Origin of the sequence: Chromobacterium sp. S0633, assembly GCF_024158805.1 — a bacterium.
GTDB lineage: Bacteria > Pseudomonadota > Gammaproteobacteria > Burkholderiales > Chromobacteriaceae > Chromobacterium.
This window is the reverse complement of record NZ_JAMZGH010000012.1, coordinates 1-56,762: the sequence shown is the minus strand read 5'-3', so window position 1 is coordinate 56,762 and position 56,762 is coordinate 1. Positions and strand designations below refer to the sequence as shown.

Genomic DNA, 56,762 nt, shown 5'->3' with positions numbered 1-56,762 from the left:
CTACGCATGCCGTGGCGGTTAGTAGTGCGACCGCTGCTTTGCATATTGCTTGTGTTGCGGCAGGTTTGGGGCCGGGAGACTGGCTGTGGACGAGTCCTAACACCTTTGTCGCTTCGGCTAATTGCGGGCGCTATTGTGGGGCAGAGGTTGATTTTGTCGATATCGATATTGCCAGTGGAAATATGGATATGGGCAAGCTGGCAAGCAAACTGCAACAGAGCGAGCAGTTAGGGCGCTTACCCAAGGTAGTCGTGCCAGTGGCGTTTGCCGGTCGCAGCTGTGATATGGCTGCCCTTAAGTCCCTATCGCGGCGCTATGGTTTTGTTGTGATCGAAGATGCTTCCCATGCGATTGGTGCCGAGTTTGCTGGTCAACCTGTTGGTTGCGGGAGTCATGCTGATATGACGGTTTTCAGCTTCCACCCGGTCAAAGTGATTACGACGGGGGAAGGCGGTGCGGTATTGTGCAATGATTCCGCTTTATATGAGCGTCTGGGCGAATTGCGTAGTCATGGAATTACCCGTGATGAGTGCCGCATGGAGGGCAATTCAGACGGCGCTTGGTACTATCAAATGACTGGACTGGGGTTCAACTACCGAATGACGGATATACAGGCGGCGATTGGACTATCTCAGCTGAGTAAATTGGACGGTTTTTTGATAGAGCGCCGCATGCTGGTCCGACGCTATGCGGAGCTGTTGGCACAGCAGCCCTTGAGTTTGCCTTGTCTAGAGCCTATCGATGAATCTGCCTGGCATCTGTTTGTAGTGAGACTGAGCTTAGAGCATGTTGCTAGCAGTCGAGCCCAGGTGTTTGAGCGTATGCGGGCTGATGGCATCGGGGTCAATGTTCATTACATACCGGTACATATACAGCCCTACTACCGTCGTCTTGGTTTCCAGTCCGGAGATTTTCCTATGGCGGAAAGACATTATCGCGAGGCACTGACCCTGCCCTTGTTTCCTGGTTTAACAGAGCGCCAGCAGAACGACGTTGTTGCCAGTTTGAAGAAGGCAATTCAATGAGCCGCAGCGTAGCTGTCATCCCGGCTCGTGGAGGAAGCAAGCGGATCCCAGGCAAGAATATCAAGCAATTTCACGGCTTGCCTTTGATTGCGTATTCGATTCGCACAGCGCAGGCGTGTGGTCTGTTTTCCCGCATTATTGTAAGCACTGATGATGATCAAATTGCTCAAGTGGCGAGGCAGTATGGTGCAGACGTGCCGTTTGTGCGTCCGCAGGAACTCTCGGATGACTATACGACGACTGTGGCTGTGATCCGTCATGCAGTGGCATTTTTGCAAGAACAGGGTGAGGTTTTTGATTATGCCTGCTGCTTGTACGCGACGGCTCCTTTGATGCAAGCATCTTACTTGCGTAGTGGCTTGAATTTGCTTGAAATGGATGCAGGCAAGCACTATGCCGTGTCGGTGACCTCATTCGGGTTTCCTGTGCAGAGAGCGTTAAAAATTTCATCCGAGGGCAACTTGGTACCGATGTATCCACAATATCGGGATACTCGATCGCAAGATCTTGAAGAGTCTTTTCAAGATGCTGGGCAATTTTATTGGGGACGGCGTCAGGCTTGGCTGGAGTGTGAGCCATTTTTTTCGGAGCGTTCGTTGGCAGTCCGTCTTCCACGTCATCTTGTTCAAGATATTGATACTGAAGAGGATTGGCGGCGGGCTGAGTGGATGTATGCGGTATTACAAGCGGAAGGGGAGCCGACGTGAAGGTGCTGTTCCGGGCCGATGCTTCAGTTGAGATAGGCAGCGGTCATGTTATGCGTTGTCTGACTCTGGCTGATTTGTTGAGACGGAATGGGGCTGAGGTCTGCTTTGTGTGCAAGGACCTGCCCGGAGCCGCCAGAGAGTTGCTGACGGATTCCGACATGTCTATTTTTTGGTTGCCGGAACAACTACCAGAGGGAGAGGCCGCTGATCTACGCGCATTGCGCTCAGTATTGCCGCAGAGCACCGTTTTTGATTGGGTGGTGGTAGATCACTATGGTTTGGGGAAGGAGTGGGAGGCTGATGCGAGGTGTTTTGCTAAACGTGTCTTGGCGATAGACGATCTTACAAATCGTTGCCATGACGCAGATCTATTGTTGAACCAGAACCTGTTTGCGGACACAGCCGCCTATCAATCATTGGTGCCTGAAGAGACGGTCTTATTGCTTGGTCCCCGTTTTGCCATGTTGCGTGATGAGTTTTCTACTACTTGCGTTAGAGAACATCCATCAAGAGCAAGCAGGGTTCTGCTGAATTTTGGCGGTTCTGATCCAACAGGAGAAACTGTCAAGAGCATGTTAGCGTTGCAGCGTTTGGCGTTTACGGAGGTGACCGTGATTGCGGGGGCCGCAAATCCGAAATTCGAGGATATCGCATACATGGCGTCACCGCAGTGGCGCGTTTATCGTCATACAAACGATATGGCCAAGTGGATGTGCTGGGCGGATGTGGCGATTGGCGCGACTGGAAGTAGCGCTTGGGAGCGCTGCGCACTGGGTTTGCCGACGGTAGGGTTTGCCGTGGCGGAGAATCAACTGCTAATAGGCGAGACGCTAGCAAAGGCTGGGGCTATAGAGTATTTGGGACCATCTACATCAGTAACGGTTGATGGCTTGGCTCAAGCTCTGGATGCTTGTTGCAATAATGTCATCTTGCGACGAACCATGTCCATGCTTGGACAAGAACTGGTGGATGGCCGCGGCGCAGGCCGCGTAGCCTTGGCAATGGAAGAAATGGTATGAGCAAAGTCGATATCTTGTGCACAGACCCAGAACACCCGGTTTGGCCATGGTTGAGGCAATGGAAAATTGAGCATCAACAATGTTTCGTAAGCCTGCTGACTGATTGCAATCAGGCTGGCGGGGGGGACTTTCTCTTTTTAGTATCTTGCCAGCAATTGATTTCCAAGTCATGTCGCGAGCGCTACCGTTACACCTTGGTGCTGCATGCCAGTGATTTACCCAAAGGAAGGGGGATGTCTCCCCATATTTGGCAGGTGCTTGAAGGTCGACAGCGTATTCTTGTTAGCTTATTGAACGCCGAGGATGGCATAGATACTGGAGCCATTTGGCAGCAACGTGCGTTTGATCTAGAGGGGCATGAGCTTAGCACGGAAATCAATGCCAAATTATTTGACTGCGAGTTGCGCTTGATGGATTGGGCGGTACACCATTGTGACGGTGCGGAACCTCAAGAGCAGCGAGGCGAGCCCAGTCTGTATCCGAGACGGGGACCTGAGGATAGCCGCCTGGACCCTGGGCAGTCTCTGCAGGAGCAGTTTAATTTATTGCGAGTGGTTGATAATCAGCGCTATCCGGCTTTTTTTGAATGGGCAGGGCACCGCTATAAGCTGACAATTGAAAAGGACGATGTCTAATGGGAAAAGGCGTTCATATCGGTGGTAGGCTGATTTCCAGAGAGGCTCCGCCTTTCATTATTGCTGAGATGTCTGGTAATCATAACCAGTCGTTAGATCGGGCTATGGCCATTGTTGCCGCCGCCGCCAGCAGTGGTGCTCATGCATTGAAATTACAAACGTATACACCGGACACCATGACGCTCGACCTAGATGAGGGTGAGTTTCATATTTCCGATCCGGACAGTTTGTGGAGTGGCTCCTCGCTTTATAAACTGTATCAGCAAGCCTATACGCCATGGGAGTGGCACCAGCCTATTTTTAACTATGCCAAGTCACTGGGTATGCTGGTATTTTCGACGCCTTTTGACGAAACGGCGGTAGACTTTCTGGAAACTCTCGAGGTTCCCGCTTATAAGATTGCGAGTTTTGAAAATACGGATTTGCCCTTGATTCGTAAAGTGGCGGCAACCGGTAAACCTATGATTATTTCGACCGGAATGGCCTCAGTGGCCGAACTCGATGAAACTGTGAGGGAAGCAAGAGCGGCAGGTTGCCAGCAATTAGTCTTACTGAAGTGTACCAGTTCATACCCTGCTCCCCCTATGCACAGTGATCTGCGTACCATCCCGCATTTACGCGATTTGTTCGGTTGCGAGGTCGGTTTGTCCGACCACACCATGGGGATTGGCGCTGGAATTGCCGCGGTCGCTCTCGGCGCCTCCGTGATTGAAAAGCACTTCACTTTGCGACGGGCAGATGGCGGGGTGGACTCTGCTTTTTCCCTAGAACCTGAGGAGTTGGCTCAGTTGGTGATTGAAAGTGAGCGCGCTTGGCTGGCGTTGGGAGATATCAGGTACGGTAGTAGCCCGATTGAAAGCAAATCACAGATTTTTCGCCGATCCCTCTATGTTGCTCAGGATATTGAGGAGGGTGAGCTCTTCAGCGCGGAGAACATCAGAGTTATTCGGCCGGGGTTTGGCTTAGCTCCGAAATTTTTTGACATCGTCATTGGTATGCCAGCCACGAAAGCCCTGAAACGGGGCATGCCGCTCACATGGGAAGCGTTGAAATGAGTAAACAAGCCGCGACTACGGTTGCGAGTTACGAAGACGACAGTCTGATCAACTGGAAAACCCAGGCGTGGCAGGATGCCGGCATGGTTAGCTGGTACTCCGGGAGGATGGTGGAAAACACCAGCACTAACTATCTGAAGAATGCTTTGGAGGTAGGCACCATTAAGCGGCATGTCCGGGGCAAGGAGATACTCGATATCGGTATCGGTACCGGACGGGCCAGTTTGCCTTTGATAGAGCAAGGTTTTCACGTAACAGGTATTGATAGCTCCCAAGCCATGTTGAACGAAACGCGTCGCTTGGCCGGCAATATGCCCATTACATTGCAACTGGGTGACATCACTAAGTTGCCGTTTGATGAAAAGAGCTTTGATAGTGCGATCGCCTTGAACGTGATGGTGCATTTTCCCAACTGGCGGGAAGCTTTGCTGGAGTGGAAGCGAGTTGTGAGGCCGGGAGGGCGCATCGTGTTCGATATTCACTCGCGAGACCATTTCGAGGCGGCCTACGGCGCGGATACCAATCAGTGGCCAGCTGTTATGCGTGAGGCGGAAGACCCCTCTAATTTTGGTCGCTACATGTCCAGGATCCGAGTCGATGAGCTGGTGGCGTTTGCCGATCAAGAGGGCTTCGCCATCATGGATGCGGTTCCGCATGGCGCGTTTCTCGGTGGGGGGAATATCAATGCCTTCCTGTACGAGCCGCTGGAAAAGACCAAGCGATGGACACGGGTGTTGTCATGGTTTGCTCGAGACCCGCATCTGTTGGAGTTGGGCTTGTTCCTTGAGGAACTCTTGGTGGCGCGGTTGACGCCGAAGGTCGCAGGGCGAATGTTTGTGGTCTTGGAGAACCGTGCGGACGAGGCTGGCAATAAGGCCTGGGCCGAAGAACAGAGGCAAAAAGACGCCGCGTTGGGGCAACAGTCGTTTCGGGCGTTGATGCCGTGGATGCTATTGCCCAGCGAGGACCTTTCCCAGGAGTTGGACCGTCTGCTGCAGCCCTTGCGCGCGCGGCATTTCTTCTACTGCCTGTTGAAAACCTTGGTGCAACGGAGCCCTGCTTATGACTTTGCCGGGCTGCTTTCCGAAGAGCGTGTCCAACAATTTTCCGCCTGGCTGGCGGCGGAAGGCCTGGATCAGCGGGTGATGGGTCTGGTCAAGGGGTGGTCCGCCGGCAGTCGGGAGAAGTTCAGGCATGGCGTTGATCTTACCTTAGGCGCGGATTACCACTTGGTGGATACCTTATTGGCAAAACACTATGGCATTTTTGGCGGGAACCAAGGATGAAACCAAAAGCAATTATAAGCCTGCTGTGGGATAACCAGCTGGGCGCCTTGCGCCAGTTCCTGGCGATGTTTGATCCCATGGTCATTGTGACGACATCAGCGGGCATGACGCCGGCGCTGTTAAACCTTGCGGCGGAGTGCGGCTGCGCGGTAGTGGGCTTGGAAAGTCTGTTGCCTGACGGATATAACGCTGTTGGAGAAGCCAGTCCGTCCCTAGCGGCGTTGAACGAGCATTTGGCCGTCCTTAACTGGGGTGAAGAGTTCGCCGACGAGGAAAATACCGCGTCATTGGTTGAGGTGATCAAAGAGCGTTTGAGCTTTGAATTGCCAATGTCGGTGCAATTGCTGGATGGTTTGGCTGCGGCGGCTGAGGAGTTCGACGTGTCGCTGTTCGTCACTAGCGAAGACGTCACGCGTTTGGGAAAAGTCGCCACGGCCTGGGCGAGGGCGAATGGTGTTCCAAGCTTGCATCTTTCCCATGGCATTGCCTTGGCCGATCCTTACACCGTTCATGCCGAATTGATTGCGGATAAGATGGCTGTTTACGGGGAGCGCGGCAAGGAAGGCTTCTTGGATTTGGGCATTGAGCCGGAACGTCTGGAGTTAACGGGCAACCCCGCATGGGACTGCTATGCGCAACTTAGAGTCCAAAAGGCGGCGTATCGTCAAGCTTTAATCGAAAAGTATGAGATGGATCCCAATTTGCCGATCGTGGTTTTCGGTACAACTTGGGCAGCCAATCTTAGCGCGCATTGCAATGAGCATGCTTATGCGGACACGATGCTGGCGTTTTTGAGCGCTTGCGAAGCTTTGTCGCAGCATGGTTGCAAGATCAACGCGGTGATCAAGGATAGGCCAGCCAACCAGGCGATAGGCGAGCATTGTTGCTCCGAATTATTGGCGGCCTTGGGGTCCGATGGCCGTCAGTATTATTACGTGATGGAGGATACTCCCGCCTTTGCCGCTGCCGCGGATGTATTGGTAGCGGTTGATTCCAATTATTTGGTGGAGGGCATGATGGCGGATACCCCCGTCGTCAACTTGATGAATAGCTCGGGTATGCTGATGGGGCCTTGCTTTGAGGCTGAGACCGGGATCAAGGAAGTGGAGGCCCACGAGTTGGCTGCATGCATTCTGCAGCTGTTGGAGGATAAGGAAGAGCGCAATGCCCAGTTGCATCAGGCTCGTCAGCGACTGGTTTATTACCATCATGGCGGAGCGGATGGTTTGGCGGCATCGCGAGTGGCCCAGTTGATGGCAGATATGGCGCAAGGCTTGCGGGTGCGCCCGCAACGGCTGGTGTGGCAGCAATACCTGGATAACGAACATACGGATTTGACCGCTGGCTACCATACAACGGGGCGCAAGGATTTAATCAGCTTGTTCAGCAACCAGCCTCACCTGGCGCTGGACATTGGGTGCGCGGGGGGCGGTAATGGCGCTTTGATTAAGCAGCGTTTTCCATCTTGCCAGGTATGGGGGATTGAAATGAACCATGCCGCTGCGGAGATGGCCAGCCGTCAACTGGATAAAGTTCTGTTGGGAAAATTTGAGGACTTCGACCTAGAGGCGGAAGGCATGGCGTTGGGCAGCCTGGATGCCGTGGTGCTGGCTGATGTGCTTGAGCATATGTACAACCCATGGGATGTGATGGTGAAAATCCACCGTTATCTATCTTCGCAAGGGCAAGTGCTGCTCAGCGTGCCGAATGTGCGTAACCTCGCATTGATGGATGATTTGGCCAAAGGAAATTGGACTTATGCCAAAGAAGGATTGTTGGATATCACGCATATTCGCTTCTTTACCCTTCGAGAGCTGCTTAAATTTTGTCAGGAAACCGGCTACAAAGTCGTAAATAAGATGAATGCGCTTGATGGCCGGCTGCAGGATATTTTCAATCGAGCCCAAGGCTCATTGCCGTGCAATATCGAAACTGAGCGCATGGTGATTAAAAATGTCACCCATGAGGAAATGTTGGAAATGTGCTCGTTACAGTTTTATCTTCTGCTGGAAAAGGCATAGGATCGACTGCTTGTTGAGCGAGAAGCGGCCTCAGAGGGGTCGCTTCTTGTTTGTTAACGGTGTGCTTGCGCCACCCTGAATGATGCAGCGGTGTCGGCAAGCTTTTGTGTGTGGTTGTATCGGACTGTGCCGAAGTAGTCATGCCAAGGATAATGGCGGTGATCAAAACCGTTGCAATGATGGTTTGACTATGTTCGGCTTGGCGTCTTCTCTGCAGGCGGACCTCATCTCATGGAAAAAAGAAATCCCCGTATCGGCATCTTGTCTAGAGACCACTTTGATCATGCTTGTTTCAAGCTTAGATTGGGTGATCCTCTGTCTTTGCTCGCAGGCGTGGTTGATACTTATTTTTATAAAAACCTAGAGGCTCATCGCCTGGTGGGCGATTATGGGTTCGATTCAGATGCCCATTTTGTTGAGTCCATGGACGCATTTATTGTACAGCGATGGTTTATAGATAAGTGCTATATGGATTTGATGAAGATTATTATCGAATCCAAGAAGCCCATTGTCTTTGATATTGATGATTGGTTGCTGGGTTTGCCAAGCAGTAACCCGATGTATGATGATTTCTTTAAATCCACTGAGCATATAAAGTGGATATTGCCATATTGTTCTGTTGTGACTGTCAGTACGCCAGAGTTGGCTAAAAAATTTGTTGCTTATAATCAGAATGTCGTAGTAATTCCAAACTCCTTGAGCCAGTTTCGTTTTGTAGAGCCAAGAGAGCGGGATGATCAGGTTGTTATTGGGTTTGCCGGTACCAGCACTCATGGTCGAGATTTGGACTTGATTTCTGGTGCTCTGTTACGGGTTTATCATGAGTATGCGGACGCGGTAAAGTTCGTGTTTTGGGGAAATGTTCCCAAGACCATGATTGGCTTGAAAGGGGTGAAGCAAGGTCCCAAAGGTGTGATGTATCACGACTATTTTTCTTATCTTGCTGATTTGAAAATAGATATTGGACTGGCTCCATTGGAGGAAGACGGGTTCAATCTGTGTAAGTCGGATATCAAGTGGATTGATTACGCGGTAGTGGGGGCCGCCAGTATCGTGTCGGACCTCCCTCCTTATGCCGAGCCCAAGGAAAAGGGGCTGGCGCTGGCTGTTGAAAACAATGAGGACGCTTGGTTCAATGCCATCGTGTCCTTGGTTGAAGACCACGCGGCAAGAAAGTCGCTGGCTTCCAGGGCACGCAATTACATCTTGCAGCAACGCACGTTGGAAGGGACGATAAGCCAGCATATCGCGGTCTGGAATAGCGTTTTGCCGAAGGCTGTCCAAATCCGCAGTCCCAGCAAAATCGGCAGGCCCATCTTGCAATCGTCATGCCCGGAAGACGCGATTGAGGAGCAGCGTTACAAGATTTGGAAGAACAATCACCAATTGCGGGAAGTTCACGCAGAACAGTTTGCCGAGAGAATGGTGAAAGCATGGTCGGTACGGCCGACGTTCAATCTGGTAACCGTGGTACCCGCCGCCGAAAAACGACGCTTGGTAGAGTCGTTGGCGGCAATGGAGAAGCAGCTGTATCCGAATTGGCGTTTACTGGTCTTGGCGGATTGGGAGATGCCGGATCCCGTGTTTCAGAACAGCCCGCAGCTGGGGTGGGTGAGGCTGCCTACGCTGGACGATCCTGAGCGCTTGACCCAAGTTTTTAACGATATCGTTGCAGACTGCTATGCGGATTGGGCCATGCTGTTGCCGGCGGGCTTCCGCTTGGAGTCTCGCGCGCTGGTTAGATTGGCCGAGGCGGCCCATGCTCACCCTGAATGGATGGCTATTTATTGCGATAGCGATGTCGTTTCCCCTATGGGGGAATATTTTTTGCCCTCGTTCAAACCGGATTTCTCCCCGGAGTATTTGCGCTCCATGGACTATATCGGGGCGGGAGTTGCGATTTCGACTAGAGCCCTAGTGGCATTGAATGGCTTGCAGCCGTACCCGGGGGCTTATGTTTATGAATGCCTGTTGCGCTTGTTCGAGTTGAAGGGAAGGGATGCGATAGGGCATGTGGATGATGTGCTGCTTTCCCTTCCATATGACAAAAGTGATATTGGCCCTTTGGCGACGGCGGCGCGGAAGGTGGCTCTGGAGAACCATGCCATCAGACTGGGGCTAGCCGCCGATGTGGGCGACGGTTATGTGCCGGGCACCCATCATTTTGATATCAAAGTGCAGGGGAGTCCCTTGGTTTCCATCATTATCCCTACCCGGGATAAATTGGAGTTTTTAGAACCATGCCTCGAAAGCCTGTTCGAGAAAACCAGGTATCAGTCGTTTGAAGTCATTATTGTTGACAACCGTTCGGAGCAGCCTGAGACCCGCGAGTTTTATGAGGATATGGCTGGGAGATTCCCTGGGCGGATCAAGGTTGTCGAATACGATGCTCCTTTTAATTTCTCCGCGCAGTGCAATTTAGGCGTTAGTGTAGCGGCCGGCGAGTTCGTTTTGTTGTTGAACAACGATACGGAAGTCATTTTGGAGTCCTGGCTTGAGCGTTTGCTGGCGGTGGGGCAGCAATCTGGGGTAGGGGCTGTCGGCGCCCGCTTATTGTACCCCGAGGTGGGGCAAATTCAGCATGCGGGCATTATTCTTGGCTTGCCGGGCGGAATGAGGTCTGTCGCCGATCATGTATTTGAGCCGATGGATATCTCCGAGTCCGGATATCAGAATCGGATTCTGACCGGGCAGAACTATTCCGCTGTGACGGGTGCTTGCCTTTTGGTGAGTAAAGAAATTTACCTGCAAGTCAGCGGTTTGGACGAAGACAAATTTAAAGTCTGCTTCAACGATGTAGACTTTTGCCTGAAGGTTCAAGCTGCGGGCTATCGTAATGTGTACAACCCTTTTGTGGTGTTGTACCACCATCATGCCAAAAGTATTGGACGAACCACGTCAGACCCTCGCGTCGCGTTGCAGGCGGCGGTGAGGGAGCGCGATGAAATGGATGCGATGCTGAGGCAATGGCTGCCGTTGATGCGACGTGATCCATTTTTTAACCGCCACTTGTCTCTGCGTGGAAGAAAGATGGAAGTGGAGTGGCAGCGTTGCGTTGCCTGGGATCCTGAGTTGCCGGGACGTAAACGTGTTCTGGGGATGCCGGTTCCGGGGGGGAGCGGCGAGTATCGGCTGAGCCAGCCGCTGTCCATTCTGCAAGAGCAGGGACGGCTTGACGGGGAGATTCACCAGCCGACTCAGGGCGCGTTGTCGGTTGTTGAAATGGCGCGGCATGCGCCGGACACCCTGCTCTTGCATACCGGCATCAATGACGGAATCTATGACGCGCTGACAGCTTATCGCGAGTTCATTCCGCAAATGCGAGTGGTGTTCGGGATTGACGACTTGGTGGGCGGCACGCCGGTGAAGAGTAATCTATACGACCACTGGAAACGCCTGTATCCAGATGCGAAGCAGAGGCTTCGTAGAGTGCTGAAGTTGAGTGATGCTCTTGTTGTGTCGACAGAACCGTTGGCCGCATTCACTCAAGGAATGGTGGACGAAATCGTCGTAGTGCCCAACAGGCTGCGGAAAAGTGTTTGGGGGCAACTGAGGCCACAAAGACGGGTTGGTGCGAAGCCTCGAGTTGGTTGGGTTGGTGCCTCTCAACATCGGGGAGATTTGGAACTGTTGTTTGAGGTCATCAAGCAAACTGCAGCGGAGGTGGACTGGGTCTTCATGGGTATGTGTCTGCCGCAGTTCCGTCCTTATGTAGCTGAGGTGCATCATTCCGTGCCATTTGATCAATATCCTGAGGCGATTGCCAAGCTGAATCTGGATTTGGCGGTGGCGCCGTTGGAGCTTAACGCTTTCAACGAGGCCAAGAGCAATCTCCGCTTGCTGGAGTATGGCGCTTTGGGGTGGCCGGTAGTCTGCACCGATATTTATCCTTATCAGACCAATGCGGCACCAGTGTGCCGAGTACCCAATGTAGCGGAGGCCTGGATTGAGGCGATAAGAAGTAAGGTGTATGACCGAGACGCCAGTGAGCGGGAGGGCGAGCAGCTACGTGACTGGGTTGAGAGGCACTACTGGCTGGAGGATCACCATGAAGACTGGTTCCATGTGCTGCATGGTTGAGCGTTGAGTCAAGCGTCTGGTAGAGAATCGCCCTGCGGCGCAAGCCGCGGGGCAGTTTGTTTTTCACTTTGCCGCGCAGTTTGGGTGTTCGCCATCGGGCGAGGGAAGGAGGCATCCGTTTGGGGGGTTGTTTGGTAAAAATACCATTTTGGTCAAGTTTATTAACCTTTAGACGATCTAGTAAGCATGCTGCGCAAATCACGGCGTTCCGCTTGACGCAGTCTTGATCTCTAGGGGAATCACATGGCTATTACCGTAAACACCAATATTGCGTCGCTGAACGCGCAGCGCAACCTCGGCAGTTCCAACAACTCCCTGCAAGTGTCCTTGCAGCGTCTGTCTTCCGGTCTGCGCGTCAACAGCGCTAAGGACGATGCGGCTGGTCTGGCAATTTCGCAAACACTGACTTCGGCGATTCGAGGCAATAACCAGGCGATCAAGAATGCCAACGATGGTATCTCTGTTGGCCAGACCGCTGAAGGCGCCTTGGGCCAGCTTGCCAACAATATGCAGCGTATCCGTGAAATCGCGGTACAAGCATCCAACGGTTCGGTCAGCAATACCAACCGTTCGCAGCTGCAAAGCGAAGTGGATCAGCTGACCCAGGAAATCTCGCGTATTGTGCAGACCACCCAGTTCAACGGCACCAGCCTGTTGTCCGGCGGTTCGGTACTGACTTTCCAGGTGGGATCGTCCGGCGCAGCCACCAACCAAGTGTCGATTTCGTCCACCGACTTGACCTCGGCCGGCACGCTGAACACTTATAGCTCCAGTTTGAGCAATACTGGCACGATTAGTGTGACCACCCAAGGGGGCGCCTCCGCCGCCTTGTCTTCGCTGGATGCGGATATTGCCCAGATCTCGAACATCCGCTCGACTTTCGGCGCGGTGCAGAACCGCTTTGATGCGGTGGTTTCCAACCTGCAGAACTATACTGAGAACCTGACTGCGGCCAACAGCCGTATCATCGACGTAGACTTTGCCGCGGAAACCGCCAACCTGACTAAGAACCAGATTCTGCAACAGGCCGGCACTTCGATTCTGAAGAACGCCAACTCGCTGCCGCAATCGGCGCTGACTCTGCTGCAGTAAGTTGAGGGTGCAAGAGCAGGGCGTCTGTTTGGCCAGGACGCCCTGCTTCGTTGGGTTTCGGGCCTGATACGGAAAACGGTAGAGAGTGGTTTTACGGTAAAATTCACATTGCAGCTATAAAGTTTATTGTGCCTCTGACGATATGGTGAGTAAGCAAGTCGCTTTGCCCAACTGTGTAGATCAGGAGAACTAACATGGCTATTACCGTCAACACCAACATTGCTTCGCTGAATGCGCAGCGTAACCTCGGCAACTCGAACAACGCGTTGCAAGTCTCTCTGCAGCGTCTGTCTTCCGGTCTGCGAGTCAACAGCGCCAAGGATGATGCCGCCGGTCTGGCGATTTCCCAGACCCTTACTGCCGCCATCCGTGGTAACAATCAGTCGATCAAGAACGCCAACGATGGCATCTCCGTCGGTCAGACGGCGGAAGGCGCCTTGGGCCAGATCGCCAACAACCTGCAGCGTATCCGTGAAATCGCGGTGCAAGCGTCCAACGGTTCGGTCAGCAATACCAACCGTTCGCAGCTGCAAAGTGAAGTGGACCAACTGACCCAGGAAATTTCGCGTATCGTTCAAACCACCCAGTTCAACGGCACCAGCCTGTTGTCCGGCGGTTCGGTACTGACTTTCCAGGTGGGCTCGTCCGGCGCAACCAATAACCAGGTTTCCATTTCGTCGACCGACCTGACGTCCGCCAGTGTTTTGAACAGCTACAACTCGAGCTTGACCAACACCGGTACCGTGAGCGTGACCACTCAGGGCGCGGCATCGGGCGCGCTGTCGTCGCTGGATGCGGACATCGCCTCGATCTCGAATATCCGGTCCACTTTCGGTGCGGTACAGAACCGTTTCGATGCGGTGGTGGCCAACCTGCAGAACTACGTGGAAAACCTGACCGCAGCCAACAGCCGCATCGTGGATGTGGACTTCGCAGCGGAAACTGCTAACCTGACCAAAAACCAGATTCTGCAACAGGCCGGTACTTCGATTCTGAAGAACGCCAACTCGCTGCCGCAGTCGGCACTGACCCTGCTGCAATAAGTCTAGAATGATGGTATGAGCCAGCGGCGGCTCCGGTTGGTTGGGCAACCGGAGCTGCGCGCGTCAGGAGAGTTGTCATGCAAATACCTTCTTTACAATCGCTGCCGATTGCCAACGCAGGCGCATCCGCGCCGCGGCAGCAAACGGTGGAGCTGGCGCAAAGCGGGCAGGGAGCCGATAAGGCCGCTTCCGCTTTACCGGACAATGCCCAGGCAGTGGCTGCCGCCGGACAGGCGCAGCAGCAGCAGGCGCAGAATACCGCGGCCAAGGAAAAACCATCGGTTACCGAGCAGTTGCAGTCTTCGCTGAAGCAACTGAACAGCGTGGCCTCGCTGTACAATAACCAGCTGGAGTTCTCGGTGGACAAGGACACCGACCTGCAGGTGGTGAAAGTCGTGGACAAGGAAACTCAGAAGGTCATCCGGCAGATACCTTCCGAGGACGCGATCCGGATCGCCAAGGCGATTGGCGACTTCAAGGGCATGCTGCTGAAGGACAAGGCTTGAGTCCCGGGAGCGGCTCAACAAATACACATTAAAGGGTGATGAACATGGCAGGGATAACCACATCAGTCGGCACGATCGACGTTCAAACCATCGTAAGCCAGTTGATGGCGATCGATTCCCGGCCATTGCTCGCCAGTCAGAAGAAACTGGACGGCTACAACACCCAGTTGAGCGATCTTGGCAAGATCGGTTCCGCGCTGTCCGCGCTGCAAAGCGCGATCACCAGCTTGTCGTCGGGATCGTTCTTGCAAGCGTTCAAGGTATCTTCCAGCGATACCTCCGTCGCCGGGGTCAGTACCACCTCCGGCGGGGTCAGCGGCACCTATGTCGTCAATGTGTCCAAGTTGGCCACTTCGCGACAGCTGGTGTTCGATCAGATCGGCAGCAACAAGATCACCGACGCCCAGGCGGACATTCCCAGCGCGCCTGACGAATTGAAGTTCACGGTTAATGGCAAGGAACAGACGGTCAAGCTGCGCGACAAGCCGGGCGACAAGGTCAGCCTGCAGTCCATCTCTGACAAGATCAACGCCGAGGGCATGGGCGTCAACGCCTCCGTGGTCAAGAACGGTGGTAATTACAAGCTGGTTCTGGCCTCGACCGCTTCCGGCACCGACAACGCCTTCGCGATCACCGGTACCGGCAGCACGGACACCGGCAGGGTGGACGGCAACGTCATGGGCGGCTTGTCGCAGAGCACGGACGCGGCCAGCGAGTCCAAGCTTGCGGCCAATGCGGAGCTGACCGTTAACGGAGTCAAAGTGACTTCCGGCAGCAACAAGGTCAGCGGCGCGATTCCCGGGGTGGATCTGGACCTGTACAAGGAAAACGCCAACACCACGGTGACCATGAATCAGGATGCGGCCGGCATCAGCAAGAATTTGCAGAGCTTCGTCGACGCCTACAACCAAGTACTGAGCAGCATCAAAGACGCCCGTACCGGCAGCATGAAGGGCAATGCCTCCGTCTTGTCAATTCAGCAGCAGCTGCAGAGTGTACTGACCAAATCCATTCCCGGCGTCGACCCGGTCAATTCCTACGCTTATCTGTCCCAGATTGGCATTGCCATCCAGAAGGACGGCACCATTAAGCTGGACTCGACCAAATTCAACGACGCTCTGAAGAAAGATCCGACCGCGGTCAAGAATCTGTTTGGCAACAGCAGCAATAATGGGATAGCTCAGCTGCTGAACAAGGAGATCAACGGTCTGTTGGGACCGACTGGCGTGGTGGAAAGCAGCAAGACTTCGATCAATTCGCGCATCAGCACGGAGAAGGCATCGCAGGATGCGCTTACTGCCCGTTTGACGGCACGGCAGAAGCAATACATTCAGCAATATACCGCGCTGAACTCGACGCTGAGCAAGATGGCGGCCAGCACCAATAATTTGAGCGGTTTGATGTCCCAAGTATAAGCTTTGAGTCGTCCAGTCATGATTTTTAGCTGAGATTCGGCGCCGGATGAAAAACAGCGCGTCGATCCAGCACAGCGGGTGGTTACAATATGCTGAATTCCAGAATGTTGAAGCAGTTCAACAAGGCCTATGAGAACGACGCCTTGAAGGCTGCGGTGTATGGCGCCAGTCCCATCGGGATCGTGGTCATGCTGTACGAAGGCGCGATCAAGGCGATCATGACCGCCAGTATTGCGATCGAGGCTCAGCGCTTTGATGAAAAAGCGCGCATGATCTCGAAGGCGATGGACATCATCGAAGGTCTGCGCATCGCGCTGGACGTGGAGGCCGGCAGCGAGGCGGCTGTCAACCTGAACGAGTTGTACCTCTATATGAAGACGCGTCTGGGACGGGCCAGCCTAAAGAACGATTTGGAGATTTTGGCTGAGGTGAGGGGGTTGCTGGAAACGATTCTTCCCGCCTGGCAGCAAGTCGACCGCAGTCAGCCCGCGGCCAGCGCGGCGGCGGGCGCATGACGGCGACGACGCGTGCGATACCCCTGGAACAACTGGTGGCGGAACTGGAGGCCTTGACGCCTCAGGTGTCCGCCGCGGTGTCCGCCAAGGACTACGAGCGTTTCAACGCCTTGCAGGCGCAGCAGGAAAAGCTGATGTCGCGGCTGTTGGCTTCGCTGACCCAGGAAACGTTGTCCGGCCTGGAGGAGGCTCAGCGCGACAGACTGCGCGAGCTGGTGCGGCGACGCGAGGAAATCCAGGCCGATCTGGTCCAGTGGTCGGAAGCGTTGCGCTCGGAGCTGGTGCTGATCAATCAGAGTTCCCGGGTGCTGAAACACTATCGTTGACCGTAAGTCGCCGCGACGGCCCGGCCAGGACGGCGGAGTCGATTTGATGGCGGGTTGGCCTTGGGTTGTTGGAGGTTTCGCCATAAAATTAAGTCACGGCGGAAACTCTTCCATGGGGAACCAAGATGTCCGGCACCTTTTTCCCATACCTGATGGTCGTGCTCTGGCTGATGCTGGCCATGGCGGTGGCGTATGTCTACTGGCGTGTGCTGCGTCTGGAAACCAAACGCGACAGCTTGACCACCATGTATCTCGACCAGCAGCAACAGCAGATCAGCGCTATGCAGCGGGATATGTCGCGCCTGTTGTCCCGGGTGGAGCAGCAGGCGCACGGGGATGTCGGACTCAGCCCTTATAATCAGGCGATCGAGATGATACGCCAGGGCTTGACGGCTTCCGAAGTGGCCTCCCGCTGCGGCATCTCCCGCAGCGAGGCCGAGTTGATCGTTTCCCTGTACCGAAATAGTCCCACCTCATGATTCCGTCGATCAATACCGGCGTCTTGCCGGCGCAGCAGATCAACCCCTCACAGCTATTGGGCGAGGGCGCCAAGCTGCTGCTGGAAACCGCGACCCTTCCCAGCCGCTTGCCGACGCTGCTGCTGGGCGAGCAGGTGACGGCGCGCGTGGCGGATCGCCTCGACAATAATCAGCTGGCGGTATTGATCAAAAATTCGCTGTTCACGCTTAACCTACCCCAAGGGGCGACGGTAAGCGGCGATACGCTGCAGCTGAAGGTGGCGTCGCTGCAACCGGCGTTGACCTTTTTATTGCAGGACGGCGGCAAGGAGAGCGCGGAGCAGACCAAGGGCAGTTCGGTGCAAGTGGCCCTGAGCCCGGCTTCCCGTTATCTGACCCATCTGCTGTCCACCCAGACCAGCGACGCCGGCAAGCCGGTGCTGGTCAACGCGGCGCAGCAGCCGCCGCCCAAGGTGGCGGAGGATTTGCAGCAGGGCGTGGCCAAGAGCGGTCTGTTTTACGAATCCCACCTGAAGGATTTCGCCGACGGCCGCACCAGCCTGGCCGAGATCAAGCAGGAGCCGCAGGCCAAGATGAGCCAGGCGCTGGCCAATACCGAGCACGCGGCGGCCAGCGCGCGGCCGCAGGCGCAGGCCCAAGCCCAGGAGTTGGGCAATCTGGTGCAAAGGCAGCTCAACGGCCTGGAAAACCAGCAACTGCAGTTTCAAGGCATGGCCTGGCCCGGCCAGCCCATGCAGATGGTGATCGAGCAGGAAAAGACCGAGGCCGACCGCGAAGGCAACGGCCAGCAGGAGATGCAGGCCTGGTCGACCAATCTGTCCTTGAATCTGCCGGCCCTGGGCGGCATGGCCGCGCGCATTCGTCTGGTGGGCCAGTCGGTGCAGGTGTCGTTCTCCGCCGAGGACGAGCAGGCCGGGCAGTTGATCACCCAGAACGCCGGCCGGCTGGAGGCGGGTTTGGCCTCGGCCGGCCTGGCCTTGGCCAGCCTGGTGGTGAAGGACGATGGCGCGGCCGCCGAGTGAGGACAAGCGCCGCTCCGCGGTGGCTTTGTCTTACCAGGAGGGGCACCGTTCGCCCAAGGTCGTCGCCAAGGGTTATGGCGAGCTGGCCGAGCGCATCATAGACCGTGCGCGGGAGGCCGGCGTGTTCGTGCACGACTCGCCGGAGCTGGTGTCTTTGCTGATGCAGGTGGACCTGGACAAGAACATTCCGCCGGAGCTCTACCGCGCGGTGGCCGAGGTCCTGGCCTTCGTCTACTTTCTGGAGCATCACGCCTCCGGCAAGGATTATGAATTCGAGGCCTGGCTGGGCGGGCGCAAGCCTGCGCCTTTGCCCGAGCCCTGATTCTCCCCGCCGCGCGCTGGCGTTGCGGCGCGCTTCCCCTTATCCTCGATGAATCTCGTCGTTTTCATCGTGGAGTCGCAAATGAAAGTCGCTTATATCGGTCTGGGCATCATGGGCCGTCCCTGCGTATTGAACCTGCTGAAGGCGGGCCACCAGGTGACGGTGTGGGCGCGCAGCCGCGAACGGGCCGAGCCCTTGTTGCAGGCGGGCGCAAGCTGGGCGGATAGCCCGGCCGAGCTGGCCGGCCAGGTCGAGCTGCTGATCACCAATGTGTCGGACACCGCGGATGTGGAACAAGTGCTGCTGGGCGAGCAAGGCGCGGTTCACGGCGCCGGCGCGGGCCTGGTCTGCGCGGATATGAGCACCATCGCGCCCAACGGCGCGCGCCGCATCGCGGAGAGACTGGCGGCTTACGGCGTGGACTTTCTGGACTGTCCGGTGTCCGGCGGAGAGGTGGGCGCCGTCAACGGCACGCTGACCATCATGGTCGGCGGCAAGGCCGAGGCCCTGGAGCGCGCGCGTCCGGCCCTGCAGGCCATGGGGCAGACCATTACCCATATCGGCGCCAGCGGCGCCGGCCAGGTGGCCAAGGCCTGCAACCAGATCGCGGTCGGCGTCGGCGTCGCCGCGGTGGCGGAAATCATGAAGCTGGCCCAGGCCTGCAATGTCGATCCCGCGCCGGTGCGCGCCGCGCTGCTGGGCGGTTTCGCGCAGAGCAAGGTGTTGGATGTTCACGGCCAGCGGATGATAGACGACAACTACGCGCCGGGCTTCAAGGCCAAGCTGCACGCCAAGGACATGCGCATCGTGCTGGAGACGGCGCGCGAGCAGGGCATCCGCTTGCCGGAGGCGGAACGGGTGTCGGGCCTGATCGATCAGCTGGTGGCCGAGGGCGAGGGCGAGCTGGATTCGTCGGCGATCGCGCGGCTGATCTGGCGGCAGAACTGAGGCGGCGGACAAAAAAACGGCGAGGCCGGGCCTCGCCGTTTTAGCAGAAGCGCCGGAGGGCGCCTCAGGCGACCTTGTCTTTCAGCTGCTTGCTGGGCAGAAACACCACTTTGCGTTTGGCGGCGATCTCGATGGTCTCGCCGGTCTTGGGATTGCGGCCGGTGCGGGCGGCGCTTTCCTTGACTTTGTATTTGCCCACCACGGTGGTGATTTCGTCGCCGTTGGCCAGCGCGTTTTGCAGCACTTCGTCAAAAGCGCCCAACACCCGGAGCACGTCGGCCTTGCTCAGGCCGGATGTCTCGGCCAAGGCCGCGATCAGTTCTGCTTTGGTCATGTTTTGGTCTTTCCCTAAGGTCTAGGAGGGCTTGCCGCGGCGGCTCTGGCCGCCGGCGCCGCGCTTACTCGATATTCTGGATCTGCTCGCGCATCTGTTCAATCAGTACTTTCAACTCCACCGAGGCCTGCGTGGTTTCCGTGGAGACCGACTTGGACCCCAGCGTGTTGGCTTCGCGATTCAACTCCTGCATCAGGAAGTCCAGACGCTTGCCGGACTGACCGCCGGCTTTCAGGATGCGGCGCACTTCGCTGAGATGGGTGCTGAGGCGGGCCAGTTCTTCATCGACGTCTATTTTCTGAGCGAACAGCGCGAATTCCTGCTTCAGCCGGTCTTCGTCGACATTGCCCAGCGCCTCTTGCAGGCGGCTGGACAGTTTGGACATATGAGCGTCCAGAATGGCCGGCAGCTTGGGCTTGATGGCGACGACGATGGCTTCCATGCCGGTGATGCGTTCTTCCAGCACCACTTTGAGTTTTTCGCCTTCGCGGCCGCGCGAGGCGTTGAAGTCCTTCAGCGCCACCGCCAGGCTTTCCGTGCACAGCTGCTGCAGCACTTCCGGCGGCAACTCGTTGGTTTTCATCACGCCGGGCCAGCGCATCAGCTCGCCGACCGACAGACCGCGGTTTTCGCCGGCCTGCTCGCGCACCTGCTGCGAGACCTCGATCAGGCGCTGCAGCACGGCCTGGTTCAATTCCAGCGTCGGCACGGCGCTGTCCACCTGGTTGATGCCGACGCGGCATTCCAGCTTGCCGCGGCTGACCTTGGCGGAAATCAGCTCGCGCAATTGCGGCTCGATCACGCGCAATTCTTCCGGCAAGCGCATTTGCAAATCAAGGTAACGGTGGTTGACCGAGCGAATTTCTAGGCTCAGCAAACCGCCGGGAAATTCCCTGCTGCTTGCGGCAAAGCCTGTCATACTTAAAATCATCAGACACCCCCTTAGATGAGCGGATTGTTTACTTTCTCAAGGCTGGGCCCGAATTGCTTTGCTAAGCTCAATCCAAGGCCTGTGGACACTATAACAACTGACACCCCATGACTCAATCGAACCAGCAGACCGCTTTGCCGGCCGGCTCCCGGCTGGGCGAGTACACGATTGTCCGCCAACTCTCCGTGGGCGGCTTCAGTGTTGTCTATCTGGCGCTGGACGATCAGGACAATAAGTTCGCGATCAAGGAGTACTTGCCGCGCAATCTGGCGCTGCGCGACGAGGACGGCCACGTGACGGTGCCGCATGAGTTGGACCGCGAGGCCTTCAATCTGGGCCTGAAGTGTTTTTTCGAGGAAGGGCGCATTCTCTCCGGCATTTCCCACCCCACCGTGGTGCGAGTGATCAATTTCTTCCGCGCCAACCAGACGGTCTATATGGTGATGGAGTACGCCGACGGCCGCTCGCTGGTGCGGGAATTGGAACTGGCCGGCGGACGGCTGGACGAGCGCCGCCTGCGCAAATGGTTCGCCGCGCTCTTATCCGGGCTGCGGGAGGTCCATCTGCAGCGTCTGCTGCATCTGGACATCAAGCCCGCCAATATCTATCTGCGCCGCAACGGCGCGCCGCTGCTGCTGGATTTCGGCGCGGCCAGGCAGACCTTGTCGCGCCGCGACAAGCACTTCGCCTCGATGTACACCCCGGGCTTCGCCGCGCCCGAGCAATATGAAAAAGACGCGCCGCTAGGGCCGTGGACCGACATCTACGCGCTGGGCGCCTGTCTTTACGCTTGCATGGGCGGCGGTACGCCGCAGATTTCCAAGGAGCGCAAGGAAAGCGATCGGCTGACGCCGGCGAGCAAGGCCTTCCGCCATTTGTACTCCCGCGAGCTGCTGGAACTGACCGATCAGTGCCTGGCGCTGTCTCCGGAGGAGAGGCCGGCCACCGTGCCGGGGCTGCAAAAGCGCCTGATGGCGGAGGAGTACAGTCCGCCGGAAGAACTGGCGGGCAGCAAGTGGGTGGGATGGATAAAAAACCTGACTGGCGGACGCTCGTGATGAGGGGATCGGCATGAAACTATCCATCTATCAGGAAAGCCGCATCGGCGGGCGAGCGTACAACCAGGACAGGCTGGTGATCGCCCACTCGCGCGACACCGTGATGCTGGCGGTGGCCGACGGCATGGGCGGGCATATGCGCGGCGAAGTGGCGGCGCAAATCACGGTGGACCTGCTCAGCGAGCTGTTCTACCAGCAAGCCACGCCGACGCTGACGCATCCCAACCGCTTTCTCGTCAACGCGGTCAGCACCGCGCATCAAGTCATTCTCGATTACGCCGCCGACCACCGGCTGCCGGAGGTGCCGAGCACCACGGTGGTGGCGGCCATCATCCAGCAGGGGCAGTTGTACTGGTGTCATGTCGGCGATTCCCGCCTCTATCTGCTGGATGAGAAGGGCTTGCGTCTGCGTTCGCGCGATCATTCCCAGGTGCAGCGCCTGATCGATCAGGGCCAGTTGAGCGAGGACGCCGCCAAGGTGCATCCGGAACGCCACAAGATTTACAACTGTCTGGGCGCGGCCAGCGATCCGGACATCGACGTCGGCGAGAAACAAAGCGTGGGCGCGGGCTGCTCCATTCTGCTGTGTTCCGACGGCCTGTGGTCGCAGGTGATGGACCCGGAGCTGGAAAAGGTCTTCGTCCGCCGCAATGTCAGCCAGGTCTTGCCGGCGCTGATGAATGTGGCGGAGCGCCGCGCCGGCGCCGGCGGGGACAATCTGTCCGCGGCGGCGGTCACCCTGCTGGACGAGACGCAGGACTACGGCGAGCGCGAGGACGTGCTGGACACGGAAACGGCGACGCCGCGTCAGATGGGACGGATGATTCTGGACTCCAATCTGGAAACCATGCATCAGGAGATTCTGGCCAGCCGGGTGGCGGGCAAGCGCGACTAAGCGCCGTCGTCGGTGGCGACTGATATAATCGTCGGCATTTACCGTTCTGGACGATGACATGATGCGACCTTCCCAACGCCCGGCCGATGCCCTGCGCACGGTGCGGATCAGCCGCCACTACCTCAAGCACGCCGAAGGTTCGGTGTTGATCGAGTTCGGCGACACCAAGGTGATTTGCACCGCCAGCGTGGACGACGGCGTGCCGGGCTTCCTGAAGGGCAAGGGCCGAGGCTGGGTGACCGCCGAGTACGGCATGCTGCCGCGCTCCACCGGCTCCCGCATGCGCCGCGAATCCTCCGCCGGCAAGCAGTCCGGCCGCACCCAGGAGATTCAGCGCCTGATCGGTCGCTCACTGCGCGCGGTGGTGGATCTGGAGAAGCTGGGCGAGCGCCAGATCCAGATCGATTGCGATGTAATCCAGGCCGACGGCGGCACCCGCACCGCCAGCATCACCGGCGCCTACGTGGCCTTGGCCGACGCGATCGGCCTGCTGCTGCGCGAGGGCAAGCTGAGCGAGAACCCGCTGCGCGACCAGGTGGCGGCCATTTCGGTGGGCCTGTACCAGGGCATGCCGGTGCTGGATCTGGATTACGCGGAAGACTCCAACTGCGACACCGATATGAATGTGGTGATGACGGGCGACGGCCGCTTCGTTGAGGTGCAGGGCACCGCCGAGGGCGAGCCGTTTGGCGATCAAGAGCTGCAGGCGATGCTGGGTCTGGCCCGTTCCGGCATCCGCGAGCTGGTGGCGCTGCAGCGCCAGGCGCTGGCGGAGTGAGGGCGCAAGCCCTGAATAGTAAAAAGCCCCGTCGCCGGGGCTTTTTTCATGGCTTGGCGCTCTTGCTGATGAACTGCTGCAGCGCATCGTAGAACATCGGCGCGCTGACGCTCATATTGTCTTCTTGCTTGCGCCGCGCGGCGGTGGGGGCGGAGCTTTGCACCGCGACGATGACCGGCTGTCCCGGCCCCATCACGAACACCGGCGAGCCGCTATTGCCTTCCAGCGTGTCGCAGCGGTGGGTCAGGCGGCCGTCCGGGCGCAGCTTGGTCGCCTTGCAGGCGTTGTGCACCAGCAGGTGTTTTTGATCGTCGATGGGGTAGCCGCCTTGGGTCAGCGTCCAGCTCCGCTGGTTCAGCAATTCGCGCAACTGCTTGGCGTTGCCGCTGAAGACGGGCAGCACGCCCTGGGTGTCGCCCAAGGGGGTGGCCAGGCGGACGAAGGCGAAGTCGCGCGGCGCGATGCGCGGCGGGATGTAGAGGCCGTCGGCGCGGCGGTCCAGGCCTTTGAGGAAGCTCTTGTCCACCTGCACTTCCAAAATCTTGCTGCGCGCGGTGAATTCATCGCCCCACAGGCCGACGGTGAAGCTGACCGCCGGATCGAAACGGCCTTTCTCGTCGACGAAGCAATGGCCGGCGGTCAGCACCACGTCGCGCGCCACCAGCGCGCCGGTGCAAATGGTGCGGGAGCGGGTTTGCAATTGTCCGACGGCGAGCCAGGGTTGATGGTCGGGGCGAGTGCGGACGCGATCGTCCTGGCCGAAGAACAGGATCTTGTGTTCCGCGGAGACGGTGGGGGCGGCGGACGCCGGCAGGGCAAGCAGAACACTGAGGACAAGCAGCGGGAGTTTCATCGAGTTTGGCCTTGCAAATGAAAACGGGGCGCCGAAGCGCCCCGAATTATGTGCGATTGCCGGAGGTTCCGGCAATGCTCGCCGCCTGATTACTTGGCAGCGGAAGCAGCTTTTTTGGAAGCTTTCTTCTCGGCTTTCTTGGCCGGAGCGGAAGCTTCTTTCTTAGCAGCTTGGGCTTTCTGAGCAGCGGAAGCCTCTTTCTTGGCTACGTGCTTTTTGTGCTTTTTAGCGGCTTTTTTGGCCGGAGCGGAAGCGTCGGCTTTAGCGGCTTGAGCTTTTTGAGCAGCGGAAGCTTCTTTCTTAGCAGCGTGCTTTTTGTGCTTTTTAGCGGCTTTTTTGGCCGGAGCAGAAGCGTCGGCTTTAGCGGCTTGAGCTTTCTGAGCAGCGGAAGCTTCTTTCTTAGCTACGTGCTTTTTGGCTTTTTTGGCTTTTTTCGGAGCGGAAGCGTCGGCCTTGGCGGCTTGGGCTTTCTGAGCGGCGGAAGCTTCTTTCTTGGCTACGTGCTTCTTGGCTTTTTTAGCTTTCGGAGCGGAAGCGTCGGCTTTAGCGGCTTGAGCTTTCTGAGCAGCGGAAGCTTCTTTCTTAGCTACGTGCTTTTTGGCTTTTTTGGCTTTTTTCGGAGCGGAAGCGTCGGCCTTGGCGGCTTGGGCTTTCTGAGCGGCGGAAGCTTCTTTCTTGGCTACGTGCTTCTTGGCTTTTTTAGCTTTCGGAGCGGAAGCTTCAGCTTTGGCGGCTTGAGCTTTCTGAGCGGCGGAAGCTTCTTTCTTAGCTACGTGCTTCTTGGCTTTTTTAGCCTTCGGAGCGGAAGCTTCGGCTTTGGTGGCCTGAGCTTTTTGAGCAGCGGAAGCTTCTTTCTTCGCTACTTTTTTCTCGGCTTTCTTAGCCTTGTGGATCGCAACCGGAGCGGAAGCAGCAGCTTTTTCAGCGGCGAAGCCGTTAACGGACACCAGGCTGAAAGCAGCGGTCAGAGCAAGCAGAGCCAGCTTTTTCATTTATGAAACTCCTAAGTTTCTTGGATTGGTATGAAAGTGGACATGTAGTCCTTTTCAGGCCGAAATGCTAACCATGACAAGGGGCTGAGTCTATGCCTTCTGTGTATCCCAATGTTACGGAATGTACAGGCGCGGCGACGGCGGATGTCAGATCGGCCAGCGGAACAGAAAGCGCGCGCCGCCCAGCGGCGAGCTTTCCACTTTCACCTCGCCGCGGTGGGCGCGGGCGATGCCGGCGACGATGGCCAGGCCCAGGCCGTGGCCGCCGGTCTTGCGGCCGCGGCTTTCGTCCAGCCGCACAAAGGCGTCGAACACCCGGCCGCGGTCCTGTTCCGGAATGCCGGGGCCGTCGTCGTCCACCATGATGATGCAGTGGCGCTGCTCGACGATGATGCTGGTCTGCACCAGGCGGTTGGCGTGGCGGCGGGCGTTGGACAGGAAGTTGTCCAGCACCCGGGTCAGCAGGTGTTCGTCGGCGGTGATGGCCAGGCTGGCCCCGGCCGGCTCCAGCCATTGAATGTCCTGCGTCAGCGCAGCCTGGCCGGCGATGCGGTCCTTGGCCCAGGGGATGGCGTCGAAGCTGCTGAGCTTCAGCGGCGCTTCCGGCCGGTCCAGCCGCGCGTGCAGCAGCAGCTCCTCCACCAGCTTGTCGATGGCGGAGAGGTCGCGCTCTATCGCCTGCCGCTCCGGGCTGCTCTCGTCGCCTTCCAGCAGCGCCATCCGGTAGCGCAGCCGCGCCAGCGGCGTGCGCAGTTCATGGGCCACGGCGTTGGTCAGGGTTTTCTTGCTATTGATCAGCGCGGCGATATTGTCGGCCATGTGGTTGAAGGCGACGCCCAGCTGGCTGACGCCGGAGCGCGGCGGCAGGTCCACGCGGGCGGACAGATTGCCGCTGGCCAGCTTGCCGGCGGTTTGCTCCAGCGCCACCAGGTCGCGCCAGTGCGGCCGCATCCATAGAAACACCGGTATCGCCAGCGACAGGCCAATGAAGCCCAGCAGCGCGTAGTCGAACCATTTGAGCTGGTGCAGAAAGAATAGATAGCGCAGCGGACCGGCCACCAACAGGTAGTTGCTGTCCTCCAGCTTTTGCAGGAACACGTATTTGTCTTCCAGCATCACGATTTCGCCGCGGTCCAGCGCCTGCTTGGATTCGTCGTCCAGCAGATAGCTGCTCATCTTCTCCACTTTGACGCGGAAGGTGAAGCCGTGGTCGGAGTTGGCCAGCGTTTCGCTCCAGCGGTCTTCCGGCACGCCGCGCAGATCGGCTTCGATCAGCGACAGCGTGGTGCGCAGCAGGTCGGACAGATAGCGCTCGCCCACGTCGTCCACCGCCTGCTTGTAGACCGCGCCCACCAAGACCACCGCCACCAGGAAACAGGTCATCAGCAGCAGGTAGAACTGGATGAACAATCGGCGCATGCGCGCTTACTCCCAGCCGGACAAGGAGAACAGATAGCCGCGGTTGCGCACCGTCTTGATGCGGAACGGCTCGCTGGGATTGTCGCCCAGTTTCTTGCGCAGCCGCGAGATGGCCACGTCTATGCTGCGGTCCAGGCCGTCGTAGCTGACGCCGCGCATTTCCTTGAGCAGGATGTCGCGGTTCAGGGTTTCGCCGGCGTGGCTGGCCAGCAGCCACAGCAGATCGAAGTCCGAGGTGGACAGCGGAATCTTCTCATTGGCCAGCGTCACGTCGCGGCTGATCGGGTCTATCGCCAGTTGGCCGAACACCACTTTGCGGGTGCCGGGCTTGGGCGCGGCCGCGTCGGCGTTGGCCGGAGTGGGCCGCAGATTGCGTAGCTGGGCGCGCAGCCGCGCCACCAGCACCGAGGGCGGCGTGGTTTTCAGGATGTAGTCGTTGGCGCCCAGTTCCAGGCCCAGGATCTGGTTCATATCGCTGTCCAGCGAGGTCAGCATGATGATGGGGCCGTCGAATTTGGGACGCAGCTCGCGGCAGATGGAGAGGCCGTCTTTGCCGGGCAGCATGATGTCCAGCAGCACCAGGTCCGGCGCTTCGCGGGCGATGGTGTCCAGCGCGGCGTCGCCGCGCGGTTCCACCACCACGTCCATTTCATGGCGGGACAGAAAGTCGCTGATCAGCTCGGCCAGGTCGGCGTCGTCTTCTACAAACACGATGCGGTGGGTCATGCCTTGCATCCATCTATTCAGTGGTCAATCCGCGAAGTATCGCCCGAGCCGCCGCGCGCTTCAACTGCAAGCACGGTCAGGACCGCCTTGTTTCCGCCCGGCGAGCAGGCGATTTCCGTTTCGAAGCGGAAAATCCACCGGTCCACAGTTGCCGGCGGCTTGATTACAGTTTCCTGACATCGCCAACCGTTTTGCAAAGGAAAGCTCATGAACGATCAAGTCCGTCCCGCCGCCGTCGACCAGACCGCGATCCGCCGCCTGGCGGACCAGATTCTGGGGCAGATTCCCGCCTTGCTGGATGCGGCCGGCAAGTCTCTGACCGAGGTTCAGCAGCAGAAGCTGGATTCGCACGTGCTGGCGATGGCGCGCCGCTCGCTGACCGGCGAAGGGCTGCCGGATTTCGACAAGAGCCTGTTCGACGAGATCTCGGACACCACGCGGCGGCTGTCCGCCGCGGTGGTGGCCCTGTTCGGCAATCTGCCGGAAGAAGAAGCGCTTTTGCTGTCCATTCATTTCGAGATGGCCAAGAACAAGGCCTGAAGTCCGCCGTGCATAGATAGAGAGATAGAGGAGAAGACAATGACACAGATAACCGTAGTGATTGGCGACCGTCTGGGCAAGGGACAGAAAGTGGGCGCGGGTGCGGAGGCCGCCGGCGCGCGCGCGGTGGTGATCGCGGGCATGGCCGCGGATATGAAGCTGGGCGACGTGATGCAGGCGGAGGGCGCGCAGCTGGGCATTTCCTTCTGCGGCAGCGGCGGCGCCGGCGCCATCACCGCGCAGACCAAGTACGGCTACAAGGCCAAGTACGGCATGCGTTCGGTGGAGGAGGGCGTGACCGCGATCGAGGAGGGCTACACCGTGCTCGGCTTCGGCTTCATGGACAAGGAAGAGCTGGGGCAGCGGCTGGTGGCGGCCTATCAGAAGAAATACGGCGGCTGAGCGATGCAAAGGCGTTTCGAGTCCAGCGTGACGGTCAGCGGCCGCGGCGACAGCAAGGCGCAAGCTTGCGCCGACGCCTTGTCCGGCGTGCAGCGCGCGGTGACGGCGGCCGGCCATCCGGTGCTGTTGCGCATCGAGCCCATGCGGGTGACGGTGGTCGCGGCGGAGGAGATCCGCCGCCGCGAGCGCTTTCTGTTCTTCTTCCTGCCGCGGGACAGGCTCAGCTACGCCGTCACGCTGGAGGTGGAGGTCAGCGTGACGGCGCTGGATATCGAGGCCGTGCCCTTCGTCGCGCGCCAGGTTTAGGCGCCGGCTGTCGTTTTATTCCGAGGAGGAAGCCATGCTTCTGATCATTCTTCTCAAGTCGCTGTTGATAGGCGGTCTGGTCGGCGTCGCGGTGGGCGCCGGCGCGGCCCGCATGTTCCACGCGCCGACTTCCCAGGGCATGGGCGCTTTCCGCACCCTGGGCGAGCTCAATTCCTGCGAGGGCGACCCGGCTTCGCATTTTTCCTTCGGCCTGGGCTTTTTCTTCAACGCCTGGGCCTCGTCGGTGGCCGCCGGCGCCTTCACCCAGGACATCGACCACCGGGTGATTCCGCACTGGGGCGCCGCGGCGCTGCTGGCGCGCAACCGCAATCTGGCGGAGACCCTGCACAACCCGCGCAAGATGGCCTTGGTGTGCGGGGTAATCGGTATGCTGCTGGTGGCCTTCCTGAACACCACCGCTTCGGCGGTGCCGGCTTCGCTGCAAATCACCGCGGTCAAGGTCTTGGTGCCCGCGGCCAACCTCTTGGTCAACACCGTGATGCCGGTGATTTTCTGGCTGGCGGCGATTGAGGCCGGCCGGCGTTCCGGTCTGTGGGGCACGGTGTTCGGCGGCCTGGCCCAGCTGATCATGGGCAATGCGGTGCCGGGCCTGGTGCTGGGCATTCTGATCGGCAAGGGCGTGGACGAGGGCGGCTGGAACAAGGTGACCAAGCTGATGATGGCGGCCATCGTGGCGCTGTTCGCGCTCAGCGCCTTCTTCCGCGGCTTTGATCTGAAGCTGCTGAGCAGCTTCCACCTGAACGCCCCGTCCTGGCTGGAACTGCTGCACGCCGCCGTGCGCGGCGCTTGAGGTTGAAGGAGAGAATGATGACTGAACAAGCACAAACCGGGGGTTTCTGGCTGGCGGACTGGTCTTTTCCCTTGCTGGTGGGGCTGTTGTCCGCCGGCGTGTTCGCCGGCACGCATATGTATTACGTCTACGGCATCGGCGCTTTCAACGAGGTGGCCTTCGTATCGATGCTGCGTGCCGGCATGGACACCGGCGTCTACGGCGCGGTGGCCGCCTTCGGCGCCAGCTTCTTGTTCGCCCGGGTGATAGAAGGCTCGCTGGTGGGCATCCTGGACATCGGCGGCGCCATCATGACCGGCGTCGGCCTGGGCATTCCGGCGATGTTCCTCGGCGCCGGCATCTTGTTTCCGGTGGAAAACTTCGGCGCGGCGCTGGCCACCGGGATGGTGATCGGCTTGCTGATCGGCGCGGTCATTATTTTCGCGCGCAAATTCACCATCAATCAGGGCAATTCCACTTACGGCGCCGATGTGATGATGGGCGCGGGCAACTCCTCCGGCCGCTTCCTCGGCCCGCTGATCATCCTGTCGGCGATGGCGGCGTCGATTCCCATCGGCGTCGGCTCGCTGCTGGGCGCGCTGGTCTTCTATCTGTGGGGCAAGCCCATCACCGGCGGCGCCATCCTGGGCGCGATGCTGCTGGGCACGCTGTTCCCGGTGGCGATTGCCTGAGGAGGCGGCGATGGATGATTTGCTGATCAAGGACGCTTTGCTGGCCGACGGCTCGGTGCTGGACATCGCTATCCGTCACGGCAAGATCGCCGGGCTGGGGCGGCTGGACGGCCCGGCCCGGCGCACGCTGCGGCTGGACGGACGCTGGCGGCTCAGCGCCGGCTGGATAGACGGCCATGTGCATTGCAACCCGGCTTCGCCGATTTATCACGACGAGCCGGATCAGGTGGGCGTGGCCGGCGGGGTCACCACGGTGGTGGACGCCGGCAGCGTAGGGGCCGACGACGTCGCCGCCTTCCGCGAGCTGGCCGGCGCTTGCCGCACCGATGTGCGCGCCTTGCTGAACATCTCGCGCATCGGCCTCGTCACCCAGCATGAATTGGCCAATCTGGACGACGTCGACGTGGCGCTGGCCGGCGCGGCCATCCGCGCGCATCGCGATTTCATCGTCGGCATCAAGGCGCGGCTCAGCGGCAGCGTGGTCGGCGCCAACGGCGTCGCGCCGCTGGCGCGGGCCAAGGAGATACAGCGGCGCTTCGGGCCGCTGCCCTTGATGGTGCACATCGGCAACACCCCGCCGTCGCTGGACGAGATCGCCGAATGGCTGGAACCGGGCGACATCGTCACCCACTGCTTCAACGGCAAGCCCAACCGCATCCTGGACGCCGCCGGCGCGCTGCGCGCCTCGGTGCGGGCGGCGATCGAGCGCGGCGTGCTGCTGGACGTCGGCCACGGCAGCGCCAGCTTCAGTTTCCGCGTGGCGCGCGAGGCCATGGCGCTGGGCCTGTACCCGGACACCATCAGCTCGGACATCTATTGCCGCAACCGCGTGGCCGGGCCGGTGTTCGGCCTGGCGGCGGTGATGTCCAAATTCCTGAGCCTGGGCATGCCGCTGGAGAGGGTGCTGGACTGCGTGACCCGGCGGCCGGCGGAAGCGCTGGGACTGGGCGGCAAAGGCCGGCTGGAAGCGGGCGCGGACGCCGATCTGACCATCTTCGACATTGAAACCGCGCCGCGGCCGCAGAGCGATAGCGACGGCGACACGCTGACCGGCGTGCGGCACCTGACGCCGCTGGCGGCGGTGGCGGGCGGCGTCTTGCTGCCCACCGAACAAGGAAAGGCTTGCCATGTCTTCGATCTATGAGCAGTACCAGCTTAAGCCGGTGATCAACGCTTCCGGCCGCATGACCCTGCTCGGCGTGTCCACGCCGGCGCCGGAAGTGAGGGCGGCGATGGTCCAGGGCCTGGAGCGGTATTTCGAGATGAAGGATCTGGTCGACAAGACCGGCGACTACATCGCCCGGCTGCTGGAGGTGGAGGCCGCGACGGTGGTGTCCTGCGCGGCCGCCGGCATCGCCCAGTCCGTGGCCGCCGTCATCGTCCGCGACGACCCGCGCCTGCTGGTGAATCTGCACGCGCAGCCGGTGGCCGGACCGCGTGAGATCGTGCTGCCCAAGGGGCACAACGTCAATTTCGGCGCGCCGGTGGGCGCCATGGTGGCGCTGGGCGGCGGCCAGGTGGTGGAGGCCGGCTGGGGCAATGAGTGCTCGGCCGCGCAATTGGAGGCGGCGGTCGGCCCCGGCACGGCGGCTATTTTGTATATCAAGTCCCACCACGCCTTGCAGAAAAGCGTGCTCGGCGTGGCCGAGGCCGCCGAGGTGGCGCGCCGCCGGAAGGTGCCGCTGATCGTCGACGCGGCGGCGGAGGAGGACTTGCGCGAGTATTACCGGCTGGGCGCGGACCTGGTGATCTACAGCGGGGCCAAGGCGATAGAGGGGCCGACCAGCGGCCTGGTGCTGGGCCGCCGCCAGTATGTGGAATGGGTCAAGCTGCAAAGCCAGGGCATAGGCCGGGCGATGAAGGTGGGCAAGGAGGGCATTCTGGGCCTGACGTGCGCGATAGAACGCTATCTGAAGCAGGACAAGGAAAGCGGGGCGGCGATGGCGGAGCGGCTGCGGCCCTTCATCACCGGGCTGAACCAGTTGGCCGGCGTCAGCGCGCGCCTGGTCTGGGACGCCGCCGGCCGCGACATCGCCCGCGCAGAGATCGCTTTCGACGCCAGCGCCACCGGCGTCAGCGCGGTGGCCGCCGCCGCCGCGCTGAAACAGGGCGAGGTCGCCATTTATTTCCGGGAATACCGGGCCAACGAGGGCAAGCTGGAGGTGGACGCGCGCAGCGTGGACGCCGCTCAGCTGGAACAGATCGGCACGCGCATCCGCCGCTTGCTGACGGGAGAGAAGGCATGAAACTGGAACCCCATTTTTATCAGGACCGCGTTTGCTTGAATGTACTGGCTGGAAGCAAGCACAATGCCCGTCAGATTCATCAGGCGGCGGAAGGCCATGTGCTGGTGGGCGTGCTCTCGAAGAACTACGCCGACGTGGACAGCGCGGTGGCGGACATGCGCGAGTACGCGGCCTTGATAGACAACGCCTTGTCGGTGGGACTGGGCGCCGGCGATCCGCGCCAGTCCGACATGGTCAGCGCCATTGCCGGCCAAGTGCAGCCGCAGCACGTCAATCAGGTGTTCACCGGCGTGGGCGCCAGCCGCGCGCTGCTGGGTCAGGCGCGTACCGTGGTCAACGGCCTGGTGTCGCCCAGCGGCATTCCGGGCCTGGTCAAGGTGTCCACCGGCCCGCTCAGCGCCGGCGCGCCGGTCTGCGCCGCGCCGGTGGACACCGCCATCGCCATGCTCAAGGATATGGGCGGCAGTTCGATCAAGTACTTCCCCATGGGCGGGCTGGATTGCCGCGACGAATACCTGGCGGTGGCGGAAGCCTGCGCGCGGCATGATTTCTGGCTGGAGCCCACCGGCGGCATCACGCTGGAGAATTTCAGCGAGATCGTCCGCCTGGCGCTGGAGGCCGGCGTGCCCAAGGTGATACCGCATGTGTACAGTTCCATCATCGACGCCAGCGGCGAAACCCGGCCCGGCGACGTGGAGCGGCTGTTGTCGATGGTGAAAGCCTTGTTGTAGACGCGTCCGGGGAGGCCGGGCGCGGATGGGTTTAAGAAGGAGGCTCATGGTCAAATTCCCCTATCAACGGCTGGCCCAGGCCTTTGCCGCCCTGCAGGCGGAAGCGCTGCCGCAGGAAGAGCTGGCGCGCCGGCTGGCGGTGTCCACCCGCACCGTGCGCAACGACATCGACGCGCTCAACGCCATTCTGGCCGAGCACGGCGCGCGCTTCGTGCTCAAGCGCGGCGAGGGCTACCGGCTGCAGGCCGACGACCCGGAACGCTTCCAGCAGGTGCGGCCGCAGGCCGGCTCCGGCCGCGCCATTCCGCGTCAGGCCGGCGAGCGGGTGCATTATCTGCTGGCGCAGTTCCTCGGCTCCGCCTACGCCTTGAAGCTGCAGGACCTGGCCGACGCCTGGTGCGTCAGCCGCGCCACCTTGCAGACGGACATGGCCGAGGTGCGCGAGCGCCTGGCCGGCTACGGCCTGAGCATAGAGGCCAAGCCGCATTACGGCATGAAGCTGCTGGGCGCGGAATCCTCCATCCGCGTCTGCCTCAGCGATCTCTTGGCGCAGCTGGCGGCGGAGCGGGCGGACCATCCCTTGTTGAGCGCGGACCCGGTGCTGGCCGACGCGCTGGCGACGGTGCGCGCCGGCCTGCCCGGCTGCCTGAGCCGCGCCGGCGTCCGCCTCAGCGACGACGGCGCCCAGTTCCTGAGCTTTTATTGCGCGGTGGCGGCCAAGCGCATCGTCGACGGTTTTCCCTTGCAGGATTTCTCCTGCGAGGAAGCGCCGCCGGCGGCGGCCCAGGCCGCGACGCACATCGCCGGCCTGCTGCGGCGCATGAGCGGGGTGGAGATCGCCGCCGCCGAGCAAGCCTTCCTCTGCGTCAATATCGCCGCGCGCAGCCTGAGCGGCATATTGCCCAGCGCGATCAACGCCGACGATGCCGATGCGCTGGTCCGCTACATCCTCGACTACATCAACCGCCATTACCGCTACGATCTGCGCGCCGACCGGCAATTGCGCGACGATCTGGTCACCCACGTCAAAACCATGATCACCCGGGTGCGTTACCAGATCACGCTGGCCAATCCGGTGCTGGCCGACATCAAGCAGCATTACGCGCTGGCCTACGACTTCACGCTGGCGGCGGTGTCGAGTTGGGCCAAGCATTCGCCGTACCGGATTTCGGAGAACGAGATCGGCTATCTGGTGCTGCACATCGGCGTGGGGCTGGAGCGCCATTACCAGATCGGTTATCTGCGCCGGCCGCAGGCCCTGCTGGTGTGCGACGGCGGCAACGCCACGCTGCGCACGCTGGAGGCGGTGCTGCGGCGTCGCTTTCCGCAGCTGGAGGTGTGCGCCGCCTTGTCCTGTCAGGAGTACGAGGCGCTGGAGCATGTGGGCGCGGATTTCGTGGTGTCCACGGTGAGGCTGGAGGACAAGCGCAAGCCGGTGGCGCTGCTGTCGCCGTTTCCGTCGGATTACCAGCTGGAGCAATTGGCGCGGCTGGTGGCGGTGGACCGCACCCGGCCCTATATGCTGGAGCGCTATTTTTCCGCCCAGCATTTCTGGGTGGCGGAGCAGGGGCTGAGCCAGCAGGCGCTGTTCGAGCGCGTTTGCGGGCGGCTGCGCGAGGAAGGCTATGTCGACGCCGATTTCCTGCCTTCGGTGCGCGAGCGCGAGGATATCCTCAGCACCATGCTGGGCGACGGCATCGCCTTGCCGCACTCGCTGGGCTTGCTGGCGCGCAAGACCACGGTGTGCACCATCATCGCGCCTCACGGCATCGCCTGGGGGGAGGGCGGTGTGGCGCGGGTGATCTTCCTGCTGGCGATCAGCAAGACCGAGTACGAGGAAGCGATGGCGATCTACGAATTGTTCGTTTCCTTCATGCGTCAGCGCGCCGGTGCCCGGCTGGTGGAGAGCCGCAGTTTCGAAGCGTTTCTGCGCAATGCCTTGCTATGTCTGCCCGACGCCTGAGCCAGGCGGGGCCGGCGTTTTCCTCGCTGTCAATCCATATTGTTTGGTTTATGTTTTTGTTGTGATTTGTATTGAATCGCGTTGTTTTTGTGCACTGCAAGGGGCGGAGTTCCAGCTTTTTTGTAACAGTTTGAAACTGTATATAGGTTCGAGTATTTACTTCATGCTTTCGTTCTAGATCACGCCATGTCTGCGCTTTGGCTCTATTTTCGTCATTGATCTGTAACAAGCTCTCTGGATTTACCCCGCGAGCGGCCGTTAACCTGGATCAAATTTGCCCTTGAAAGTTGGGGGCGAACTGTTTTTAATAGCGCCGCCTGGCTTCACAACCGGGATGCTCCCGCCGCTTTCTGCGCCGTCCAGGGCTTGCTTGCCCGCCGGAAGACGCGTCTCCGCCCGAGGGTTCGCCGGCTGTCAGCGTTGTGATGTCCCAGCAGGGGAAGGCCGCTTGTCGCCGTTTTCCTGTCGCGTCATCCACCCGGGGCGATTCGCGTCGCCCCTGTCGATTGATCATGCCGACCTTTCGATTTTGATCAGCTCGCGCTGCGAGTTCCGCATTGCTTTTTATTATGCCAATAGCATTTGCATGGCCGTCGGCCGCGCAAGGGCTTGCCGTTGCCGTCCGGTCATGAGCCGGGCCTGGATTACCGCCGCCGGGGCCGATGGCGCGCAGCCTTACGCGCCCGGGCGAGATAACAAGAATGTTCAACCCGTAAAGTCGTAAATGATGAGAAACCAAAGACCCTCACGCCTGTGGCGGGGACTTGCTGTAGCTTCGGCGCTGCTGCTCGCCGGGTGTCAAGGCGGAATCCTTGACCCCAAGGGCCCCGTGGCGGCGGAGCAGAAGTCCCTGATCATCACGGCAACCGCGCTGATGCTGCTGGTGGTCATCCCGGTGATCCTGATGACCTTCTTCTTCGCCTGGAAGTACCGCGCCAGCAATAAGGACGCCGTCTATGAGCCGAAATGGTCGCATTCGACCAAGATCGAGCTAGTGGTCTGGCTGATTCCCTGCATCATCATCGCCTTCCTCGCCGTGCTGACCTGGGAAACCACCCACAAGCTGGACCCGTACCGCCCGCTGGATTCCGACCAGAAGCCGATCGAGGTGCAGGTGGTGGCGTTGAATTGGAAATGGTTGTTCATCTATCCGGAGCAGCAGATCGCCACGATCAACGAGCTGGCCTTCCCCAGCAATGTGCCGGTGAACTTCAAGATCACTTCCGACGCGGCGATGAACTCCTTCTTCATCCCGCAATTGGGCGGCCAGATTTACGCGATGGCCGGCATGCAGACCCAGTTGCATCTGCTGGCGCATGAGCCGGGCGTGTACAAGGGCTTCTCCGCCAACTACAGCGGCGCCGGTTTCTCCGGCATGAAGTTCAACGCCGTCGCCACCAAGACGCCGGCGGAGTTCGAAGCCTGGGTCGCCAAGGTCAAGGCCTCCGGCAAGACGCTGGACGTGAACGGCTACCGCGGCCTGGTGCTGCCCAGCGAAAAGAACCCGGTGGCCTATTACGGCGCCGTCACCCCCTATCTGTTCCAGGGCGTGCTGCACAAATACATGACCGGCCGCACCTCGCTGGCCGCCACCGAGGCCGACGTGAAGCTGGCCGCTCTGGCCAAGAGCCTGTGCGAACCGCTGACGGTGAAGGAGTAATCAAGACATGCTGTTAGGCAAACTTACGCTGGACGCCATCCCCTTCCACGAGCCCATTGTGATGGGCGCGCTGGGCGGCGTCGGCCTGATCGGGCTGATGCTGGTGGCCCTGATCTCCAAAATGGGCAAATGGGGCTATCTGTGGCATGAGTGGCTGACTTCGGTCGACCACAAGAAGATAGGCGTGATGTACATCATCGTCGCCATGATCATGCTGCTGCGCGGCTTCGCCGACGCGCTGATGATGCGCGCGCAATTGGCCATCGCCACCGGCGGCAGCCACGGCGTGCTGCCGCCGGATCACTACGATCAGATCTTCACCGCCCACGGCGTGATCATGATCATCTTCATGGCGATGCCGTTCATGACGGGCCTGATGAACATCGTGGTGCCGCTGCAGATCGGCGCGCGCGACGTGGCCTTCCCCTTCCTGAACTCGCTGAGCTTCTGGCTGCTGGTGGCGGCGGTGATCCTGGTCAACCTGTCGCTGGGCGTGGGCAACTTCGCCCGCACCGGCTGGGTGGCCTATCCGCCCTTGGCCGGCATCGCCTTCAGTCCGGACGTGGGGGTGGATTACTACACCTGGGCCTTGCAGATATCAGGGATAGGGACGACGCTGACGGCGATCAACTTCCTGGTCACCGTGATCAAGATGCGCGCCCCCGGCATGAAGCTGATGGACATGCCCATCTTCACCTGGACCTGCACCTGGGCCAATGTGCTGATCGCCAGCTCCTTCCCCATCCTGACCGGCGCGCTGGCCATGCTGAGCCTGGACCGCTATCTGGACTTCCATTTCTTCACCGCGGAAGCCGGCGGCAACGCGATGATGTATCTGAACCTGTTCTGGGCCTGGGGCCATCCGGAGGTGTACATCCTGGTGCTGCCCGCCTTCGGCATTTTCTCCGAGGTGGTGTCCACCTTCACCGGCAAGCGCCTGTTCGGCCATAAGTCCATGATCTACGCCAGCGGCGCGATCTCCATCCTGGGCTTCATGGTGTGGCTGCATCACTTCTTCACCATGGGTTCCGGCGCCAGCGTCAACGCCTTCTTCGGCATCGCCACCATGATCATTTCTATCCCGACCGGGGTGAAACTGTTCAACTGGCTGTTCACCATTTACCGCGGCCGCCTGCGCTTTGAAACCCCCATCCTGTGGACGCTGGGCTTCATGGTCACCTTCTCCATCGGCGGCATGACCGGCGTGCTGATGGCGGTGCCGGGCGCGGACTTCGTGCTGCACAACAGCCTGTTCCTGATCGCCCACTTCCACAACACCATCATCGGCGGCGCGGTGTTCGGCTATCTGGCCGGCGTGACCTTCTGGTTCCCGAAAGTGTTCGGCTTCAAGCTGAACCCGAAACTGGGCAAGGCCTCGTTCTGGTTCTGGCAGATCGGCTTCATGTTCGCCTTCATGCCGCTGTACGTGCTGGGCTTCCTCGGCATGACCCGCCGCCTGAACTACACCACCAACCCGGAATGGGAGCCGTGGCTGTATCTGGCGCTGTTCGGCGCGCTCTTGATCGCCTGCGGCATCGCCTGCCAGTTGCTGCAGATCGTGGTCAGCATCCGCGACCGCAAGAAGCTGGCCGACGTCAGCGGCGACCCGTGGAACGGCCATACCCTGGAATGGTCCACCTCGTCGCCGGCGCCGTTCTACAACTTCGCCAAGCTGCCGGTGGTGCATGACATCGACGCCTTCACCGACATGAAGGAAAAAGGCGTGGCTTACGCGGTGCCCAAGTCCTACGAGCCCATCCACATGCCGAAGAACACCGCGATGGGCGTCTATATCGGCGGCTTCACCACGGTGTTGGGCTTCGCCCTGATCTGGCATATCTGGTGGCTGGCCATCGTCGGTCTGGTGGGCATCGTCGGCTGCATGCTGGCGCGCGCCTACGACAACGATCTGGACTACTACGTGCAGCCGGAGGAAGTGGAGGCCATCGAGCGCGAGCGTTTCGAAAAACTGGGCATCGATGTGGACAACTACACCGAGCGCGACCCGGCCCAGCCGCACAAGGCGGCGCGTCCGACCACCACCGCGTAACAGGTTGAATCCGACATGACGACTTATGTAAAAGACGCGCACGAAGCGCACGACGACCACGAGCACCACGACAGCGGTTCGCAAACCGTGTTGGGCTTCTGGTTCTACCTGATGACCGACTGCATCCTGTTCGCCAGCGCGTTCGCGGCTTACGCCGTGCTGTTCCGCAATGTGGCGGAAGGCGTGTCCGGCAAGGAGATCTTCGATCTGCAATACGTGCTGGTGGAGACCGCGGCGCTGCTGCTGTCTTCCATCACCTACGGCTTTGCGATGATCGCCGGTCAGAAGGGCAATAAATCCGCGGTGCTGGGTTGGCTGGGCATGACCTTCCTGTTCGGCGCCGCCTTCATCGGCCTGGAAATCAACGAATTCCACCACCTGATCTCCGAGGGCCACGGCCCGCAGGTCAGCGCCTTCCTGTCGGCCTTCTTCGGCCTGGTGGGCCTGCACGGCCTGCACGTGACCGCCGGCCTGATCTGGATGGCGGTGATGATGGTGGAAGTGGCCAAGACCGGCCTGACCGGCCGCGCGATGACGCGTCTGAACTGCCTGTCTCTGTTCTGGCACTTCCTCGACATCGTGTGGATCTGCGTGTTCACCGTCGTCTACCTGAAAGGAGCCATGGGATGAGCCAGGCACATCAACACGCCGCGCACGGCAGCGTGAAAAGCTATCTGATCGGCTTCCTGCTGTCGGTGGTGCTCACCGCCATTCCGTTCTGGATGGTGATGGGCGGCGCCTTCACGCCGCAGGCGACGGCGATCGGCATCTTCGCGCTGGCGGTGGTGCAGATCGTGGTGCATCTGAAGTATTTCCTGCATCTGGACTTCAGCAAGGAGGGCAAGCTCAATACCTTCTCCTTCCTGTTCACCGGCATGGTCATCGTGCTGCTGGTCGGGCTGTCGATCTGGATCATCTACACCGCCGACGCGCTGATGATGCGCTGAGGCGGGTTTGAGAGAGACCGTCTTGACATTCAAGCGCTATCTGCAGGTGACCAAGCCGGGCATCATCTTCGGCAACCTGATCTCGGCCGTCGGCGGTTTTCTGCTGGCGGCCCAGGGCCGGGTTGACTGGAGCTTGCTGCTGGCCACCCTGGCCGGCCTCTCGCTGGTGGTGGCGTCCGGCTGCGCGATCAACAACTGCATAGACCGGGACATCGACGCCAAGATGGCCCGCACCCGCAAGCGGGTGCTGGTCACCGGCGCGATGAGCGCGCGGGCGGCGCTGGCCCATGGCCTGCTGCTCGGCCTGGCCGGCTTCTACGCGCTGTGGCGCTGGACCAATCCGCTGGCCTTCGGCTGCGTGCTGTTCGGCTTCGTCATCTATGTGGGGGTGTACAGCCTCTATATGAAGCGCCATTCGGTGTACGGCACCCTGGTGGGCAGCTTGTCCGGCGCGGTGCCGCCGGTGGCCGGCTACTGCGCGGTGACCGGCCGTTTCGACGCCGGCGCGGCCATCCTGCTGCTGATGTTCTGTCTGTGGCAGATGCCGCATTCCTACGCCATCGCCATCTTCCGCCTGCAGGATTACCAGGCGGCGGGGATTCCGGTGCTGCCGGTGGTCAAGGGCATTTCCAGCGCCAAGCGCCAGATCGTGCTCTACATCCTGGCCTTCGGCGCCGCCACCGCGATGCTGGCCTTCGGCGGCTACGCCGGCTACGGCTATCTGGCGGTGGCCGGGGCCACCAGCCTGTGGTGGCTGAAGATGGCCTTGTCCGGCTACAAGCGCAGCATCGACGACCGCGTCTGGGCGCGTCAGCTGTTCTTCTTTTCCATCATCACCATCACCGCGCTGTCGGTGATGATGGCGGTGGATTTCCGGCAGCCGGAACGCCAACAGCTGGCCGGTTTGAGCGCGTCCGCGCAGTCCTGAACGCCAGCAAGCCAAGACAAAGCGCGGGCCGCGGCCCGCGCTTTTTTCATGGCTGAGCGGCTAGAGGCCGATCAAGCCTCGTCGGCCGCGACGCTGACCAGCAGCTGGTCGGCGGCGACGATGTCGCCCACCCAGCAGTGCAACGCGCTGACGACGCCGGCGCGCGGCGCGTAGATGCGGTTTTCCATCTTCATCGCCTCAACGACGGCCAGCACCTGATTGGCCTCCACCCGCTCATTGACCGCCACCGGCAGCGCCACCACCGTGCCCGGCATCGGCGAGGCCACTCGCTGGCCGGCGTCGGCGTCCGCCTCGGCGGCTTCCGGCTGCTCCGCCTGCAAGCGCAGGCGATGGCCGGCCACCGTCAACTCCATGTCGTCGCCGCAGGGCAGGGCGCTCCATTGCCGCCCGTCCACCTCGCCGCGCCACAGCTCGCCGTCGCGGCGCAGTTCCACGCGCAGGCTCCGCTCCGCCACCGCCGCGCGGACCTGGGCGCCTGAGCGTTCCAGCAGCCGGGCCTGCCAGCGCGAGGCGCCGGCGCGATAGCTCAGCCGGCCCAAGGGCGCGTCCGGGTCCAGCGCGGCGCGGTCGTGCGGGCCGATGCCGCCCTGCCAGGGCGAGGACGATTCGACGCAGGCCAGGGTCAGTTCGACGGCGGCGGCGCAGGCGACGGCCTCGGCCAGCGGCGCGGCTTCCGGCGCGGCGGCGAGCTGGTCGACCAGATGGGTGTCCAGCTCGCCGGCCCGCACCCGCGGCTCGCGCAGCAGCCGCTCGATGAAGCCCAGATTGGTGCTCAGGCCCGGCAGCGCGGTGTCGCGCGCGGCGGCTTGCAGCGCGTCCAAGGCCGCGGCGCGGCTGCCGCCGTGGGCGATCAGCTTGGCCAGCATCGGATCGTAGAAAGCCGGCACCTCGCCGCCGTCGCCGTCGAAGGCCGCGTCCACGCGGCAGCCTTGCGGCCAGCGCGCCAGCAGCGCCTTGCCCGGCATGGGCGCGAACTCGCGCAGCGGGTCTTCGGCGTAGACTCGGCATTCGATGGCGTGGCCGTCGGCGCGGATCTCCTCCTGGCGCAGCGGCAGGGCTTCGCCGGCGGCGACGCGCAACTGCCACTCCACCAGGTCCAGTCCGGTGACGGCCTCGGTGACCGGGTGCTCCACCTGCAAGCGGGTGTTCACCTCCAGGAAATAGAATTGGCCGTCCGGCGCCAGGATGAATTCAAAAGTGCCGGCGTTTTGGTAGCCGATGGCCGCCGCGCCGCGCACCGCGGTGTCCAGCAGCACGGCGCGGGTGGCGGCCGGCATCGCGCAGGCCGGGGCCTCCTCGATGATTTTCTGATGACGGCGCTGCAAGGAGCATTCGCGTTCGAACAGATGCGCCACATTGCCGTGGCGGTCGCCGAACACCTGCACTTCCAGATGGCGCGGCCGCGCGATATAGCGCTCCACCAGCAGCCGGCCGTCGCCGAAGCTGGAGCGGCCGACGCGCACCGCGGCGTCCACCGCCTCGCGCAGCGCGGCTTCTTCCCACACCACTTGCATGCCCTTGCCGCCGCCGCCGGCCACCGGCTTGAGAATGACCGGATAGCCGATCTCGGCGCAGCTCTCCAGGATCAGTCCGTAGGACTCGGTGGCTTCCGCCGAGCCCGGCGTCACCGGCACGCCCGCCGCCGCCATCAATTGGCGCGCGCGCGCCTTGTCGCCCATCTGGGCGATGGTGTCGGCGTCGGGGCCGATGAAGACCAGGCCCGCGGCGGTCACCGCGCGGGCGAAGTCGGCGTTTTCCGACAGGAAGCCGTAACCGGGATGGATGGCCTCGCAGCCGCTGTCCAGCGCCGCGGCGATGATGGCCTCGCCGTTCAGATAGCTGGCGCTGGCCGGGGCCTCGCCTATCCAGCGCCGCTCCGCGGCCCCTTCCAGATGCGCGGCGCCGGCGTCGGCCGTGGAGTAGACGGCGACATGCTCGATGCCGAGCCGCCGGCAGCTGCGGGCGATGCGGCGCGCGATCTCGCCGCGGTTGGCGATCAAAATTCGTTTGAACATGGTGTTTACATCCTGAATACGCCGAAGCGGGTGTCTTGGACCGGGGCGGCGGCGGCCAGCGCCAGGCTGAGCGCCAGCCATTCTCGGGTCTGGGCCGGGTCGACGATGGCGTCCACCCACATGCGGGCCGCCACGTACAGCGCCTGGCCCTGGCGCTCGTAGGCGTCGCGGATCGGCCGCTTGAAGCTTTCCTCTTCTTCCGGCGTCCAGGCCTTGCCCTGTTTTTCCAATTGCTCGGCGCGGATCAGCGCCAGCACCGTCGCCGCCTGTTCGCCGCCCACCACCGTGGTCTTGGCGTTGGGCCACATCGCCATCAACTGCGGGCCGATGGCGCGGCCGCACATGGCCAGATTGCCGGCGCCGTAGCTGCCGCCGATCAGGATGCTGAACTTGGGCACGCGGGCGCAGGAGGCGGCGTTGACCATCTTGGCCCCGTGTTTGGCGATGCCGCCGGCCTCGTATTCCGCGCCCACCATGAAGCCGTTGATATTGTGCAGGAACAGCAGCGGAATGCCGCGTTGGGCGCAGAGTTCGATGAAGTTGGCCGCTTTTTGCGCGCTTTCCGAGAACAGCACGCCGTCGTTGATCAGCACGCCCACCGGATAGCCGCCGATGTGGCCGGTGCCGCACAGAATGGTGGCGCCGAAACGGGCGCGGTATTCGGCGAAGGCGGAGTCGTCCAGCAGCCGGGCCAGGATTTCCCGCGCCGGAATATGCTCGCGCGGGTTGGCGCTGACGATGCCGGCCAGTTCCGCCGGATCGTAACGCGGCGGCCGCGGCGCTTGCGGCGGCGCGTACTGCCGGCCGCGGCCGCGGCGCGCGACGATGTCCCGCATCAGCCGCAGCGCGTGTTCGTCGCTGAGCGCGTAGTGATCCGCCACTCCGCTGTCGCGGGTGTGCACATCGGCGCCGCCCAGGGTTTCCGCGTCCACGATCACCCCGGTGGCGGCGCGCACCAGTTGCGGGCCGCCCAGGAAGATGGAGCCGTTGCCGCGCACGATGATGGTTTCGTCGCTCATCGCCGGGATGTAGGCGCCGCCGGCGGTGCAAGAGCCGAGCACCGCCGAGATCTGCGGCAGGCCCAGCGCCGACATCTCGGCGATATTGCGGAAGATGCGGCCGAAGTGCTGCTCGTCCGGGAAGATGTCTTCCTGCAAGGGCAGGTAGACTCCGCCGGAATCCACCAGATAGAGGCAGGGCAGGCCTTGTTCACGGGCGATCTGCTGGGTGCGCAGATGCTTGCGCAGCGTCAGCGGGTAATAAGTGCCGCCCTTGACCGAGGCGTCGTTGGCGAACACCGCCACCGCGTGGCCGGCGACGATGCCGATGCCGGTGACGATGCCGGCGCAGGGCACCGCGTGCTCGTACACGTCGTGGGCGGCCAACTGGCCGATCTCCAGAAAGGGCGTGCCGGGGTCCAGCAGCAGGGATAGGCGTTCGCGCGGGGACAGCTTGCCCTTGGCCGCTTGCTTGGCGCGCGCCTCCGGGCCGCCGCCTTGCAAGGCGGCGTCGCGGGCGGCGGCGATGCGCTCGCGCAGCTGGCGGTAGGCTTCGGCGTTGCGTTCAAACGTCTCGCCGGAGGCGGGAACGCGGGATTCGATACGGGACATGGAAGAGCTTCCTCGATTCAGGCGGCGCGCGCGCGCACCTTGAACAGCACTTGCGACAGGGTCAACAGGCCCAGGGCGGCCACCGCCAGCGTCCAGGCGCCGTCGTGATGCAGCAGCACCGAGACGGTGGCGGCGATGCCGGCCAGCCCCTGCTGCAGGAAGCCGCACAGCGCCATCGCGTGCGCGCCGTGCTCCTTGGCGTCGCTGACGGCGGTGGCCATGCTGTTGGGGAACAGTACCGCCTGGCCGAAAATGGTCAGGCAGTAGAGGCCGATGAACAGCCACAGGCCGGGCAGACGCTCAAGCAGGCCCAAGTGCCAGCCCAGCAGCATGGCCAGCGTGGCCGCGGCCAGCAGCGCCGCGCCGGCGCGCATCAGGCGCAGCCCGCCCACGCGGGCCACCAGGCGGTTCACCACCATGGCGCCGCTGAAATAGGACAGGCCGATCAACAGTCCGACGTTGCCGAAGCCGGCCACCGCCAGGCCGAAGTGCTCCTGAAACACGAAGGGGCTGACCTCTTGCAAGGTCACCGTGGTGGCGAAGCCCAGGCCGCCGGCGCAGGCCGGCCACAGAAAGCCGGGCCGGCGCAGAATGCTCCAGTACGGGCTGGGGCCGGAGGCCGCGGCGGCCGGGCGGCCGGCTTGCAGCGGCAGGCCCATGGTCAGCAGCGCCGCCACGGCGCCGGTGACCGCCATCAAGGCGAAGCCGGCTTCCCAATGACTGTATTTGCCGATCAGGCCGCCGATGAACTGGCCGCCGCCCAGCGCGGTGATGAAGGCGATGGAGAGCACGGACAATTTGCGCGCCAGATCGTCGCCGCGCCAGTGGTCGCGCACGATGATGCGGGCGATGATGGCCGCGCCGCCGCCGGCGATGCCCTGCGCCACGCGCAGCGTCAGCAGCTCCGCGGCGTTGGACACGAAGGCGAGCAGCAGGCTGCAGACCACGAACAGCGCCAGCGAAATCAGCAGCGGCCCGCGCCGGCCCCAGCGGTCGGCCGCCGAGCCCCAGAACAGCACCGGCAAGGCCGCGCCCACCACATAGCCGGAAATCGACATCTCCACCAGGCTCTGGCTCATCGCCAGCTCCCGCATCACCGCCGGCAGCGAGGGCAGATACACGGTGGTGGCCATCTGCGCCATGAACACGATCAGGCAGGCCAGCGCCATCAGCCGGGCGGCCGGCCGCGCCAGCGCCGCGGGCGGCGCGGTCAGGGTTTTCTCATTCATGGGCGGCTCGCAACTGATTGAGGCAGGCGGCGAAGCGCTCGATCTCCTGCGTCGTCATATTGGCGCGGATCATGATGCGCAGGCCGGCGCGGCCCTTGGCGATCACCGGGAAGAAGATGGGCGAGGTGTAGAAACCGTCTTCCAGCAAGCTCTTGGCGTAGAAGATGGTGTTTTCCTCCGAGCCGATGGAGACGAAGCGGATGGGCAGCGGCTCGCCGCTATTGTCCGAGGCCACGTGCTGGTCGAACAGGCGGATATTGTCCTGCAGCCGTTGTTGCAGACGCGGCAGCTCCTCGGAGAGGTGAATGGCCGCCGACTGGATGATGGCGCCCAGGCCGGCGGTGTTGATGCGTTGCGACCAGGTCACCGGTCCGCCGAAGCGGGTGGCCAACTTGCGGCGCTGGGCGTCGTGGCGCGGGCCCAGGAAGATGGCGCCGCCGGACGCGCCGAAGCCCTTGTTCAGCGAGGTGACGATCAAGGTGCGCTCATTGATGCCGCCCATGGTTTCCAGCACCAGGCCGCGGCCGTGGCGGCCCAGCGTGGACAGGCCGTGGGCTTCGTCGAAGAACAGGAACAAACCGTATTTGTCCTGCAACGCCAGCAGCTCCGGCACCGGAGCCATGCCGCCGGTGCTGTAGACCCCGTCGGCGACATAGGCCACGCGCGCATGGGTCTTGCACAGGTCTTCCAGCGCGTTCAGATCGTTGTGGCGTATGGTCTGGATCTCGGCCTCGTCGGCGCAGATCGGCTTCATCATGTTCAGGCAGAAGTGGGCGTTCTTGTCGAACACCATCAAGGGCGGCACGTCTTCGGTCAGCGCGCCGGAGGCCAGCAGGGGCAGGGCGGCTGCGGCGGCCGCGGCGCAGGACGGCACGGTCAGCGTTTCCGCGTCCACCAGCTCCGCCAGCGCGTCCTCTGCCTGTTGCAGGATGTCGAACTGCACCCGGATGCGCGAAATCGAGGTGTTCAACGAGCCGGTGTTCAATACCGCGTCCGCCGCCGCCTGCAGAATGTCCGGGTGCGAGTCCAGGCCCAGATAGGAATAGGACGACATATTGACGAAGCGCTTGCCGTTGGCCACCGCCTCATGGCGGCCGTCGCCCAGGTTGCGGGTGACGATATTGGCCAGGCCGGCCTGGGTGGTGATGTCCCAGAAGCTGTTGCTCAACTGGATGGCTTTTTTGATATTGGCGTGTTGATGCATGTTTCCCCCCTCGTATGGTTTGACGGCGGCCGTCAAGGCCGCCTCGTCCGGCCTATACCCGTTCCAGAATCAGCGCCAGGCCCTGTCCCACGCCCACGCACATGGTGCACAGCGCGTAGCGCTTGCCGCCGGCCTGCAGCTGCGCGGCGGCGGTCAGCGCCAGCCGGCTGCCGCTCATGCCCAGCGGGTGGCCCAGCGCGATGGCGCCGCCCTTGGGGTTCACGCGTTCGCAATCGTCGGGCAGGCCCAGCGCGCGGGTGACCGCCAGCGCCTGGGCGGCGAAGGCTTCGTTCAGTTCGATGACGTCGATGTCCTCGATGCCGAGGCCGGCCTGGCGCAGCGCCTTGCGGCTGGCCTCGATCGGGCCCGCGCCCATGATGCGCGGCGCGATGCCGGAGCTGGCCGAGGCCAGCACCCGCGCGCGCGGACGCAGGCCGTGGCGTTGCGCCGCCGCGGCCGAGGCGATGATCATCGCCGCCGCGCCGTCGTTGACGCCGGAGGCATTGCCGGCGGTGATGCTGGATTCCGGGCCGAACAGCGCCTTGAGCTTGGCCAGCTCCTCCAGAGAGGTCTGGCGCGGATGCTCGTCGCGGCTGACGATCAGCGGGTCCTGCTTGCGGCGCGGGATCGTCACCGGGACGATCTCCTCGGCGAAGAAGCCGGTTTCCAGCGCGGCGAAGTAACGCTGCTGGCTGCGCAGCGCGAAGGCGTCCTGATCCTGGCGGCTGACGCCGAATTCGCGCGCCACGTTCTCCGCCGTGGCCGGCATGGTGTCCACGCCGTATTGTTTCTCCATCGCCGGATTGACGAAGCGCCAGCCTATGGTGGTGTCGTAGATCTGCATGTCGCGGCCGAAGGCTTTGTCCGATTTCGGCATTACGAAGGGCGCGCGCGACATGGACTCCACGCCGCCGGCGATCAGCAGCTCGGCCTCGCCGGACTTGACGGCGCGCGCCGCCAGCGCCACCGCGTCCAGGCCGGACGCGCACAGGCGGTTCACGGTCAGGCCCGGGACGCTCTCCGGATAGCCGGCCAGCAGCAGGCTCATGCGGGCCACGTTGCGGTTGTCCTCGCCGGCCTGGTTGGCGCAGCCCAGGATCACTTCGTCTATCGCCGCCGGGTCCAGGCCCGGATTGCGCTCCAGCAGCGCGCGCAGCGGCGCCGCGGCCAGATCGTCGGCGCGCACGCCGGACAAGGCGCCGCCGAAGCGGCCGATGGGGGTGCGCACGGCGTCGCAGATGAAAGCGTCGGTCATCGCGGTCTCCTCTCAGCTCAAGCTGGTTTGCGGTTGCAACAGCGCGGACAGCAAATCGCGCGCGGCGTCGATCTCGTCGGCGCAAACGTGGTGGGGCATGTCCGGGTAAACGCGGAAATCCACCTCGGCGCCGGCGCGGCGGAAGGCCTCGGCGCTGCGTTCGATGCGCTCCAGCGGCATCCAGCTGTCGCTGTCGCTGGTGCCGAAGAAGGCCGGGAAGTCCAGCGCCGCGGACGGCGCGCCCCAGGCGGCCTCGTCGGGGCCGAACAGGCCGCCGGAGAAGGCGATCAGCCCGCCTATCGGGCGTGGGCGGCGATAGATGAACTCGGCGGCCAGGCAAGCGCCCTGGGAGAAGCCCATCAGCACGATCCGGCTGTCGGCGAAGCCGTAGCCGCGCAGTTCTTCTATGGTGGTCTCGACGCAATCCAGCGCCTGGTCCAGCGAGGGCTGATTGCTGTCCAGCGGCGCCATGAAGCTGTGCGGATACCAGGTGCGGTCCTTGGCGATGGGCAGAATGTAGGCGACGTCGGCCAGGCCGATGGCCTCGCCGTTCTTGTAGGCGTCCTGGGCGCTCTGGCGGCGGCCGTGCAGCAGCACCACGGCGAGTTTGGCCTGGTTCAGCGGCGCGCCGTAGATTTCCAGGCCGTGTTCTTTATGCGGATTGGGATCGATTGTGCTCATGTAGTGTGTCCTTTAGTGGATGCCCAGAATTTGCTTGGCTTCGGCGGGGGAGGCGATCTCGCGGCCGACTTCGCCGGCCAGGCGCGCCAGGCGCTCCACCAATTGGGCGTTGTCTCGGGCCAGTTCGCCGTAGCGGTAATAGACGTTGTCTTCCAGGCCGGTGCGCACATGGCCGCCCAGCAGCAGGGTGTGCAGATTGATCGCCAGCTGGTGTTTGCCTATGCCCAGCGCCGACCACACGCTGTCCTGCGGAATGCTTTCGACGAAATGCAGCAGGTTTTTGCAGGTGGCGGCCGCGCCGCCCTGTATGCCCATGGCGAAGCTGAAGCACAGCGGGCCGCTCAGATAGCCGTCTTCCTGCAGTTTCAGCGCCTCGCCGATGATGCCCTGGTGATAGACCTCGATCTCCGGCTTGGCGCGGTATTCGCGGATGTCCAGCGCCAGCGCGCGGGCCAGTTCAGGCGGATTGATGAAGGGCTTGCTGCCGTGGTTGACCGAGCCGCAGTTGAAGGAGGCGATGTCCGGACGGAAGGACAGATGGTTCCAGGCTTCCTTCTTCTCCAGCTGCGGCGGCAGATTGAGGCCGGAGGTGCTCAGATTGATCAGGATGTCGCAGCGCTCGCGGATGCGGCGGACGATATCGCCGTAGATGTCCGCGTCGTAGCTGGGCGTGCCGTCCGGGTTGCGGGCGTGGATGTGGACCACCGAAGCGCCGGCGTTCCAGCATTCATAGGCGGCCTGGGCGATTTCTTCCGGCGAAAACGGCACGCCGGGATGTTTCTGCCGGCTGGTGATGCCGCCGTTGACGGCGGCGGTGATGATGAGTTTTTGCATGGTGGGAACGCTCATGTGAATGAAAGAGGAAAAAGCTGCGGTGTTCAGATCTTGTCGCCGACGGGCGCGGTTTGCGGCTGCGCGGCGGCGTCCGGGCGCTTGGACACCAGATAAATGCCGACGCCGATCAGCACGCCGCCGATCAGCTCATGTAGCGACAGCGAATAGCCGAAGGCGGCGAAGGAAATCAGGGTGGCGAACAGCGGGGACAGAAACAGGAAACCGCTGGTGCGCACCGCGCCGCCCAGATCCAGCGCCATGAACCACAGCGCCATCGCGCCGGTGGTGGCCGGCAGCGCCAGCCACAGAAAGGCGGCCAGCACCCGCTCGCTGTGAGGCAGTGTCGGGACTTCGCCGCCGGCCCAGGCCAGCAGCGCCAGGCAGGCCGAACCCACCAGCATCTGCCAGAAGGTCAGCGCCCAGACGTTGATCACGATGCGGCTGCCCTTGATCACCAGCGTGGACGCCGCCCAGCAGGCCGCGCCGCACAGCACCAGCGCGTCGCCGGCGCCGAAGCCGTCCAGCTTGTTCAGGCCGATGCAGACGGCGACACCGAAGAAGGACAGGACTAGGCCGACGGCGGCCAGAGAGTGGATTTTTTCCTTCAGCGCCAGCCGCGACATCAAGGCCACGATCAGCGGGGTGCAGGCCATCAGAATGGCGGCCTTGGCCGGGGTGGTGCTGCGCAGCCCGATATTGAGAAAGCCCATCGATCCGGCGGTCTGCAACAGGCCGATCAAGGCCAGCACGCCCCAGGGGCGAGGGCGGACGAAGGCGCGCGGATAGCGGAAGCGCTGCCACAGCAGAATGGGCACGATGCCGGCGGCGGCGGCGGTGAAACGCGCCACCGCGGCCCACAAGGGCGGCATTTCCGACAACACGATCTTGGAGGTGGGAAAGGTGGAGCCGAACAGAAAGGTGGCGGCCAGAATCAGCAGCCAATAGCGTTTGGCGTCGTAGTTGGGATGGGACATGGTCACCTGGCCAGACGGCGGTTTCAATAGCCATTTATCATATTGAAACGGTTTGGTTCAGGCTTCTTGCAAGCGGACAATTGCTGCTTCAAAACGGACAATTATGCTGCGCTGCGGCAAAGCCGTGCCGGCGCGCGGGTCCGCGGGGCGGAAAAGAGGCGGTTCAAAGCCTCGCTCTTGTCGGTGGGGCTTTGAACCGCGGATGGGATCAGGAGAAGTACTGGCTGGGGGCCGCGTTCATGATGCGGCGGAACATGGAGGAAAACGCGCCGGGCGTTTCATAACCCAGATCGGAGGCGATCAGGGTCACCGGCTCGCCGGCGCCCAGCCGCGGCAGCGCCGAGATCGCGCACACTTGCTGACGCCAGTACAGATAAGACACGCCCAGCTCCTGCTGGAACAGCCGCGCCAGCGTGCGGCTGGACGCGCCCACCAGTTCCGCCCATTCGTTAAGCCCGCGCCGGTCGCCGGGATTGGCCAGAATCGCCGAGCACACCCGCTGCAAACGCTGATCGCTCAGCGGCGGCAGCGGCAAGGCCGTTTCCCCCGACCATTCGATTTCGTCGATCAGCACGTCCAGCAAGCGGCCTTCTTTTTGATCGGCGTGGGGAATGCCGCGCGTGCGCATCAGGCGGATGATGAGTTCCCGCATCAGCGGCGAAATGGCGATGGCTTTGGAGTGGCGCGGCAATTGCGCCAGATAGTGCGGGGATTGGATGTACAGCGTGCGCAGCGACACCGTGCCGCGGGCGCGCATGCTGTGCTCCACCGCGGGCGGCATCCAGACGCCGCGCTGCGGCGGCACCAGCCACAGACCGTCGGCGGTGGACAGTTCCATCACGCCGGAAACGGCGAAAATCAGCTGGCCTTCGCGGTGTTGGTGGCGGCCGACTTGATGACCGCTGGGAAAGTCCTTGGACATGCTCCACGCGGCGAAGTCCGGTAGGACGGCGTTGGATTCTATGGCCATGCGCTTGCTTTCTTATTTGAGGGTAGCCCGGTTCCGCGCGGCTTGCGGCCCTGTTGTGCGGGCGTCTTCAGCCGTCGGTTCAAGCTCATGATACTGCAGCGCACAAAATATTCATACAGTATAAATTGTGTCTATTTCAATGCGAATGCCTTGGAGCGGCGGAGCCGCCCGCCGCAGGGACAAAAGAAAACACCGCGGCCGGAGGGCCGCGGTGCGCAGGAGGAGGGTTAAGTAGAGCGATGCTTCGTCAGAAGCTCAGCCCAAAACCGCGCGCGTAGCGCAGCGCGCCCGGCTGGCCGTTTTCGTCCAGCGCGTGGATGGCCACCGGCAGCTTGCCGCCGGGCGGATTCGCGCCCAGCATCACGTCCACCAGCGCCGGCATGGACGGCCCGCGCAGGCCGTTCTCATAGCCGTAGTAGGCGTAGGTGGCCAGCGTGGCGTCGGCCAGATCGTCGTAATTGATCACGTCATAAGGCGCGCGCAGGGTCACGTGTATCAGCTTCTTGCCTTGCCGCTTGGCGTATTCCATCGCATTGCGCATTTGCTGCGCCTCGCTGAGCGGCGGCGCGGACAGGCTGCGGGCGAAGCGGGTCCGGAGCGCGGGCAGGTCTTCCACCACATTGAAGACCAGGGAACCGTTGCCGGCGGCCGGCGCCGGCTCGGCTTGCAGGCTGCGCTTCATCCGCGGCGCGATGGCGGGCGCGTTGGGGTCGCCGTTGCGTTCCACCGGGCTGACGCCGGTGGCCAGGGTGCCGATGACGACCACGTCGGCCTGATCGATCGCCTGTTTCTGCGCTTCCCACGGCGTGGCGCTCAATTTGGCGCCGCTGACCTGGCGATAGCCTTTCTCATCAAAGCGGCGACGCATCGCCTCGGCCTGTTCGCCCCAGGGCGTCAGGATGAAGATGCGCTGGCTGGGCGAGCGCAGCGGCAGCGCCGCGCCCTGATTGCGCAGCAGGGTGATGGATTGCCGGGTGATCTTGTCCTCCACCGCGCGATGCTCCGCGCCGCCTATGGTGCTCAGCGCCGGCAGCGGCTTGGCTTCGCCGGCCGGGGTGACCTCGTTGCGCAGCTTCATCGCCACGATGCGCCGCGCCGAGCGGTCCAGTTCGGCGCGGTCTATCCTGCCGTCCGCCACCGCGGCGGCCACCTGGTCTATCAATTGGCGCAGCCGGCCGGCTTGCGCGGCGGTGCGGAACTCCGTGGGCATCAGCGCGATGTCCACATCGGCCTGGAACACCTTGATCACCGCGTCGGCCTGCTCGAAGAAATCGCTGATGCCCTTCATGTCCAGCGCGTCGGTGACGGTGACGCCCTGGTAGCGCATCTCGCCGCGCAGCAGATCGTGCTGGATTTTGCGCGACATCGTCGCCGGCGCGATCATGCGTTCGCCGTTGCGGGCGGTGATTTGGCTGCTGTCCAGCGCCGGGTACTGGATGTGGGCGGTCATGATCATCTCCGGCGGCTGGCCGGAGGCGATGGCCTGGCGGTAGGGCGCCAGGTCGATGGCGTAGGCGTCGGCGCGCGACTTGTTCACCACCGGCAGGCCGTAATGGGAGTCGGTGGCGGTGTCGCCGTGGCCGGGGAAGTGCTTGAAGGACCCGATCACGCCTTGCTCGCGCATGCCCTGCGTCGTGGCCTGGCCCAGCAGGCTGATGGTGGCCGGATCGTCGCCGTAGGCGCGGACATTGATGACCGGATTGAGCGGATTGCTGTTGACGTCCACGTCCGGCGCAAAGTTGACGTTGAAGCCGACGGCGCGGATCTCGGCGGCCAGCACCCGGCCGGAGTCGCGGGCGAGGCCGCTGTCCCGCGTCGCTTCATAGGCGGCGCCCAGCGCCATATTGCCGGGGAAGCTGGTGGCCAGCGGGCGCGGCAAGCGGAAGACATTACCGCCCTCCTGGTCAGAACCGATCAACAGTCCGATCGGGCTGTTCTGCGGCCGCGCCCGGCGGATCTGCTCGGACAGACGCCGGGTTTGCTGCAAATCGCTCAGATTGTTGGCGAACAGAATCACGCCGCCGATGGCGTTGTCGCGCAGCGCGCGGCTGGCGGCGTCCGGCAGTTCGGTCATGCCGGCGGTGCAGGCGGGCTGATCGTCCGGGCACCAGTAACGGAAGGCCATCATGATTTTCTGGCCGATCTTCTCGCGGACGCTCATCTGTTCGACGATGCGCGCGGCTTGCTGCTCGACGCTGGGCTGCTCAAGGCAGCCGCTCAGCAGCGCTGGCAACAGCATCAGCGCCGGCAGGCGCAGGGAAAGTGGTTTGGACATGGTTCAACCTTGTGCTGAAGTGGAGGCATCCGGAATGACGGGCAGGCCCGTCTTGCCGCTGGCGACGCTGGTCCGGCGGCGAGGCCGGACCTGCGGACAGCCGTGGAGGCTGGGATCTCTTTTTGTGAATATATTCATTTGTGAATGGTTTTTGTTAGTAATGAATTGCGCGTCGGACGCCCCTGCCAGGGCGCGCTCGGCGCGAAGAAGCGCTCGCCAAGACTAAAGCTTATGAAATTCAATTTTTGAAAAAGTTGCCTGCGGCGAGGAATTGCCTGGGGCTGTGCGACGCATCTACTTGATTGCTCGGCGTTTTTGTCTCAATGCTTGACCCTGGATCGGCTACGGGAGGATAATTCATGCCTTTTTTCAAACGCTTAGCGCGATGGCGGGCCGGCTGGCCGCCAACGCTGAGCGGCGATTGGCTTTCGGGTGGATAGGGATACGATGCAGGACAGCGGAGTGAAGCATTCTAGGGTTCAGGAGAGCGGCGGCCTGCCGTCGCGCCGGCTGTCGGTGGCGCCGATGCTGGATTGGACCGACCGTCACTACCGCTATTTCGCGCGTCAGATCACCCGGCATACCTGGCTGTATACCGAGATGGTCACCACCGGCGCGCTGCTGCACGGCGACGTCGAACGCCATCTGCGTTTCGACGAGGCGGAGCACCCGCTGGCGCTGCAACTGGGCGGCAGCGAGCCGGCGGAGCTGGCGCGTTGCGCCAAGCTGGCGGCGGAATGGGGCTACGACGAAGTCAATCTGAACGTGGGCTGCCCGTCGGAGCGCGTGCAAAAGGGCGCTTTCGGCGCCTGTCTGATGGCCGAGCCGCAATTGGTGGCCGACTGCGTCAAGGCGATGCGCGACGCGGTGTCCATCGACGTGACGGTCAAGCACCGCATCGGCATCGATCGCATCGAGCATTACGATTATTTGCGCGACTTCGTCGAGCAAGTGGCGGACGCCGGCTGCCGCACCTTCATCGTCCATGCGCGCAACGCCATCCTCAAGGGCCTGAGCCCCAAGGAAAACCGCGAAATCCCGCCCCTGAAGTACGATTACGTCTACCGGCTGAAGCGGGAACGCCCGGATCTGGAAATCCTGATCAACGGCGGCGTCAAGAATCCGGCCGAGATCGACGAGCATCTGCGCCATGTGGACGGCGTGATGGTGGGGCGCGAGGCCTATCACAATCCCTGGCTGATGGCCGATTGGGACCAGCGCTACTACGGCGCCGGCGCCGCGCCGGAGCGCGAACAGGTGGTGGCCGCGATGATGCCCTATGTGGCGGCGCGCCTGGCCGAGGGCCACAAGACGCGCAATATCGCCCGCCACATCCTGGGCCTGTTCCAGGGCATTCCCGGCGCGAGAAACTGGCGGCGCATGCTGTCCGACGCCAAACTGCTGGACGGCGCCGACGAGCGTCTGCTGCAACAGGCCCTGGAAGCGACGCTGGGCGCCGCCCGCCGCGCGGAATCAACAGAATAAACCGCCTGGCCGCCGCGGCCAGGAACGGATTCGCGGCGCCGGGGTCTGCTGTAGCAAGGCGAGAGCGCTGTTCTTGCTGAGGCAGGGCCCGACGCCGCCATATTAAGAACGTGTTGACGATCCAAGGAGCAAGCGCGAGACAAGGCGGAAGCCGCGCGTGGCGCAAGAGCGTCTCGACGCCGCGTCAGCTCCCGCGAAGCGCTGCGGATCGTGAACAGGTTCCAAGTCGCGGGACTTCCCAAGGGGGAGCCCGCCATGGCGGCTTGCCGCCTTTTCTGTTCGCCATGCTGGTCATGGCCGTCTGGAGGTGAATCTGAATTGAAACCGCTGAAGCTTGTCCTATTGTCCTCCATCCTGTCGTCCGCCGTCTGGGCCGGACCCAAGGACGTCTTGCACATCTATAACTGGAGCGGCTCCTTGTCGGACGCCATCCTCCGCCAGTTCGAGAAAAGCTGTGATTGCCGCGTGGTGCAGAATTACTACGGCGACAATGAGGAAATGCTGGCCAAGCTGGCGGCCGGGGCCAAGGGCTACGATATGGTGTTTCCGTCCAGCTTCGTGATCGAGGCGATGAGCAAGCAGAAGCTGCTGCGGCCGCTGGATCACGCCAAATTGCCGAATCTGAAGAATGTCGACCCGGCCTATTTGTCCCAAAGCTACGATCCGGGCAACCGCTACACCGTGCCCACGGTGCTGTCGCTGACTTCGGTCGGCTACAATGCGGAGCGTCTGCAGAAACTGGGCATCGACCCGCACAGCTGGTCGGTGATCTTCGATCCCAAGGTGCTGCAGAAGATCAAGGGCAAGGTCACGGTGCTGGACAGCTCGCGCGAGGTGTTCGCCGCCGCGTTGTTCTACCTGGGCAAGAACCCCAACACCGCCAGCCAGGCCGATTATCGCGCGGCGCAGGTGGTGATCAAGCAGGCCAAGCCCTACTGGGCCACCTTCTCCAACGCCAGTTATCTGAAAGAGCTGGCGGTGGGCAATATCTGGGTGTCGCTGGGCTACTCCACCGAGTTCTTCCAGGCCGCCGAGGACGCGCGCCAGGCCAAGCGCCGCTTCCGCATCGCCAATGTGGCGCAGAAGGAAGGCAATGAGCTGGGCGTGGACACCATGGCGGTGCTGGCCAGCGCCAAACGCCCGGACCTGGCGCATCAGTTCATCAACTTCATGCTGGACGGCAAGAATGCAGCCCAATTGACCAACCTCAACGGCGCCACCAATCCGGTCAAGACCGCCGCGCCCTTTTTCCGCGCGGACTTGAAAAGCCATCCGGTGATCGATCCGACGCTGGACACCGTGAAAAAATGGACGGTGCTGCGCGAACTGACGCCGGCGGAGCGGCGTTCGCTGGCGCGGATGTGGACGGAAGTGAAGGTCAGCCGTTAAGCTTGTTTTGAGCAAAGTCTGCTGCGCGTCGGCGATACGGCGTTGAAAACGGCTTCGAAATGCTCATGTACCACGTGTACATT

54 protein-coding genes (1 of these 54 running past the window's edge) are annotated in these 56,762 nt (G+C 61.9%); 37 read left to right on the top strand and 17 right to left on the bottom strand.

The features are described from left to right. The 18 genes from pseC to NK214_RS09895 form a co-directional block, all read left to right on the top strand. Positions 1–1,025, top strand: partial view of a UDP-4-amino-4,6-dideoxy-N-acetyl-beta-L-altrosamine transaminase gene (gene pseC, locus NK214_RS09980; RefSeq protein ID WP_227104811.1) — the 3' portion only. 139 nt of this gene lie to the left of the window's left edge; the window shows 1,025 of its 1,164 coding nt (coding positions 140–1,164); its start codon lies beyond the left edge, outside the window; it ends in the stop codon at positions 1,023–1,025. Continuing rightward, positions 1,022–1,732, top strand: coding sequence for a pseudaminic acid cytidylyltransferase (pseF, locus tag NK214_RS09975; RefSeq protein ID WP_227104810.1), 711 nt, complete (start codon positions 1,022–1,024; stop codon positions 1,730–1,732). The genes pseC and pseF overlap by 4 nt, the downstream gene beginning before the upstream one ends. After that, positions 1,729–2,751: a UDP-2,4-diacetamido-2,4,6-trideoxy-beta-L-altropyranose hydrolase gene (pseG, locus tag NK214_RS09970; RefSeq protein WP_253314373.1), complete on the top strand. Its 1,023-nt coding sequence runs from the start codon at positions 1,729–1,731 to the stop codon at positions 2,749–2,751. The genes pseF and pseG overlap by 4 nt, the downstream gene beginning before the upstream one ends. Beyond that, positions 2,748–3,386, top strand: a complete 639-nt coding sequence (locus tag NK214_RS09965; RefSeq protein WP_227104806.1) for a formyltransferase family protein — start codon at positions 2,748–2,750, stop codon at positions 3,384–3,386. Before pseG ends, NK214_RS09965 begins: the two co-directional genes overlap by 4 nt. Further along, positions 3,386–4,441, top strand: coding sequence for a pseudaminic acid synthase (gene pseI / locus NK214_RS09960; RefSeq protein ID WP_253314372.1), 1,056 nt, complete (start codon positions 3,386–3,388; stop codon positions 4,439–4,441). Before NK214_RS09965 ends, pseI begins: the two co-directional genes overlap by 1 nt. Beyond that, positions 4,438–5,727, top strand: a complete 1,290-nt coding sequence (locus NK214_RS09955) for a class I SAM-dependent methyltransferase (protein ID WP_227104802.1) — start codon at positions 4,438–4,440, stop codon at positions 5,725–5,727. Before pseI ends, NK214_RS09955 begins: the two co-directional genes overlap by 4 nt. Next, entirely contained in the window at positions 5,724–7,748 is a 2,025-nt protein-coding gene (locus NK214_RS09950) for a bifunctional 2-polyprenyl-6-hydroxyphenol methylase/3-demethylubiquinol 3-O-methyltransferase UbiG (RefSeq protein WP_227104800.1), read from the top strand. The genes NK214_RS09955 and NK214_RS09950 overlap by 4 nt, the downstream gene beginning before the upstream one ends. 231 nt (positions 7,749–7,979) lie before the next feature. Further along, positions 7,980–11,828 carry a glycosyltransferase gene (locus NK214_RS09945; protein ID WP_253314371.1) on the top strand — a complete coding sequence of 1,283 codons (3,849 nt, stop codon included), beginning with the start codon at positions 7,980–7,982 and terminating at the stop codon, positions 11,826–11,828. A 243-nt stretch (positions 11,829–12,071) separates the two neighbouring features. Continuing rightward, entirely contained in the window at positions 12,072–12,920 is an 849-nt protein-coding gene (locus NK214_RS09940) for a flagellin (protein ID WP_227104797.1), read from the top strand. Between the two features lie 194 nt (positions 12,921–13,114). After that, entirely contained in the window at positions 13,115–13,963 is an 849-nt protein-coding gene (locus NK214_RS09935; protein WP_227104796.1) for a flagellin, read from the top strand. A gap of 77 nt (positions 13,964–14,040) precedes the next feature. Beyond that, the gene (locus NK214_RS09930) at positions 14,041–14,469 is read left to right on the top strand and encodes a flagellar protein FlaG (protein ID WP_043642102.1); all 429 of its coding nucleotides are present in this window, start codon (positions 14,041–14,043) and stop codon (positions 14,467–14,469) included. Between the two features lie 44 nt (positions 14,470–14,513). Continuing rightward, positions 14,514–15,884: a flagellar filament capping protein FliD gene (fliD, locus tag NK214_RS09925; RefSeq protein ID WP_227104795.1), complete on the top strand. Its 1,371-nt coding sequence runs from the start codon at positions 14,514–14,516 to the stop codon at positions 15,882–15,884. Between the two features lie 104 nt (positions 15,885–15,988). Next, on the top strand, positions 15,989–16,399 hold the full coding sequence (fliS, locus tag NK214_RS09920) for a flagellar export chaperone FliS (protein ID WP_019103817.1): 411 nt from the start codon (positions 15,989–15,991) through the stop codon (positions 16,397–16,399). Further along, positions 16,396–16,725: a hypothetical protein gene (locus NK214_RS09915; protein ID WP_253314370.1), complete on the top strand. Its 330-nt coding sequence runs from the start codon at positions 16,396–16,398 to the stop codon at positions 16,723–16,725. The genes fliS and NK214_RS09915 overlap by 4 nt, the downstream gene beginning before the upstream one ends. A gap of 125 nt (positions 16,726–16,850) precedes the next feature. Then, on the top strand, positions 16,851–17,204 hold the full coding sequence (locus NK214_RS09910) for a DUF2802 domain-containing protein (protein ID WP_081545453.1): 354 nt from the start codon (positions 16,851–16,853) through the stop codon (positions 17,202–17,204). Further along, positions 17,201–18,226, top strand: a complete 1,026-nt coding sequence (locus tag NK214_RS09905; protein ID WP_107800443.1) for a flagellar hook-length control protein FliK — start codon at positions 17,201–17,203, stop codon at positions 18,224–18,226. Before NK214_RS09910 ends, NK214_RS09905 begins: the two co-directional genes overlap by 4 nt. Further along, positions 18,207–18,548 (top strand): EscU/YscU/HrcU family type III secretion system export apparatus switch protein, encoded by a 342-nt coding sequence (locus tag NK214_RS09900; RefSeq protein ID WP_019103813.1) that lies wholly within the window; start codon positions 18,207–18,209, stop codon positions 18,546–18,548. The genes NK214_RS09905 and NK214_RS09900 overlap by 20 nt, the downstream gene beginning before the upstream one ends. An 81-nt stretch (positions 18,549–18,629) precedes the next feature. Beyond that, positions 18,630–19,496 (top strand): NAD(P)-dependent oxidoreductase, encoded by an 867-nt coding sequence (locus NK214_RS09895; RefSeq protein WP_107800442.1) that lies wholly within the window; start codon positions 18,630–18,632, stop codon positions 19,494–19,496. Positions 19,497–19,560: 64 nt separating this feature from the next. Here the strand turns inward: NK214_RS09895 and NK214_RS09890 are convergent, their stop codons facing one another. Further along, the gene (locus NK214_RS09890) at positions 19,561–19,830 is read right to left on the bottom strand and encodes an HU family DNA-binding protein (protein ID WP_048414328.1); all 270 of its coding nucleotides are present in this window, start codon (positions 19,828–19,830) and stop codon (positions 19,561–19,563) included. 64 nt (positions 19,831–19,894) lie between these two features. Further along, positions 19,895–20,761, bottom strand: a complete 867-nt coding sequence (locus NK214_RS09885; protein ID WP_107800441.1) for a YicC/YloC family endoribonuclease — start codon at positions 20,759–20,761, stop codon at positions 19,895–19,897. 107 nt (positions 20,762–20,868) lie between these two features. Here NK214_RS09885 and NK214_RS09880 point away from each other — a divergent pair, with 107 nt between their 5' ends. The 3 genes from NK214_RS09880 (at position 20,869) to rph (ending at position 23,492) form a co-directional block, all read left to right on the top strand. Next, a complete protein-coding gene (locus tag NK214_RS09880; RefSeq protein ID WP_081545449.1) occupies positions 20,869–21,819 on the top strand; it encodes a serine/threonine-protein kinase in 951 nt (316 codons plus the stop codon). 13 nt (positions 21,820–21,832) lie between these two features. Beyond that, a complete protein-coding gene (locus NK214_RS09875; RefSeq protein WP_235086925.1) occupies positions 21,833–22,714 on the top strand; it encodes a PP2C family serine/threonine-protein phosphatase in 882 nt (293 codons plus the stop codon). A gap of 61 nt (positions 22,715–22,775) precedes the next feature. Next, on the top strand, positions 22,776–23,492 hold the full coding sequence (gene rph / locus NK214_RS09870) for a ribonuclease PH (RefSeq protein ID WP_107801945.1): 717 nt from the start codon (positions 22,776–22,778) through the stop codon (positions 23,490–23,492). Between the two features lie 46 nt (positions 23,493–23,538). Here rph and NK214_RS09865 read toward each other — a convergent pair whose 3' ends face one another. The 5 genes from NK214_RS09865 to NK214_RS09845 form a co-directional block, all read right to left on the bottom strand. Next, positions 23,539–24,345: a serine protease gene (locus NK214_RS09865; protein ID WP_107800439.1), complete on the bottom strand. Its 807-nt coding sequence runs from the start codon at positions 24,343–24,345 to the stop codon at positions 23,539–23,541. A gap of 89 nt (positions 24,346–24,434) precedes the next feature. Continuing rightward, on the bottom strand, positions 24,435–25,337 hold the full coding sequence (locus NK214_RS09860; RefSeq protein ID WP_253314369.1) for a hypothetical protein: 903 nt from the start codon (positions 25,335–25,337) through the stop codon (positions 24,435–24,437). Between the two features lie 147 nt (positions 25,338–25,484). After that, positions 25,485–26,756 (bottom strand): two-component system sensor histidine kinase RstB, encoded by a 1,272-nt coding sequence (gene rstB, locus NK214_RS09855; protein WP_107800437.1) that lies wholly within the window; start codon positions 26,754–26,756, stop codon positions 25,485–25,487. Between the two features lie 6 nt (positions 26,757–26,762). Continuing rightward, on the bottom strand, positions 26,763–27,482 hold the full coding sequence (gene rstA, locus NK214_RS09850) for a two-component system response regulator RstA (RefSeq protein ID WP_253314379.1): 720 nt from the start codon (positions 27,480–27,482) through the stop codon (positions 26,763–26,765). A gap of 17 nt (positions 27,483–27,499) precedes the next feature. Further along, a complete protein-coding gene (locus NK214_RS09845) occupies positions 27,500–27,691 on the bottom strand; it encodes a hypothetical protein (protein WP_146176699.1) in 192 nt (63 codons plus the stop codon). Here NK214_RS09845 and NK214_RS09840 point away from each other — a divergent pair. The 14 genes from NK214_RS09840 (at position 27,690) to cyoE (ending at position 40,737) form a co-directional block, all read left to right on the top strand. Beyond that, positions 27,690–28,022 carry a hypothetical protein gene (locus NK214_RS09840; protein WP_235086937.1) on the top strand — a complete coding sequence of 111 codons (333 nt, stop codon included), beginning with the start codon at positions 27,690–27,692 and terminating at the stop codon, positions 28,020–28,022. The two genes, NK214_RS09845 and NK214_RS09840, sit on opposite strands and share 2 nt — an antisense overlap. A gap of 39 nt (positions 28,023–28,061) precedes the next feature. Continuing rightward, the gene (locus NK214_RS09835) at positions 28,062–28,424 is read left to right on the top strand and encodes an SFCGS family glycine-rich protein (RefSeq protein ID WP_107800435.1); all 363 of its coding nucleotides are present in this window, start codon (positions 28,062–28,064) and stop codon (positions 28,422–28,424) included. Positions 28,425–28,427: 3 nt separating this feature from the next. Next, complete coding sequence (locus tag NK214_RS09830; protein ID WP_043591096.1) at positions 28,428–28,730, top strand: DUF4312 family protein; 303 nt, start codon at positions 28,428–28,430, stop codon at positions 28,728–28,730. A 34-nt stretch (positions 28,731–28,764) separates the two neighbouring features. Continuing rightward, positions 28,765–29,541, top strand: coding sequence for a DUF4311 domain-containing protein (locus NK214_RS09825; protein WP_166452683.1), 777 nt, complete (start codon positions 28,765–28,767; stop codon positions 29,539–29,541). A 17-nt stretch (positions 29,542–29,558) separates the two neighbouring features. Then, positions 29,559–30,212: a DUF4310 family protein gene (locus NK214_RS09820; RefSeq protein ID WP_019101591.1), complete on the top strand. Its 654-nt coding sequence runs from the start codon at positions 29,559–29,561 to the stop codon at positions 30,210–30,212. Positions 30,213–30,222: 10 nt separating this feature from the next. After that, positions 30,223–31,356, top strand: a complete 1,134-nt coding sequence (locus NK214_RS09815) for an amidohydrolase/deacetylase family metallohydrolase (RefSeq protein WP_235086939.1) — start codon at positions 30,223–30,225, stop codon at positions 31,354–31,356. After that, the gene (locus tag NK214_RS09810; protein ID WP_253314368.1) at positions 31,340–32,458 is read left to right on the top strand and encodes a DgaE family pyridoxal phosphate-dependent ammonia lyase; all 1,119 of its coding nucleotides are present in this window, start codon (positions 31,340–31,342) and stop codon (positions 32,456–32,458) included. Before NK214_RS09815 ends, NK214_RS09810 begins: the two co-directional genes overlap by 17 nt. Next, positions 32,455–33,189: a KDGP aldolase family protein gene (locus NK214_RS09805; RefSeq protein WP_081545444.1), complete on the top strand. Its 735-nt coding sequence runs from the start codon at positions 32,455–32,457 to the stop codon at positions 33,187–33,189. Before NK214_RS09810 ends, NK214_RS09805 begins: the two co-directional genes overlap by 4 nt. Positions 33,190–33,235: 46 nt before the next feature. Continuing rightward, positions 33,236–35,152 (top strand): transcription antiterminator, encoded by a 1,917-nt coding sequence (locus NK214_RS09800; RefSeq protein ID WP_107800429.1) that lies wholly within the window; start codon positions 33,236–33,238, stop codon positions 35,150–35,152. A 724-nt stretch (positions 35,153–35,876) separates the two neighbouring features. Continuing rightward, a complete protein-coding gene (gene cyoA / locus NK214_RS09795) occupies positions 35,877–36,812 on the top strand; it encodes a ubiquinol oxidase subunit II (RefSeq protein ID WP_319792906.1) in 936 nt (311 codons plus the stop codon). 7 nt (positions 36,813–36,819) lie between these two features. After that, positions 36,820–38,862, top strand: coding sequence for a cytochrome o ubiquinol oxidase subunit I (cyoB, locus tag NK214_RS09790; RefSeq protein WP_107800428.1), 2,043 nt, complete (start codon positions 36,820–36,822; stop codon positions 38,860–38,862). Positions 38,863–38,877: 15 nt separating this feature from the next. Further along, positions 38,878–39,492 carry a cytochrome o ubiquinol oxidase subunit III gene (cyoC, locus tag NK214_RS09785; RefSeq protein ID WP_166452675.1) on the top strand — a complete coding sequence of 205 codons (615 nt, stop codon included), beginning with the start codon at positions 38,878–38,880 and terminating at the stop codon, positions 39,490–39,492. Next, entirely contained in the window at positions 39,489–39,809 is a 321-nt protein-coding gene (gene cyoD, locus NK214_RS09780) for a cytochrome o ubiquinol oxidase subunit IV (RefSeq protein ID WP_227104785.1), read from the top strand. Before cyoC ends, cyoD begins: the two co-directional genes overlap by 4 nt. 22 nt (positions 39,810–39,831) lie before the next feature. Further along, positions 39,832–40,737 (top strand): heme o synthase, encoded by a 906-nt coding sequence (gene cyoE / locus NK214_RS09775; RefSeq protein ID WP_227104783.1) that lies wholly within the window; start codon positions 39,832–39,834, stop codon positions 40,735–40,737. A 71-nt stretch (positions 40,738–40,808) separates the two neighbouring features. Here the strand turns inward: cyoE and NK214_RS09770 are convergent, their stop codons facing one another. The 10 genes from NK214_RS09770 to NK214_RS09725 form a co-directional block, all read right to left on the bottom strand. Further along, positions 40,809–42,773 (bottom strand): biotin carboxylase N-terminal domain-containing protein, encoded by a 1,965-nt coding sequence (locus NK214_RS09770; RefSeq protein WP_253314367.1) that lies wholly within the window; start codon positions 42,771–42,773, stop codon positions 40,809–40,811. A gap of 5 nt (positions 42,774–42,778) precedes the next feature. Next, positions 42,779–44,383: a carboxyl transferase domain-containing protein gene (locus NK214_RS09765; RefSeq protein ID WP_253314366.1), complete on the bottom strand. Its 1,605-nt coding sequence runs from the start codon at positions 44,381–44,383 to the stop codon at positions 42,779–42,781. 17 nt (positions 44,384–44,400) lie between these two features. Continuing rightward, positions 44,401–45,612: an MFS transporter gene (locus NK214_RS09760; protein ID WP_253314365.1), complete on the bottom strand. Its 1,212-nt coding sequence runs from the start codon at positions 45,610–45,612 to the stop codon at positions 44,401–44,403. Further along, on the bottom strand, positions 45,605–46,816 hold the full coding sequence (locus NK214_RS09755; protein ID WP_253314364.1) for an aminotransferase class I/II-fold pyridoxal phosphate-dependent enzyme: 1,212 nt from the start codon (positions 46,814–46,816) through the stop codon (positions 45,605–45,607). Before NK214_RS09755 ends, NK214_RS09760 begins: the two co-directional genes overlap by 8 nt. Positions 46,817–46,868: 52 nt before the next feature. Beyond that, a complete protein-coding gene (gene pcaF, locus NK214_RS09750) occupies positions 46,869–48,071 on the bottom strand; it encodes a 3-oxoadipyl-CoA thiolase (RefSeq protein ID WP_253314363.1) in 1,203 nt (400 codons plus the stop codon). A gap of 12 nt (positions 48,072–48,083) precedes the next feature. Further along, positions 48,084–48,752: an alpha/beta hydrolase gene (locus tag NK214_RS09745; RefSeq protein WP_253314362.1), complete on the bottom strand. Its 669-nt coding sequence runs from the start codon at positions 48,750–48,752 to the stop codon at positions 48,084–48,086. Between the two features lie 12 nt (positions 48,753–48,764). Beyond that, on the bottom strand, positions 48,765–49,586 hold the full coding sequence (locus NK214_RS09740; RefSeq protein WP_048415426.1) for a 3-keto-5-aminohexanoate cleavage protein: 822 nt from the start codon (positions 49,584–49,586) through the stop codon (positions 48,765–48,767). 44 nt (positions 49,587–49,630) lie between these two features. Further along, complete coding sequence (locus NK214_RS09735; RefSeq protein ID WP_253314361.1) at positions 49,631–50,560, bottom strand: DMT family transporter; 930 nt, start codon at positions 50,558–50,560, stop codon at positions 49,631–49,633. A gap of 208 nt (positions 50,561–50,768) precedes the next feature. Then, a complete protein-coding gene (locus tag NK214_RS09730; protein WP_199225921.1) occupies positions 50,769–51,530 on the bottom strand; it encodes a helix-turn-helix domain-containing protein in 762 nt (253 codons plus the stop codon). Positions 51,531–51,777: 247 nt separating this feature from the next. After that, positions 51,778–53,805, bottom strand: coding sequence for a glycoside hydrolase family 3 protein (locus NK214_RS09725; protein WP_253314360.1), 2,028 nt, complete (start codon positions 53,803–53,805; stop codon positions 51,778–51,780). A 462-nt stretch (positions 53,806–54,267) separates the two neighbouring features. On the opposite strand from NK214_RS09725, the gene dusA reads away from it, so the two are divergent. Continuing rightward, a complete protein-coding gene (dusA, locus tag NK214_RS09720) occupies positions 54,268–55,290 on the top strand; it encodes a tRNA dihydrouridine(20/20a) synthase DusA (protein WP_371926204.1) in 1,023 nt (340 codons plus the stop codon). Positions 55,291–55,608: 318 nt separating this feature from the next. Beyond that, a complete protein-coding gene (locus NK214_RS09715) occupies positions 55,609–56,679 on the top strand; it encodes a PotD/PotF family extracellular solute-binding protein (protein ID WP_253314359.1) in 1,071 nt (356 codons plus the stop codon). Positions 56,680–56,762: the final 83 nt, after the last annotated feature.

Excerpts from the sequence above, each read along its gene's own strand:
- cyoB (WP_107800428.1), top strand. The coding sequence starts at position 36,820 with ATGCTGTTAGGCAAACTTACGCTGGACGCCATCCCCTTCCACGAGCCC.
- NK214_RS09725 (WP_253314360.1), bottom strand. The coding sequence starts at position 53,805 with ATGTCCAAACCACTTTCCCTGCGCCTGCCGGCGCTGATGCTGTTGCCA.
- NK214_RS09945 (WP_253314371.1), top strand. The coding sequence starts at position 7,980 with ATGGAAAAAAGAAATCCCCGTATCGGCATCTTGTCTAGAGACCACTTT.
- fliS (WP_019103817.1), top strand. The coding sequence starts at position 15,989 with ATGTTGAAGCAGTTCAACAAGGCCTATGAGAACGACGCCTTGAAGGCT.
- NK214_RS09815 (WP_235086939.1), top strand. The coding sequence starts at position 30,223 with ATGGATGATTTGCTGATCAAGGACGCTTTGCTGGCCGACGGCTCGGTG.
- NK214_RS09760 (WP_253314365.1), bottom strand. The coding sequence starts at position 45,612 with ATGAATGAGAAAACCCTGACCGCGCCGCCCGCGGCGCTGGCGCGGCCG.
- NK214_RS09765 (WP_253314366.1), bottom strand. The coding sequence starts at position 44,383 with ATGTCCCGTATCGAATCCCGCGTTCCCGCCTCCGGCGAGACGTTTGAA.
- NK214_RS09845 (WP_146176699.1), bottom strand. The coding sequence starts at position 27,691 with ATGAGCTTTCCTTTGCAAAACGGTTGGCGATGTCAGGAAACTGTAATC.
- NK214_RS09755 (WP_253314364.1), bottom strand. The coding sequence starts at position 46,816 with ATGCATCAACACGCCAATATCAAAAAAGCCATCCAGTTGAGCAACAGC.
- cyoD (WP_227104785.1), top strand. The coding sequence starts at position 39,489 with ATGAGCCAGGCACATCAACACGCCGCGCACGGCAGCGTGAAAAGCTAT.
- NK214_RS09905 (WP_107800443.1), top strand. The coding sequence starts at position 17,201 with ATGATTCCGTCGATCAATACCGGCGTCTTGCCGGCGCAGCAGATCAAC.
- NK214_RS09805 (WP_081545444.1), top strand. The coding sequence starts at position 32,455 with ATGAAACTGGAACCCCATTTTTATCAGGACCGCGTTTGCTTGAATGTA.
- cyoC (WP_166452675.1), top strand. The coding sequence starts at position 38,878 with ATGACGACTTATGTAAAAGACGCGCACGAAGCGCACGACGACCACGAG.
- NK214_RS09830 (WP_043591096.1), top strand. The coding sequence starts at position 28,428 with ATGCAAAGGCGTTTCGAGTCCAGCGTGACGGTCAGCGGCCGCGGCGAC.
- NK214_RS09820 (WP_019101591.1), top strand. The coding sequence starts at position 29,559 with ATGACTGAACAAGCACAAACCGGGGGTTTCTGGCTGGCGGACTGGTCT.
- pcaF (WP_253314363.1), bottom strand. The coding sequence starts at position 48,071 with ATGACCGACGCTTTCATCTGCGACGCCGTGCGCACCCCCATCGGCCGC.
- NK214_RS09825 (WP_166452683.1), top strand. The coding sequence starts at position 28,765 with ATGCTTCTGATCATTCTTCTCAAGTCGCTGTTGATAGGCGGTCTGGTC.
- NK214_RS09745 (WP_253314362.1), bottom strand. The coding sequence starts at position 48,752 with ATGAGCACAATCGATCCCAATCCGCATAAAGAACACGGCCTGGAAATC.
- NK214_RS09965 (WP_227104806.1), top strand. The coding sequence starts at position 2,748 with ATGAGCAAAGTCGATATCTTGTGCACAGACCCAGAACACCCGGTTTGG.
- NK214_RS09770 (WP_253314367.1), bottom strand. The coding sequence starts at position 42,773 with ATGTTCAAACGAATTTTGATCGCCAACCGCGGCGAGATCGCGCGCCGC.
- NK214_RS09835 (WP_107800435.1), top strand. The coding sequence starts at position 28,062 with ATGACACAGATAACCGTAGTGATTGGCGACCGTCTGGGCAAGGGACAG.
- NK214_RS09940 (WP_227104797.1), top strand. The coding sequence starts at position 12,072 with ATGGCTATTACCGTAAACACCAATATTGCGTCGCTGAACGCGCAGCGC.
- NK214_RS09860 (WP_253314369.1), bottom strand. The coding sequence starts at position 25,337 with ATGAAAAAGCTGGCTCTGCTTGCTCTGACCGCTGCTTTCAGCCTGGTG.
- NK214_RS09935 (WP_227104796.1), top strand. The coding sequence starts at position 13,115 with ATGGCTATTACCGTCAACACCAACATTGCTTCGCTGAATGCGCAGCGT.
- NK214_RS09955 (WP_227104802.1), top strand. The coding sequence starts at position 4,438 with ATGAGTAAACAAGCCGCGACTACGGTTGCGAGTTACGAAGACGACAGT.
- NK214_RS09740 (WP_048415426.1), bottom strand. The coding sequence starts at position 49,586 with ATGCAAAAACTCATCATCACCGCCGCCGTCAACGGCGGCATCACCAGC.
- NK214_RS09890 (WP_048414328.1), bottom strand. The coding sequence starts at position 19,830 with ATGACCAAAGCAGAACTGATCGCGGCCTTGGCCGAGACATCCGGCCTG.
- NK214_RS09880 (WP_081545449.1), top strand. The coding sequence starts at position 20,869 with ATGACTCAATCGAACCAGCAGACCGCTTTGCCGGCCGGCTCCCGGCTG.
- NK214_RS09735 (WP_253314361.1), bottom strand. The coding sequence starts at position 50,560 with ATGTCCCATCCCAACTACGACGCCAAACGCTATTGGCTGCTGATTCTG.
- rph (WP_107801945.1), top strand. The coding sequence starts at position 22,776 with ATGCGACCTTCCCAACGCCCGGCCGATGCCCTGCGCACGGTGCGGATC.
- NK214_RS09730 (WP_199225921.1), bottom strand. The coding sequence starts at position 51,530 with ATGGCCATAGAATCCAACGCCGTCCTACCGGACTTCGCCGCGTGGAGC.
- NK214_RS09900 (WP_019103813.1), top strand. The coding sequence starts at position 18,207 with ATGGCGCGGCCGCCGAGTGAGGACAAGCGCCGCTCCGCGGTGGCTTTG.
- NK214_RS09810 (WP_253314368.1), top strand. The coding sequence starts at position 31,340 with ATGTCTTCGATCTATGAGCAGTACCAGCTTAAGCCGGTGATCAACGCT.
- cyoA (WP_319792906.1), top strand. The coding sequence starts at position 35,877 with ATGATGAGAAACCAAAGACCCTCACGCCTGTGGCGGGGACTTGCTGTA.
- NK214_RS09800 (WP_107800429.1), top strand. The coding sequence starts at position 33,236 with ATGGTCAAATTCCCCTATCAACGGCTGGCCCAGGCCTTTGCCGCCCTG.
- NK214_RS09915 (WP_253314370.1), top strand. The coding sequence starts at position 16,396 with ATGACGGCGACGACGCGTGCGATACCCCTGGAACAACTGGTGGCGGAA.
- NK214_RS09910 (WP_081545453.1), top strand. The coding sequence starts at position 16,851 with ATGTCCGGCACCTTTTTCCCATACCTGATGGTCGTGCTCTGGCTGATG.
- rstA (WP_253314379.1), bottom strand. The coding sequence starts at position 27,482 with ATGACCCACCGCATCGTGTTTGTAGAAGACGACGCCGACCTGGCCGAG.
- NK214_RS09840 (WP_235086937.1), top strand. The coding sequence starts at position 27,690 with ATGAACGATCAAGTCCGTCCCGCCGCCGTCGACCAGACCGCGATCCGC.
- NK214_RS09950 (WP_227104800.1), top strand. The coding sequence starts at position 5,724 with ATGAAACCAAAAGCAATTATAAGCCTGCTGTGGGATAACCAGCTGGGC.
- rstB (WP_107800437.1), bottom strand. The coding sequence starts at position 26,756 with ATGCGCCGATTGTTCATCCAGTTCTACCTGCTGCTGATGACCTGTTTC.
- NK214_RS09885 (WP_107800441.1), bottom strand. The coding sequence starts at position 20,761 with ATGATTTTAAGTATGACAGGCTTTGCCGCAAGCAGCAGGGAATTTCCC.
- pseI (WP_253314372.1), top strand. The coding sequence starts at position 3,386 with ATGGGAAAAGGCGTTCATATCGGTGGTAGGCTGATTTCCAGAGAGGCT.
- NK214_RS09875 (WP_235086925.1), top strand. The coding sequence starts at position 21,833 with ATGAAACTATCCATCTATCAGGAAAGCCGCATCGGCGGGCGAGCGTAC.
- NK214_RS09930 (WP_043642102.1), top strand. The coding sequence starts at position 14,041 with ATGCAAATACCTTCTTTACAATCGCTGCCGATTGCCAACGCAGGCGCA.
- NK214_RS09895 (WP_107800442.1), top strand. The coding sequence starts at position 18,630 with ATGAAAGTCGCTTATATCGGTCTGGGCATCATGGGCCGTCCCTGCGTA.
- pseF (WP_227104810.1), top strand. The coding sequence starts at position 1,022 with ATGAGCCGCAGCGTAGCTGTCATCCCGGCTCGTGGAGGAAGCAAGCGG.
- fliD (WP_227104795.1), top strand. The coding sequence starts at position 14,514 with ATGGCAGGGATAACCACATCAGTCGGCACGATCGACGTTCAAACCATC.
- NK214_RS09865 (WP_107800439.1), bottom strand. The coding sequence starts at position 24,345 with ATGAAACTCCCGCTGCTTGTCCTCAGTGTTCTGCTTGCCCTGCCGGCG.